Source organism: Streptomyces sp. NPDC056486 (genome assembly GCF_042795295.1).
Lineage (GTDB): Bacteria > Actinomycetota > Actinomycetes > Streptomycetales > Streptomycetaceae > Streptomyces.
Genome location: NZ_JBHTSF010000004.1, coordinates 57,672 through 115,342 on the forward strand (window position 1 = coordinate 57,672; position 57,671 = coordinate 115,342).

The following is a 57,671-nucleotide window of genomic DNA, read 5'->3' on the forward strand; positions in this document are numbered from 1 at the left end:
CGCGACGCGCAGTTCGACGGTGAGCGCGGTGAGGGGCTTCTCGGTCTTGAAGGTGAGGGTGCTCTGCGCCCAGAAGTCGTTGCTCTGCGGGTCGATGGAGCCGTCGCTCCAGAGGTAGCGGTCCTCGACGCTCTTGGCGTCCGGGGCCACACGCCCGGTGGGCGGCGGGGGTTGGGGCTTCTTCGACTTCCGGTTCGGATCCTGGTCCGTGCCCCTGTCCGATGCGCTCCCCGTGGCCTTGCCCGACGGGTGCGTGGGGTCGGCCGGTGAACTCGGCTTGGCGTTCTCGTCGTCCGGCGCGGAGGCGGAGGGGCTCGGCGCGGAGGGGGATTCGGGAGCGGCGGGTGTGCCCACGGTGCGGGGCGGCGGATCCCCTCCCTGGACGACGGAGGCGACGGCGTAACCGCCGAGCGCGAAGACTCCGGCCACGGCGGCCGTCGCGCCCGCTATCCGCAGCCACGGTGCGGGCCGTGGCAGCCTGCCGCGGGACGAGGAACCGGGGGCGGCGGCGTCGCGCTCCATGCCTCGCTCGATCCGGGCGAGCATCCGTTCCCGGTCGGGGCGGTGCTCGGCAGCGGTATCGCGCAGCTGCTTGCGTACGTCGTCCATCACTGCCTCCCTCCCACGAGTTGCGACGCGGCCAGTTCGCCCAGGAGCCGTTGCAGCTCCGCCATTCCCTTGGACGTCTGGCTCTTCACCGTACCGACCGATATTCCCAGGGTGAGCGCGGTGTCCTTCTCCGACAGGTCGAAGGCGTGCCGCAGGACCACACAGGCCCGCTTACGGAACGGCAGCGTACGCAATGCCTCCTGGACATCGACGACCGCGGGTACGTCGGGGTCGTCGACGCCCTCCGCCCGCTGCCCCCAGAACAGCGCCACACGGCGGCGCTCTCGGACGGCGCTGCGGATGCGGGTGCGCGCCATGTTGGCGACGACTCCACGGGCGTACGCGGCGGGGTGGTCGGCGGCGCGCACCCGGTCCCAGCGGTGCCAGAGCGCGACCAGGGCGTCCGCCGCGAGATCGTCCGCGGCATCCTTCTCGCCGGTCAACATGTGGGCGAGGCGCGCCAGTTCGGCATAGTGCCGCTCGAAGAAGTCATGGAACTCCGCGGCGGCTGCGTCGTCGACGGCTGTCCCCACGGGTGACCTCTTTCCTGTGCCTGCGCGGCTCTGCACGCGCGCTGGTGACCCCCGTGCCGCCGAAGCGCGGTGCGCGAGCATAGCAACGTCTGTGCGAGACATCGAACAACGTCCGGAATCCCAGGCAGGTCTGAGCCAATGCCCGGCCAAGCGGTATGGGGTCATCCGGCCCGGTTCAGGTACTGCGGGACCGGTGCCGCGTCGGTACCGGTGTCCCGTACGTAGCCGTAGCGCACCACCCCCCGTGCGGGGTCCGGGGGTTGGGTGATGTCGCCGGTCACCGCGGCCCGGTCCGTGGGCTGGACGATGAGGTTGTAGTCGGCGCCCCTCTCGTTCTGGCGGAGAGTCACTTCTCCGTCGACGTAGTAGTACTCGTTCTGCCACATCTGTTGAGCGCCCTCGGGCAGCACGGTGAACCCGGTGGCCGGCGAGCCCATCCAGGTGTGCGGCCGGTCGGTCGCCGTCGGCATCTGGTCGTCCATGCGCCGCCCGCCGCCGGACGCGACGTGGAAGAGCTTCCCCTGCAGGCCGGTCCAGGTCGGCATGACAAGGGCGCCTGCTCGTTCACCGGGCAGGATCTGCCAGCGGACCAGCGCGTAGCCGCACCCGCGCAGGGTGACGGTGTCGCCCCGGTGCACCATCACCGCCTTCGGCCCCGCCGAGCTGGTCAGGCCGGTCTCCGGGCGGCGCGGCAGGGGGCCGGGGCGTGCCGACGGGTCGGGGGCGGGCTCGGCCTTGTCCACGACGCTGCCGTAACGGGGGGCGGGCTTCTTCGACTTGGGCTTGGGCTTGTGGCTGGTCTCGGGCTTGCGGCTCGGTTTCGGTGATGCGGCGGGCGGAGTGGTCGCGGGAGCGGTGGAGACGCTCATTTCCGGGGACGGGGCCGCCGCGCGGGGCGGGCGCGGCGGGTCCTGGTGGTCGTGGACGATGTAGGCACCGCCCGCGATGAGGGTGAGACCGGCCGTGGCGGCGACCGCGGGCTTGCCGAGGAGCTGGAGGAGGTGGGCTGTCAGGCCCACCGGGTCGGCGGCAACGGCTTGCCCGCCGGAGCCCGCACCAGCGGCCCCCGCCCCCGCCGCACCACTTCCGAGCGCCGCCGTGGCCGCAACCGCCTGCGTCGTGCCTCCGCCGAGCAGCCCCGCCAGCGCGTGCAGCGCGAAACCCACCGGGATCGGCACCAGCGCGAGACCCGCGAGGAGCCGCTCCGCCGGGACGGTGTCGGGAGCCGCGCCACCGCACCAAGGACAGCCGCGCAGATGCCTCAGGATGCGCTTGCGCCACACCGATCCCGGCCGTCCGTCCCACTCCGCGGTGGCCTCGGCGAGCGCGGCGCATCTCGGCTGTGCGTCGAGGGCGCGTACGAGGGAACGGGCCGTCTCCAGGCGCTCCTTGAGCCGCTGCACCCGTACCGCCGTGTGCTGGCGAGTCAGGCCTAGCGCCTCTGCGAGGTCGGGCCTGCTGAGCGAGCCCGCGACCTCCAGCCACCACAGCGAGAGCAGCTCCCGGTCCTCCGGGTCGAGCCACCGGGTGGCTTCGGCGACCTCGCGGCGCTGCCCCTCGAGACCGAGGCGCAGCACGGTCAGGCCCGCGAAGTCGCCCTCGGGGTCGGCCGGTTCACGCTCCAGGGCTGATGCGGGCACGGTCCGCCGGGACCGGGCGGCGCGCGCCCGGTCCCGTATTCGGTGCATGGCGATGGCCACGAGCCAGGATCTGAAGCCGTCCGGGTCGCGGAGTTCGGCGATGGAGCGGACCACGCGCAGCATGGTGTCCTGCACGATGTCGTCGACGTCCGGATGGCCGTCGAGCGCCCGGCCGACGATGTTGTAGACCAGCGGCAGATGCGCGGTGAGCAGCTCGTCGAGTGCGTGCCGGTCACCGTCGCGCGCGGCCTCGACCAGACCACGTGTCCGGGGCTCTTCCACCGCTGTTTCCACTCCTTCGGATCCGTGTGTCCTGCCCTCCCGTCGGCGGGCCGGGAACTGTACCTGACCAGGCCATGAAGGGAGACGCGCGGACGGCGCCGCGGATAACAGAAACTTTCCGGGCGATGGACTCGTACAAGCGGCAACCTTTCGCGCGCCCCGCGGCGACTGAGTCGAGGCACTGTCCCTCTCCCGCACTCCACTCACTCCCCCCGCAGGAGCACCCCATGCCCGAGCACCCGTACACCGAAGTCCACCGCCGCAGGGGCCGAAGAGCACGGCGGGCCCGCGGCCGGGTCCTGATCACCGCCGTCCTGGCGGGCGCACTCGCCGCCGGAGGGCTCATCGCCCTGTCGTCCACCTCGTCGGCGGCGACCACCCGCCAGGCCGAGGCGCTTGACCGGGGCGTGGTCAGCGTGCACACCGACGCCGGGAACCTGGTCAGCTGGCGCTGGCTCGGCACCGATGACGACGACGTGGCCTTCAACGTCTACCGAGGGAGTACGAAGGTCAACTCGTCCCCCGTCACCGGCTCGACGAACTACTTTCACGCGGGCGCCCCGAACAGCGCCGACTACACCGTGCGCGCGGTGGTCGACGGCGCCGAGCAGGGCGACTCCGTGCACGCGGTGCAGTTCCGCGCCGGATACAAGGACGCGCCGATCACGCCGCCCGCCGGGGGCACGACCCCGGACGGCGTGGCGTACACGTACGAGGCGAACGACGCGTCCGTCGGCGACCTCGACGGGGACGGCGCCCTGGACTTCGTACTGAAGTGGCAGCCCACCAACGCCAAGGACAACTCCCAGTCCGGCTACACCGGCAACACGATCATCGACGGCATCAAGCTGGACGGCACCCGGCTGTGGCGGATCGACCTGGGCCGCAACATCCGCTCGGGCGCGCACTACACGCAGTTCCAGGTGTACGACTACGACGGCGACGGCAGGGCCGAGGTCGCCACGAAGACGGCGGACGGCACGAAGGACGGCGCGGGCAAGGTGATCGGCAGCTCGTCCGCCGACCACCGCAACTCCAGCGGCTATGTCCTTGCCGGGCCCGAGTATCTGACCATGTTCGACGGCCGCTCCGGCGCCGCACTCGACACGGTCGACTATGTCCCGGCGCGCGGCACCGTCTCCAGCTGGGGCGACAGTTACGGCAACCGCGTCGACCGCTTCCTCGCCGGGACCGCCTACCTCGACGGCAGCAGGCCGTCGCTCATCATGGCGCGCGGTTACTACACGCGGTCCGTCATCGCCGCCTGGGACTGGCGGAACGGAGCCTTCACCCGGCGCTGGACCTTCGACACCAACTCATCGACGAACACCGGCAAGGGGTACGACGGCCAGGGCAACCACAGCCTGTCGGTCGCGGACGTCGACGACGACGGCAAGGACGAGATCGTCTACGGCGCGATGACCGTCGACGACAACGGCAGCGGTCTGTGGACGACGAAGCTCGGGCACGGCGACGCCGGGCACGTCGGCGACCTCGATCCGTCGCGCGCGGGCCTCGAGTACTTCAAGGTGTCCGAGGACAGTTCCAAGCCGGGCTCCTGGATGGCCGACGCCCGCACGGGGCAGCGCCTGTGGACCACGGCGTCCGGCTCCGACAACGGCCGGGGCGTGTCCGCCGACATCTACGCCGGTTCCGCGGGCGCCGAGTCGTGGTCCGCGGCGGACAGCACCCTGCGCTCGCCGTCGGGGGCCTCGGTCGGCCGCGAGCCGTCCAGCGTCAACTTCGTGAACTGGTGGGACGGCGACACCACCCGCGAACTTCTCGACGGCACCCGGATCGACAAGTACGGCACAGGCGGCGAGACCCGTCTGCTCACCGGCGCCTCGGTCGCGTCCAACAACGGCACGAAGGCGACCCCGGCGCTCTCCGGCGACATCCTCGGCGACTGGCGCGAGGAGATCGTGTGGCGCACCGCGGACAACAAGGCGCTGCGGATCTACTCCACCCCGCACGAGACGAGCACGAAGATCACCACGCTGCTCCACGACATCCAGTACCGCACGGCGCTCGCCTGGCAGAACACGGCATACAACCAGCCCCCGCACCCGAGCTTCTTCATCGGCTCCGGCATGGCAAAGGCGCCGCGTCCGGTGGTGTCCACGCCCTGAGGGGTGCCGCGGGGCCGGTGGCGGGGCAGCTCCCTCGCCCCGTCACCGGCCGGCACCGCCGCTACTTCGCGTACAGCAGTGTCCCGAAGCCCAGCTGGTCGAACCCGCCGCTGTTGGGGCCGTAGTCGCCGCCGCCGCCCTCTGGTCTGACCTTCTCCGCGAGGGCGGTGATGTAGGGGACGGACAGCCTGCGGCGGCGCGCGTAGTGGAAGTGGAGGAGGTCCCACACCGGGCGTGCCTGGCCGCGGCCGGCTTCGGAGATGACGGTCTGCTCGCGGTAGGCGCAGTTCTGCCCTGTGCCCCAGGTGTACTTGGTGAACGGCACGTCCTGGCCCAGGTTGTACTTGGCGACGTACTGGGCTGCCTTCATGAACCGGTTGTCGTCGTGGCCGTACAGATCGTCGCCCTGGTTCCAGGCCATCTCGCAGATCGCGCCCATCAGGCCCATGCCCATCACGGTGTGGCCCTGGTCGCGGCCCGACTCCTGCCACTGGGCGAGGCCTTCGCCGTCGTACACGAAGGGGACGGCCTTCTTGATGGAGCCGTTGCCCGCGCCGTTCTTGAAGTAGTCCACCGCGCGGTCGTACTTGGCCTTGTCGTCGCACAGGATGCCGATGGCCATGACCGATGCCATGTTGCACAGGTCCCAGTTGGCCCAGTAGTTGGTGATGCAGGCGCCGTTGTGGTTCTTCAGGAAGTCGTCGTTGAGGGGGTAGAAGACCTTGAGCAGCATCGTTTTGAACCGGTCGAGGTCGAACCCGCTGTAGCCGCGCATGAGTTCGGCGGCGTTGGCGAACTGGTAGCCGTAGATCCCGGCGGCCAGGAAGCGGTCGGCGTTGCCCGTCACCTGGGTGAGCGTGGCCGACCAGGCGTTGAGGATGTCGCGCGCGGTGTCGCCGTGCGCGGCCGAGCCGACTGTCCGCCAGCGCAGGGCGTTCTGGTAGGCGGCGTGGATGTCGCGGTAGAGGGTGGGGTAGTTCTGGCCCGTGCCGCCGCGGATGATCACGTCCCGGGGGCTGGCCTTCCAGGTGGCCGCGGAGAGTGCGTTGGCCGTCAGCTTCTGCCAGCCGGCCGCCCAGGGCGCGGCGCCCGCGGCGACCTTCACCTTGGCGCGGTTGAGGTCGCCCGCGTTGTGCAGCATGCCGGGGTGGGTGAAGGCCGCGGGGGCGGCGTCCGCCTTCTCGTCGGTGAGGGCGATCGTGGCGGCGCCGCCGACCGCGCCCGCGACGGCTAGGCCGCCGGAGAGCTGAAGCATGCCGCGACGGCTGAGCCGATGCCTGTTGTCCTGACCCATGGGGAGGGCTCCTTGAGACGTACGAAGGGTGCGATCACGCAGGAGACGGGGCGGGCGGTCGCCGATAACAGAAATCGGCACCTCGTCAGCTGCGCCCTTCGTCAGCCGCGCCCGCCGTCAGCCCTTCGCGGGCCCGGGACCCGAGCTGGCCCGGACCGTCAACTCCGGTTCGATCAGGGCGACTTCCTCCGACGCCTGCCCCCGCAGCTTCGCGACGACGCGCTCCACCGCCTGCCGCCCCATCTCCTGCGCCGGGATGGCGACGGAGGTCAGGCGCACCGAGGCCTGGGTGGCGACCTGGTCGGGGCAGATCGCGATGACCGAGACGTCTTCGGGAATGGCGCGGCCCTGCTGGCGCAGGAGGCTCAGGAGGGGTTCCACGGCCGACTCGTTCTGCACGACGAACCCCGTGGTGCCCGGGCGTTCGTCGAAGATCCGGGCCAGGGTCGCGGCCAGTGCGTCGTACGTCCCCTCGCAGGGCCGGTGCAGCACCCGCACGCCGAGCTCCCGGGCCCGCGTGCGCAGGCCGTCCAGGGTGCGTTCGGCGAACCCGGTGTGCCGCTCGTACACGGCGGGCGCCTCGCCGATGACGGCGATCTCCTCGTGGCCGAGCCCGGAGAGGTGCTCGACGCACTGTGCGCCGGTCGCCACGAAGTCGAGGTCCACGCAGGTCAGGCCGGTGGGGTCGGCGGGGAGGCCAATGAGGACGGTGGGCCGGTCGATCTCGCGGATCAGCGGAAGGCGCTCGTCGTTCAGCTCCACGTCCATCAGGATCATCGCGTCGGCGAGCGCGCTGCCCTCGATGCGGCGGACCGCCTCGGGGCCCTCCTCGCCGGTCAGGAGCAGCACGTCGTACCCGTGGGTGCGTGCGGTGGTGGCGACGGCGATGGCTATCTCCATCATCACCGGCACGTACATGTCGGTGCGCAGCGGCACCATCAGCGCGATGATGTTGGACTTGCTGCTGGCCAGGGCGCGGGCGCCGGCGTTCGGGTGGTAGCCGAGCTCGCGGATGGACCGCTCGACGCGGTCCTTGGTGGAAGCGGAGATGGACCGCTTGCCGCTGAGTACGTAGCTCACCGTGCTGGCCGAGACTCCGGCGTGGTGGGCGACCTCGGCAAGGGTGACCATTCAGTTCTCCTGGACAGATCGACAGACCGACAGTTCGACAGATCGACAGGCCGGCAGGTCGTGAGGCGGTGGCGAAGCGCTTCGACTTGGGGCCACCTCGACCCTAGAGGGACACCCATGCGCTGTCCATAGGTGTGTCGAAGCGCTTCGACTGACCCGGTCAGTCGGGGGAGTTGTCGTCCCCGTACACAATGCCACGGCCGTTCGTGGACACGTACACCCGCCCGTAGATCCGGGGATCACCGGTGATGGCCGCACCGGTCCAGCCCCACTGGTGGGCGTCGTCGTTGACGCGCACCCAGCTCTCGCCCGCGTCGGTGGAGCGGAAGATGCCGCGCACGCCGTCGATCTTCGCGCTGGTGTAGAGCGTCTGATGGCCGGAGCCGGGCGCGGCCTTGCCGAAGCCGATCGTGTCGGCCTCCTCGACACCCTGGACGCGGGTGAAGCTCGCGCCGGAGTCCGTCGAGTGCCACAGGCCGTACGTTCCCCCGGCCTTTCCGCCCGCGAGCCAGATGTCGCCCTTGGAGCCGGGCACGGCCTTGAAGCGCGCCGCACCCTCGGTAGGCAACCCGGTGGACGCCTTCGCGGTGAAGGTCGCCCCGCCGTCCGTGCTGACGTAGAACGTCCCGGACTTGAAGCCGTAGAACGTCTTCGGCTCGACCCGGTCCGACTCGACGACCGCGCCCTGTGGGATGCCGGTGGACGCCGTCCATGTCGCGCCCCGGTCACCGCTGGTGTGCACGCCCGTACCGTCCGGGCTCCACACGAAGCGGCTGCCGTCGGCGGACGCGGCGACCGTTCCGCCGCCGGAGACTCCCGAGGGCTCCTTGCCCGCCGCCCAGGTGGCGCCGTTGTCACGGGAGAAGGCGATGCGCGGCCCGCTGTCGAGCTGACCGGCCCGTACCACCGTGTCCGGGTCGGACTCGGCGTGGTCGAGGCTCGTCGTGGTGGTGAAGTTGGGCTCGGTGTACATCAGGGGCGGCACCTTGGTGATGTCCGTGTGCCGGAAGCCGCCGATGTCGCCGAGCGCGCTGAGCAGGGGCGCTCCGGAGGACGGTGCCGCGAGGTCGTTGACGGCGGTCTCCTCCAGGCCCTTCACCATCGGGGTGACGGTGAACTTGCCGCCGCTGTCCCACTGCCTGAGGTTCCTGGTGCCGTAGACGGTGGCCCCGGTGCCATACATCATCCGGTCGGAGTCGAACGGGTCGATCTCCAGGGCCTCGGTCATCCAGCCCAGCTTCGGGGCCTGTTCGGGCGGCGCCGGGTTCGCGCCCCATGACAGCCACGGTACGGACGAGACGTCCATGGTGTAGCGGTTGGTGCGCTCGGGATAGGCGGCGTAGTTCCAGGCGCCGGTCCAGCTTCCGCCGCTGTCGGTGGAGCGGAAGATCTGGGTGTCCGGGAACCACGAGCTGTAGCCGGTGACCATGACCGTGCCCGGATGCTGCCGGTCGATACTCAGTCCGCTGTAGCCGTAGTACGTGTCGGCGTCGGTGGCGGGGCTGATGTTCTTCCAGTCGCCGGTGCGGGTCGCGTACCGCCACACCTGGCCCTTGCCGCCGTCGTAGGGGCCGCCCTTGTCGCTGTAGGCGAGGTAGAGGTAGCCGTTCTGGGCGTCGAGCACGCCCTTGTGGGCGAGGTGGCCGGTGGGCTGGCCCGCGAGACGCGACCAGGTGGTGCCCGCGTCCGTCGAGCGGTAGACCGCGTTCTCCTTGTCGGCGACGCCCACATAGATGGTCTTGGTGCGTGAGCCGGCGGCGCCCGTGGACTCGTCGAAGGTGACCCAGGCGATGCCCTGGTTGTCGGAGGCGTAGCCGGTCGAGTCCCCGGGGTCCTGCCGGTAGTTGCCGGGGTTGGGGAACGCGGTCACCTCCGACCAGGTGGCGCCCGAGTCGGTGGAGCGCCACAGGCCGTGGCCGCTGGGCGCCCCGAGGTAGAGGACGCGGTTGTCGTGCGGGTCGACGGCGAGGCGTTCGCCCATGCCACGGCCCGGCATGTTGCCGCCGAGCTTGAAGGGCAGGTCGGCTTTCTTCCAGGTCCTGCCCCGGTCGGCCGAGCGCAGGACGGCGCCCTTACCGGGGTCCCAGTCGTTGGTGTACGTGCCGACAGCGGCGTACACCTTGTTCGGTTCGACGGTGTCGGACGCGATGCTGGCGACCCCGGTGTGGCCCCAGTCGTCCCAGCCGACGGAGTCGAGCAGCGGGGTCCAGGTCCGGGACTTCTCCTGCCAGCGGTAGGCGCCGCCGATGTCGGTGCGGGCGTACGCGAGGTTCTTCTCGGCCCGGTTGAAGACGATGCCGGGGACGAAGCCGCCGCCGTCGACGCGGACGTTCTTCCACGTGTACGACGCGGTCGGGGCCTTCTCCTTGACGGCGTCGACACTGGCGTCGGCGGCACTGGCGTCGTCGGCACCGGAGGACGGGGCGGCCACGAGCAGCAGACCCGGGATCAGGCAGAGGGCGCCGAGCAGCTTCCCGCCCCGTCCGGGAGGGGCACTCACTGCGACCCCGCCCCCGGTTCGAGGAGCTCGGCGTACGCCCCCATGGCGAGTGCGATGTCCGCCTGCGCCCAGAAGCGGTGGTAGGTGAACTGCGGCGCCGCTCCCCCGGCGAGATAGGCCTCGACCTTCGGCCAGTCGGGGTCGTCGCGGTAGAAGGAGCGGATGGAGGTGAAATCGGACCCTGAGTTGATGGTGTCGCCGTTCGGCATCGTGCCGGTCCAGCCGTTCGGGACGTACACCCCGTCGTCGAACCGGTCGTAGTCGGCGCGGGTCTCGGGCACGGCGATTCCGAGGGGGTCCTGGTGGTGCTTCCACATGCCGTCGAGGAGGGCCTTGGCCGTGGTGGCGGCTGCGGTGTGGCCGGTGGCGGCGGCGTAGTACGTGAGGGTCTTGGCGTAGGCGGCGGCCACACCCACGTCGTTGGTGCGGTCGACGACGGAGACATGAAGTCCCGTGTTGGCGCCGGGATTTGACGGGGCCCATGTGTCGGGCTTGCCGGACCACTTCAGGGTCGAGGGGAAGGTGTAGGTGCCGTCTGCGGCGATCTTCGTCTCGGAGAGCGCCCACGTCACCCACTTGTCCATGACCGTCTTGGCGGCGGGGTCGTCGGTCTCGTGGAGGTACTCGGCGACGCGCTCCATCGACCAGGCCTGGAAGCCGAACCACTGGTTGGACGGCGGGTCGTGGTAGACGGGCTTCTCGTCGTAGGCCATGCCGTAGAAGGTGGGAGTGCCGGCCGGGGGCTTGGCGTAGCTGCCCTGCCAGCTGTTGGTGGCGCCGCCCGCGATGGCGCCCTCGGCGGACTGCAGCCAGCGGTAGAACTCGATCTGCCGGGTCAGGCTCTTGGTCCAGTCCGCCTTGCCCGATGCCGACTTGGGGGCGAGCGGGGCGTACTTGCTGAGGGCGAAGGCGGCCAGGGGGTTCTGGTAGCCGCCGTGGCTGTGGCTCGATCCGATGCGCCAGGCCCAGCCCGCGGAGGTGTCGGTGGCGCCGCCCCAGGCGTAGTACCAGGACAGCAGGTAGTGCGAGCTGTTCTTGCCGCTGCCCGGCGCGCAGCCGGAGGGGTCGGTGCAGTCGCCGATGGTCTTGAAGTATTTGTCGAACAGGGCGTAGCGAAGGTAGTCGCCCATCTTGGCCGCCTTGGCGACCGTCCCCGCGACATCGGAGGCCTTGCCCTGGGCCGATGCCCATACGTGGGCCCAGTAGGCGGCCTGCACGGCGCGGGCGTCGGCGTCGGGGGCGTTGGTGTACTTCCACTGCTTGGCATAGGAGGCGTCGCCGGTGAACAGGTCGAGGTAGCCGTTCCTGCCGCCGTGCTCGAACTCGTCGCGGGTGGGGTGCGGGACGGTCTCCCAGACCGACTCCTGGGAGCCGCGCTGGAAGGTGTTGATGTAGACGGGGCCTTCAGTATCGCCGCCGTAGCCGTAGACGTTGTCGACGTCCTGGAGCCAGTGCATGCCATAGATGTCGTCGGTGCCGTACGCGCTCTTCAGCTCGGCGGCGATCGGGTCGGCGCCGGCCTGGATCCCGGGGTCGAGCCGGGCGGGGTACTGCGACGGCTGGTCGTGTTCGGGGGCGTACGTGGCTGGTTTTGCCGCATTGTAGAAACTGTTCGTCGGCTGGTCGGCACGGGTCGGGATCATGAATTTCTCCATGGTTTCCCAGGCCGCGTTGAAACGCGTCCAGTCGCCGCTGACCTTGCCGTACATGGCTTGCAGCCAGAGCAGATAGCTGTATGCCTCGGATGTCGTCTCGTGCCCGTGGTCGGGTGCTTCCACAATGAGGGTTTCGACGGAGTGGTACGGAATACCGTCCGGCGAGAAATAGCCGTTCGCGGAATCGGTGATCTTCGCATAGAGGTCGAGGAAGCGCTGTTCGTACTCGGTGGCCGCGGTCGCCGCTGTTGCCGCACGGGCGCTGTGACCTGCCGGATTGAGCGCCACGACGATGGGCGCGAGGGCGGCTCCGGCACCGAGGGTCAGCAGATTGCGGCGGCTGATTTCCGGTCTGGAGGGGCCGGAGCGGGGGGAATCGGGGGAATGGGGGAATGCAGACATGCCGGGATGTCTCCTGACGGCTCGATGGTGGGGGCGAGCTCCGCTCGGGGAGCTGGGAAACCAGTGGGAGGACAAGTGCGAGGCCAGCGAGAGGACCAGTGGGAGCACCAGTGGGGAGTACCAGTGGGAGCGCTCCCAAAGTTCAGCCGAATCGCCGCGATGTCAAGAGCCGTCACACGAAAGGGAGTTGTCGAATGAATTCGACAGCGGCGATCCGAAGAATCTGAGAAACCCGCCAACCTTTCTGTTCTCGGCGGCGACTTCCTGCTAGCTTCCACGGCACCAGTGGGAGCGATTCCGGTTCAATCCGAGGAGTCGCTCATGCCCCGTCCCCCGCGTCTGCTCCGCACGCTTGCCGTCCTTGCGGGCGCCGTCCTCATCGCCGCCGGACTCGCGATGCCCTCCGCCCTGCCGACGGCGGGCGCCGCGCCTGCCGTGGCGGCACCACCCCCGGTGCTGCACGCCGATGGCAACCGGCTCGTCGACACCGAAGGCGCCACGCACCGGCTGCTCGGAGTCAACCGCTCCGGCGGCGAGTTCGCCTGTGTCCAGGGCTACGGCATCTTCGACGGCCCCGTCGACGACGCCTCCGTGAAGGCCATCGCGGGCTGGAAGGCCAACACCGTACGCATCCCCCTCAACGAGGAGTGCTGGCTGGGAACCGACAACATCGACCCGCGCTACGCGGGTGCCAACTACACATCCGCCATCGAGGAGTTGGTCCAGCGCGTCCAGGACCACGGCATGACCCCGATCGTCGAACTGCACTGGTCACACGGCCAGTACACCGGCAACTCGGCGGGCTGCCCGGACGTGCACGCCAGCTGCCAGAAGCCGATGCCGAACGCGCGGTACACCCCGGCGTTCTGGACCTCGGTCGCCAAGACCTTCAAGGACGATCCGGCCGTCGTCCTCGACCTGTTCAACGAGCCCTATCCGGACCGTGCGACGCCCACCACCGAGCAGGCCTGGGACTGCTGGCGGGACGGCGGCACCTGCCCCGGCATCGGCTACGAGGTCGCCGGCATGCAGGACCTGCTCGACGCGGTGCGCGGGACGGGCGCGAAGAATCTCGTGCTCGCGGCCGGTATCGCGTACTCGAACGATCTCAGCGGCTGGCTGGAGCACGCGCCGACGGACCCGGCGGGCAATCTCGCCGCGGCCTGGCACGTCTACAACTTCAACACCTGCTCCACCACGAGCTGCTTCGACTCCACGCTCGCGCCGGTCGCCGCGAAAGTCCCGCTCGTGGCGGGCGAGATCGGCGAGAACACCTGCTCCCACGGCTTCATCGACTCCGTCATGAAGTGGCTCGACGCGCACCAGGCCTCCTATCTCGGCTGGACCTGGAACACCTGGGACTGCTCGTCGGGCCCCTCCCTGATCAGCTCCTACGACGGCACGCCCACCGCGTTCGGCGCCGGGCTCCGCGACCATCTGGCCGCGCTCGCCGGCTGACCCGTCAAGCCCCCCTCCAGCTCCTCCGTCCATCCCACATCCGAAGGGACCCACCATGAGCCGCACACACACCAGGCACGGCAGATCCCGCGCCCTCTTCCTGGCCGCACTCGCCACCGTCCTCGCCACGACCGGCGGCACCGCCCTCGCCGTGGGCGACAGCCCGGGCAGCAGTACGTCCCTGGCAGCGGCCGCGCGCGTCGACAATCCGTACGCGGGCGCCAAGCCCTATGTGAACCCCGAGTGGTCGGCGAACGCCGCCGCCGAACCGGGCGGCAGCGCCATCGCGAACCAGCCCACCGGCATCTGGCTCGACCGGATAGCCGCGATCGAGGGCGCGGGCGACTCGATGGGCCTGCGCGACCACCTGGACGAGGCGCTGAAGCAGGGCGCAGGCGTCATCCAGTTGGTCATCTACAACCTGCCGGGCCGGGACTGTTCCGCACTCGCCTCCAACGGCGAACTCGGCCCCACCGAGATCGGCAAGTACCAGACCGACTACATCGACCCCATCGCCGCGACCCTCGCCGACTCCAAGTACGCGAACCTGCGCATCGTCACGACCGTCGAGATCGACTCGCTGCCGAACCTGGTCACCAACACCGGCAGCCGCCCCACCGCGACGCCCGAGTGCGACGTGATGAAGGCCAACGGCAACTACGTGAAGGGCGTCGGCTACGCCCTTCGCAAGCTCGGCGCCGTCCCGAACGTCTACAACTACGTCGACGCGGGCCACCACGGGTGGATCGGCTGGGACGACAACTTCGCCGCGTCCGCGCAGGTCATGTACCAGGCGGCCACCACCGACGGCGGCAGCGTCGACAACGTGCACGGCTTCATCACCAACACGGCCAACTACAGCGCCCTGAAGGAGAACAACTTCAAGATCGGCGACAACGTCAACGGCCGGTCGGTCCGCGAGTCGAAGTGGGTCGACTGGAACCGCTCCGTCGACGAGCTCTCCTACGCCCAGTCGTTCCGCAATCAGCTCGTCTCCACCGGCTTCAAGTCCGACATCGGCATGCTGATCGACACCTCGCGCAACGGCTGGGGCGGCGCGGCACGGCCCACGGGCCCCGGCCCCACGACGGACGTGAACACCTATGTGGAGGGCGGCCGTTACGACCGGCGCATCCACATCGGCAACTGGTGCAACCAGTCGGGTGCGGGCCTCGGCGAGCGTCCTAAGACAGCCCCTGAGGCCGGCATCGACGCCTATGTGTGGATCAAGCCGCCGGGCGAGTCCGACGGGTCGAGCAAGGAGATCCCGAACGACGAGGGCAAGGGCTTCGACCGCATGTGTGACCCGACGTACCAGGGCAATCCCCGCAACGGCTTCAACCCGTCCGGCGCGCTCGCGGACGCGCCGGTCTCAGGGAAGTGGTTCTCGGCCCAGTTCCGGGAGCTCCTGAAGAACGCGTATCCGGCGCTGTAATACCCGCGCGGGCGGCAACCTCGCGGGGGCGGGCGGCAACCACTTGCCGTACCGCCCCCGTCCAACTCCCTTGCAGACACGGGGAGTTACTCCCACCACGCAAGGAGCCCGGAGTGAGCCGCACCCCCCCCCCCCCCCCCACCGCCTTTGGGCGCAGAGCCATCGTCGCGCTGCCCGCCGCCGCCCTGCTCGCCCTCGTCCCGAGCAGCGCCACCGCCTATCCCAACCCCGGCCAGGTCACCGGCGACATCGTCGTGCACGACCCGACCCTGGCCCGCACCTCGTCGGGCAAGTACCTGCTCTACTCGACCGGCGACGGTCTGCAGCTGCGTACCTCCACCGACCGGATCAACTTCGGCCGCAGCGGCTCCGCCTTCCCGACCCGGCCGAGCTGGTGGAACACCTACAACTCCACCGGGGACGTCTGGGCGCCCGACATCTCGTACCACGGCGGCAAGTACTTGATGTACTACTCCGTCTCGTCGTTCGGCTCGAACAAGTCGGCCATCGGCCTCGCGGCCTCCACCACGGGCGAGCCCGGCTCCTGGACCGACTACGGCTCCGTGTACACCTCGACCACGTCCAGCGACTACAACGCCATCGACCCGAACCTCTTCGTGGACGACGACGGCAAGTGGTGGCTCTCCTTCGGCTCCTGGTGGACCGGCATCAAGATGATCAGGGTCGACCCCTCGACGGGCAAGCAGTACGCGGGCGACACCGCCCGGCGCTCACTCGCCTCGCGCCCCACCGGAACCAAGGCCGTGGAAGCGCCGTACATCGTCAAGCGGGGCGGCTACTACTACCTCTTCGCCTCGTACGACACATGCTGCGCGGGCACCAGTTCCACGTACAAGATCAAGGTGGGCCGCTCCTCCGGTGTCACCGGGCCGTACGTCGACAAGAACGGCGTCGCCATGACGAACAACGGCGGCACGCCGGTCCAGGAGAGCCACGGCCGCTACATCGGCCCCGGCGGCCAGTCGGTCATGAAGGACGCCGACGGTGACCTGCTCGTCTACCACTACTACGACGGCCAGGACAACGGCACCCCGAAGCTCGGCGTCAACCTCCTGAACTGGAGCTCCGGGTGGCCCGTCGCCTACTGACCCAGGGCGGCAAGGAATCAGCCAAGGCGGATCATGTTCCATGACAGCGGCTCCAGGACAGCGCTCAGCGTGCCGTCCTGGAGCCCTGTCCCACTGACACCGTGCGGGGTGACGCGCTCCGGCTCCGCGAGGGTGTTGCGGGCATCCGGGTCCGCGTCCGACAGCGCGGTGTGCTCGATGACGGCGCTCAACTCCAGCTCCTGGAGCGCGACTTCGAGCGAGAGCGGCTCGCTCTGGCTGCGGTTGACCGCGAAGACGGTGACGGTGCCGTCCTCGGCGCGGACGGCCGTCGCGTGCAGCAGGGGCACCTCGCCGAACTTTCGCGTCTCGTGCGCGGGCGAGTCCACGCGTACGTCGAGGACCTGGCCGCGGCCGTACCGCGAGGCCTGCGCGAAGGGGAAGAAGGACGTCTGGCGCCAGGCGGGGCCGCCCGGCTCGGTCATGATCGGCGCGATGACGTTGACCAGCTGGGCCAGGCACGCGACGGCCACCCGGTCGGCGTGCCGCAGCAGGGCGATCAGGAGCGAGCCGACGACGACCGCGTCGGTGACGGTGTAGTTGTCCTCCAGGAGACGCGGCGCCTCGGGCCAGTCGCGCAGGCTCTCCTCGACCTCGGGGTGCGGCCGGGACTGGTACCAGACGTTCCACTCGTCGAACGACAGGTTGATCTTCTTCTTCGACTTCAGACGGGCGCCCACGTGGTCGCAGGTGGCGACGACGTTCTCGATGAAGGACTCCATGTCGACGGCGGAGGCGAGGAACGAGTCCCGGTCGCCGTCGGTCTCTTCGTAGTAGGCGTGCAGGGAGATGTGGTCGACGAGGTCGTAGGTCTCGGCGAGGACCGTGGCCTCCCACTCGGCGAAGGTCGCCATGGACTGACCGGAGCTGCCGCAGGCGACCAGCTCGACGTCCGGGTCGATCTGGCGCATCGCGCGGGCTGTCTCGGCAGCCAGGCGTCCGTACTCCTCTGCGGTCTTGTGGCCGGTCTGCCACGGCCCGTCCATCTCGTTGCCCAGGCACCACAGGCGGATACCGAAGGGGTTCTTGTCGCCGTGCGCGGCGCGCAGGTCGGACAGGGCGGTGCCGGAGGGGTGGTTGGCGTACTCCTGGAGTTCCAGGGCCTCTTCGACGCCGCGTGTGCCGAGGTTCACCGCCATCATCGGTTCGGCCTGCGGGCCGATCTTGCGCAGGAAGGCGATGTACTCGGAGAGCCCGAAGCGGTTGGTCTCCGTGGAGTGCCAGGCCAGGTCGAGGCGGCGCGGCCGCTCGTCGGCGGGGCCGACGGAGTCCTCCCACTTGTACCCCGAGACGAAGTTCCCGCCGGGGTAGCGCACGGCCGTCACGCCGAGTTCGCGGATCAGGCCGAGCACGTCGGTGCGCAGCCCCGTCTCGTCGGCCGAGGGGTGGCCCGGTTCGTGGATGCCGGTGTAGACGCACCGGCCGAGGTGCTCGACGAAGGAGCCGAAGAGCCGGGGGTCGACGTCGCCCACGGCGAAGGCGGGGTCGAGCGTGAAGCGGGCGGAACGGGGGGCCATGGAGAACCTTTCAACAGAGCGACTGAGCAGGGGACTTACTGGCCGGCCAGCCCCGTGTGGGCCACGCCGCTGATGATCTGCCGCTGGAAGAAGACGAAGACGACGACCAGGGGCAGACCCGCCATCAGGCCGCCCGCCATGAGCTGCGCCCACTGGATGCCGTAGGAGTTCATGACGGTCGCGATGCCGTTCGGCATGGTCATCAGGTCGGGGTTGTTGGTCACCATGTAGGGCCACAGGAAGTTGTTCCAGGACGCGATGAACGTGAAGATCCCGACGGCCGAGAGCGAGGGCCTGGAGAGTGGCAGGACGATGGTGAAGAAGACCCGCCAGCGTCCGGCCCCGTCGATGTACGCGGCCTCCTCCAGTTCGTGCGGGATCGACTGGAAGAACTTGTAGAGGATGTAGACCATCGCGGCGGGCGCGCACTGCGGCAGGATCATGCCCCAGTAGGTGTCGACCATCCCCATGGACTGGACGGTCGTGAAGAGCGGGACGCCGAGCACGGCGGGCGACACCATCAGGCCCGCCATCACCAGGCCGAGCAGCGCGTTCTTGCCGCGGAACTCGGTGCGCGCGAAGCCGTACCCGGCAAGCGCGCTGACGAGCACCACGATGAAGGTGACGCAGACCGAGACGACGAGTGAGTTCACGAACCAGTTGGTGATGTTCCCGGTCTCGAAGAGCGCCTTCCACGCCTGGCCCGTCCACTCCTGGGGCACCCAGTGGGTGGGCACCTCGACGGCCTCGGTCTCCGACTTCAGGGACGTGAACAGGGCCCACAGGAGCGGTGTCATCCAGAGGGCGGAGACGAGGACACCGATCGCGGTGAGCACGATCTGGCTCGGGGTCCACTTCTTCTTGCGGCTCTTCGGGCTGTTCTTCCGTACGTCGACGGCCGTGCTCATCGCACGCCCTCCTCACGCTTGCGCAGGAGCCACATCCGGCCGAGGGCGACGGCCGCGATGAGCACGAAGAAGATGATGGAGATCGCGGAGGCGTAGCCCACGCGGTAGGCGGTGAAGCCCTCTTCGAGGGTGTACTGGACGAAGGTCCGGGTGCTCTCCTCGGGGCCGGGTCCGAAGTCCTGCATCACCACGGCCTGGTCGAAGACCTGGAGCGAGGCGAGAATCTGCAGGGTGATCACGAGGCCGGTGATGTTGCGCAGCATCGGCAGGGTGATGTGCACCATCCGCTGCCAGGCGCCCGCGCCGTCGAGCGCGGCGGCCTCGTACAGATGCTTCGGGATGTTCTGCAGCGCGGCGAGGAAGAGCAGGAAGCTGAAGCCGACCGTCCACCACAGGGTGGTGATGACGACGGCGAGCATGGCGGTGGACTTCTGGGTGAGCCAGGGCGTGTCGAGGCCGAAGACGTGGTTGATCATTCCGGTGCCCGGGTTGAACAGCCACTGCCACAGGTTCCCCGCGACTGTCGACGGCAGCAGGAAGGGGGCGAAGAAGCAGAGCCGCCAGAGCCATTTGGCACGTTCGATGTGGTGGGCGAGCATCGCGAGGAGGAACGCGAGGACGACGATGCAGGGCACCACGAGCAGGGTGAAGTACGCGCTGTGGCCCAGGGAGTCCCACAGGAGCGGGTTGTCGAAGGCCTCGCGGTAGTTGTCGAGCCCCACGAAGCTTTCGCCGGTGCCGGAGATGTTGGCGTCGGTGAAGCTCAGCCACAGGCCGCGGCCGATCGGGAGCAGCACGAACAGCGCGAAGAGGACCAGGAACGGGGCGACGAACCAGCCGCCGTGCTGGAAGCGTCGGGTCAGCCGCGTCCGGAGTGAATCGGCGGCCGCCACCGGGGCGGGCCGTACGGCGGCCGGTGCGACCACGGTGTCGATGGCGCTCACGCGGCGGGTCCTCCCTCGGTGGCGGATCTGCCTTCCATCGGGTTCTTCATGGCGACCAGCTTTTCGAGTACGTCCTTCATGCGGCGGGCCGTGGCGTCGGGCTTGGCGGAGCCGACGTTGGAGGTGGCGATGACGGGGCCGATGCGCTGGGTGAGGAGTCCGGTGGATCCCGCGAACCAGGCGGGCGGCTCGACCGCCATGTGGTCCATCGCCGAGACGTAATCGGACTGCGGCTCGAGTGCCCGGTACTTCTTGTCGTCAAGGGTCGGCAGGTAGGCGGGGATGTGGCCGCCGCGCGCCCAGGCCGTGGCGTTCTTGACGACGTACGCGGCCAGTTGGTGCGCGCCCTCGTTGGTGGCGCCGCCGCGCTGCGACTGGTGCGGCAGGACGAAGCAGTGCGACTCGGTGTGCGTTGCGGGTTTGCCGAAGACGGGCGGCAGCGGGGTCGCGCCGTACGTGAGCTTCGCGCCGCTGAAGACCGGCACCGACCAGTTGCCCTCCCACGTGAAGGCGGAACCGTTGACGAAGGACTCGCCGTCGGCGGCGCCGATGGCGGTGGAGTAGCCGTCGGTCAGGTGCTGCCGCAGGAACTCGAGGACCTGGGTGGCCTTGTCGGTGTCGAGAGTGACGTCCCGGCCGTCGGCGCTGAGGCAGGTGCCGCCGAGCTGGGTGTAGAAGGAGAGGAAAAACCACCAGGAGAAATTGGGGTCGTCGGCCTTGATGCCGATGGTGTGGACATCCGACTTGACGGCCTTCTTGGCCGCCTTCAGAGCCTTGAACCAGTCATCGGTCGATGTGACCTTCGCCAGATCGCCGTTCGCGCCGAGCAGTCCCGCCTTCTCGCACACGTCCTTGCGGTAGAAGCAGAGCTGGGCGTGGATGTCGAGGGGAAGGCCGTAGAGCTTGCCGTCGACCACGGCGCGCTTCCACAGCACCGGGTTGAAGTCCGCCTCGCGCACGCCGTACTTGGCGAGCAGCCGCACGTCCCAGGGGTCGAGCAGCTGTCCGGGTGCGAAGCCGGGGATCCGGCCCAGGTGCATCACCGCGAGGTCGGGTGCGCGGTTCCCCGACGCCGCCATGGCGAGCTTGGTGTAGTACGGGTTGCCCCACTGGAGGGTCGAGTCCTTGACGTCGACCTGAGGGTTCGCGGCACGGAAGGCGTCCAGCATCGCGATCATGTTGGCGCCGTCGCCGCCGGAGAACAGATTCCAGTAGCGGACCCGTACATCCGCGTCCGACGCGATCGCCGACGCGCTGCGATTCGCGGCGGCGAGTCCGAAGCTGCCCGCGACGGCGAGCGCTCCGATACCGCCGAGCACACCTCGTCGGCTCGGGAGGGGTGGTGGCATTGCGGCTCACTTCTGTCCGATATTTCGAATGCTGCTCGCAACTTCGAACGGACCGTAAGGTCGAACGCGGGGCGCGTCAACGGTTCGGACAGAGACGGGAGTGAAGTCCCGTGAATTCAAGGGAAGTTGTTCGAGATCACGAACCTCAGCGAGCACCTCGGTCACTTCCTGCGCAATGCGTTGACGCGCCGCCCTTCCCCTACCTAAGTTGCCGTTCGACCTGCTGATCGGCGTTCGAAATATCGCACGAAGACTGGGGTACGCATGGCACGCAGACGATGGAGGCTCGGGCTCACCCTGGGAGCCCTGCTCGCCGGAACGCTCGCCGCGGGACCCACCGCCGCGGCCGAACCCACCGACTACACGATCGACGTCGACCCGGCCCGCACCGGCGCAAAGATCGACGACTCGATGTACGGCGTCTTCTACGAGGACATCAACCGCGCGGCGGACGGCGGCCTCTACGCCGAACTCGTCCAGAACCGCTCCTTCGAGTACTCCACCGCCGACAACGCCTCCTACAAGCCGCTGACTTCGTGGGACACGTCTGGTTCCGCCGAGGTGCTGAACGACGACGGCCGCCTGAACGCCCGCAACCGCAACTACCTCTCGCTGGGCGGCGGTTCGTCCGTCACCAACACCGGCTACAACACCGGCCTCGCGCTCGCCAAGGGCAAGCGCTACGACTTCTCGGTCTGGGCCCGTACCGGCGGGGCCCAGAGGGCGCCGCTGACCCTCAGCCTGCGCGACGCCTCCGGCGAGCTTGCCCCGGCCCGCCGCGTCATTGCGCGCGGCGGCTGGGCGAAGTACAAGGCCTCGTTCACAGCCGGGCGCACCTCCACGACCGGCCGGCTCACGGTCGCGTCGGGCGCCCCCGTCGCGCTCGACGAGGTCTCCCTCTTCCCCCGCGACACCTACAAGGGCCGCGCGAACGGCCTGCGCAAGGACCTCGCCCAGAAGATCGCCGACCTGAAGCCCGGCTTCCTGCGCTTCCCCGGCGGCTGCCTGGTCAACACCGGCTCCCACGAGGCGTACGACGAGCAGTCCGGCTGGCAGCGCAAGCGCTCCTACCAGTGGAAGGACACCATCGGGCCGGTGGAGGAGCGCGCCACCAATGCCAATTTCTGGGGTTACAACCAGAGTTACGGTCTCGGCTACTACGAGTACTTCCAGTTCGCCGAGGACACCGGCGCCATGCCGCTGCCCGTCGTGCCCGCCCTGGTGACCGGCTGCGGCCAGAACAAGGCCACCGACGATCCGGCGCTGCTCAAGCGGCACATCCAGGACACCCTTGACCTCATCGAGTTCGCCAACGGTCCTGCGACGAGCGAGTGGGGCAAGAAGCGGGCGGCGATGGGCCATCCCAAGCCCTTCCACCTCACCCACCTCGAAGTCGGCAACGAGGAGAACCTCCCCGAGGAGTTCTTCGCCCGCTTCAAGGAGTTCCGGGCGGCCATCGAGGCGAAGTACCCGGACATCACCGTGATCTCCAACTCCGGCCCCGACGACAGCGGTTCGACCTTCGACAAGGCCTGGCAGCTCAATCGTGACGCGGACGTCGCCATGGTCGACGAGCACTACTACAACAGCCCGCAGTGGTTCCTGGAGAACAACGACCGCTACGACTCCTACGACCGCAAGGGCCCGAAGGTCTTCCTCGGCGAGTACGCGTCGCAGGGCAACACGTTCTCCAACGCCCTGTCCGAGGCCGCCTTCATGACCGGCATCGAGCGCAACGCCGATGTCGTCAAGCTCGCCTCTTACGCCCCGCTGCTCGCCAACGAGGACTACGTGCAGTGGAAGCCGAACATGATCTGGTACGACAACGACCAGTCATGGGGCTCGGCCAACTACGAGACGCAGAAGCTCTTCATGCGCAACGTCGGCGACGAGGTCGTGCCGTCCACGGCATCCGGCACCCCCGCCACGTCCGGCCCCATCACCGGCGCCGTCGGCCTGTCCACCTGGGCGACCAGCGCCGCGTACGACGACGTGAAGGTCACCGGCGAGGACGGCAAGACGCTCCTGTCCGACGACTTCTCCGGCGGTGACGGCCGGTGGAGCAAGGCGGCGGACAAGGGCACCTGGGCCGTCCAGGACGGCGCGTACGTGCAGTCCGACGAGGCCGCCGAAAACACCCTGGTCACGGCGGGCGACAAGAGCTGGCAGAACTACGACCTGAACGTGAAGGCCACCAAGAAGTCCGGCAAGGAGGGCTTCATGGTCGCCTTCGGGGTGAAGGATTCCGGCAACCACTACTGGTGGAACCTGGGCGGCTGGAACAATACCCAGTCGGCCGTCGAGAAGTCCGTCGCCGGGGCGAAGCAGACCATGGTCCAGGACACGACGACCATCGAGACGGGCCGCAGCTACGACCTGCGCGTGGAGGTGCACGGCCGCCAGGTGACGCTCTTCCTCGACGGCAAGAAGTGGGGCTCCTTCACCGACGACAAGCCCGCCGAGCCGTTCCGCCAGGTCGTCACCCGGGACAAGGCCACCGGTGACCTCATCGTCAAGGTCGTCAACGCACAGGGCTCCGATGCCCGCACCAAGGTCGGCATCGGCTCGGGCGCGCGGGTCGAGCGGAACGCGAAGGTGACCACGCTCGCCGCCGACCCGGCCGCGGAGAACACGAAGGACGCGACGCCGGTCAAACCGGTGACCTCGACGTTCAAGGGCGTGTCCGACTCCTTCTCGTACACCTTCCCGGCGAACTCGATCACCTTCATGAGGATCAAGACCGACTGACCGCTTGATCAGCTTGCTGACCGAGAAAGATCCCTCCGCGCGGCAACCTTTCCGGCGCGCGGCGGGGACAAGGGGGTGGCGGCCGCCCGGAGGGCATGGGGTTCCCGGGCCGCCGCCGCACCACGCCCCCTAGGAGAGGAACGTCTGCTGTGAGCAGCAGCACCGGACGCCACCGAAGGACCCGCACGATCACCGTCGTCGCCGCCGCCGTCGCCGCGGCGGCGGGCGCGGGAGGCGTCTATCTGGGTCTGGCCCCGGAGGACGCGGACGCCGCGGACGCCACGAGCAGCACCGTGGTCGTGTCGACCTCCGCGGCGCTCGAATCCGCGGTGGCGAACGCGTCGGCGGGGACCACGATCCAGGTGCGGGGCGGCACGTACTACCCGGCCAAGACCCTCAAGTCGACGGCGGACGGCAGCGCATCCGCGCGGATCACCCTCACCGCGTACGGCACCGAGAAGGTGAAGATCGACGGTTCGAAGCTCGCCGCGGGCTCCTGGCTCGCCGGAATCTACGGCGATCACTGGACGGTGCAGAATCTGACCTTCCAGAACTCCCCCGCCCAGGGCTTCGTCGTCACCTCGTCCGTCGGCGGCATCTTCAAGAACATGGTCACTGCCGACAACGGCGACTCCGGTTTCACCCTGCGCGGCGACGGCACGACCGGCAACCTGGTGCAGAACCTCGACAGCCACGGCAACTACGACGCCGCCACACACGGCCAGAATGCCGACGGCCTCGCCGTGAAGTTCGGCTCGGGCACCGGAAACAAGATCACCGGGGCCCGCCTGTTCAACAACGCGGACGACGGCGTGGACCTGTGGCAGTACGCATCGCCCGTCACCGTCGAGCACTCCTGGGCGTTCGGCAACGGAAAGAACCGGTGGAACGACTCCGCCTGGGAGGGCAACGGCAACGGGTTCAAGCTGGGCGGCGGCGGTGCGAGCGCCGCACACCTGGTGAACAACAACGCGGCCTGGGACAACACGCTCCACGGCTTCACCGAGAACTCCAATCCCGGCGCGATCAACCTCAACCGCAACACCGCGTACGCCAACAAGGAGTCCGGTTTCTACTTCGCGACGGGCAAGGGCCGCCTGGCCCGCAACCTCGCCGCCGCGAACGGCACGGGCCTGGCGAAACTCGGCTCCGCCGCGGTCTCGGCCGGCAACAACTGGGACAGCGGAGTCGCGACCCCCGCCTTCCGGTCCAAGGACGCCACCACGGTGTACGGCGCCCGCCAGGCGAGCGGCGCCCTGCCCGCGACGACGTTTCTGACGACGGGCAGCACCGACATCGGCTCGACCATGGACTGACTGCCAACGGCATCATGCCTGGTCACCATGGTTGCGGCAGGCTCATGGAAGACACATCGGGGGGTTCGGTTGGCGGGCGGGGACAGGGCAATGACAGGATGAGGACCATGACAATCAAGGCTTATTTCGACATCACCATCGACGGCAAGCCCGAAGGCCGCATCACGTTCAACCTCTTCGACGACGTCGTGCCGAAGACCGCGGAGAACTTCCGCGCGCTCGCCACCGGCGAGAAGGGCTTCGGTTACGCCGGCTCGAAGTTCCACCGCGTCATTCCGGACTTCATGCTCCAGGGCGGCGACTTCACCGCCGGCAACGGCACGGGCGGCAAGAGCATCTACGGCGAGAAGTTCGCCGACGAGAACTTCACGCTCAAGCACACCAAGCCCGGCCAGCTGTCGATGGCCAACGCGGGCCCCAACACCAACGGCTCGCAGTTCTTCATCACCACGATCGCCACGACCTGGCTCGACGGCAAGCACGTGGTCTTCGGTGAGGTCGCGGACGAGGACAGCCTGGCCCTCGTCAAGAAGATCGAGAGCTTCGGCTCGCAGTCCGGCGCCACCAAGGCCGAGATCGCCATCGCCGCCTCCGGCACCCTCTAGGACCTCGCACGCAGGACCTGGCATGAGCCCCCGTCTCCTGAGGCGGGGGCTCACCCATGTCCGGTCCACCGCTTCAGCCGAGTCCGGTCACATACCGCAGGCCGCCGAGCAGGTGGGCGCGGAAATCCTTGTCCGCGTAGGCCTCATCGGCGTGGCCGAGCGCCGTGTAGAACATCGGGCCGCCGCCGTGTTCGTGGCACCACACCAGAGGGTGGTCGTCGCCCATCCCGCCTCCTTCGTACGAGGACTCGTCGGCGGATGCCAGGACCCGCACCGCACCCCGGGGCGAGGCGCGGAAGTCGTACCACTCGTCGGTGAGATCCCAGGTGGCCGGGAGGTGTGCGGTGGCGGGATGCGCGTGATCCTCGACGGTCAGGCGGCCGGGCTGACAGGCGGGATGGCGGTCGAAGCGCGCGCCGAGGAGTTCGCCGTAGTACGGCCAGTCGTACTCGGTGCAGGCGGCGGCGTGGACGCCCATGAAGCCGCCGCCCGCCGACCGGTGTGCGCGCAGCGCCGCCCGTCCGGTGGGGTTGAGAACGTCGCCGCTGGTGGAGAGGAAGACGACCGCCGCGTAGCCGGACAGGTCCTGCTCGAAGGCGGCCGGATCCTCGGTCGCGTCGGCGGAGCATCCGCTCCCGGCGGCGAGCTCGCGCAGGGCGGCGACCGCGGCGGGGATCGACGCGTGCCGGTAGGCGGTCGTTCGGCTGTAGATCAGCAGGCGGGGGCTCATGGCCCCTGATCGTAGAAGCCGGTGCCGGGGATCTGCGGGCGGCTGCCTTGATGCGAAGCCCCGCCCCAGATGCGGGCCCTGGATGCGGCCGACTGCGCCCCCGCGCCGGGCGGCCCACGGTAGCGTCGACGGCAGCAGCAGGTCGCCGAACGATGTTCCAGATGTCGAACGAACATGGCACAGAGGAATGGCACACATGCCCGATCTCACGCCCCCGCCCGCGCCCCTGGGACCGATACGCCTGCGTGCGCACACTCACACCGCCCTGCGCCCGGCGACCGCGGCGCGCATCACGGGCGGCTTCTGGGCCGCCAGGCGGCACACCAACGCCTCGGTGAGCATCCCGCAGGGACCCGAGCGCCTCGAACAGGCGGGGAACCTGGACAACCTCCGTGCGGCGGCCGGGAGCGCGGGAGCCTTCACCGGGGATTTCCCGTTCCAGGACTCCGATGTCCACAAGTGGCTGGAGGCCGCTTCCTGGCAGCTGGCCGACGACCCCGGCAAGGGCGGGCTCAGCACGGAAGTGGAACGGCTGACGTCACTCGTCGCCGCCGCCCAGGAACCCGACGGCTACCTCCAGACGTACTACCAGGTCGCCCACCCCGAGCGGCGCTGGAGCGACCTCGACTGGGGCCACGAGCTGTACTGCGCGGGACATCTGATCCAGGCGGGCGTGGCACACCACCGGGCCACGGGCCGCCGCGAACTCCTGGACGTGGCCGTGCGGTTCGCCACGCACATCGACTCCGTCTTCGGAACGGACACGACGACGGAGACAACGACCGACAAGAAGACCGACGGGATCTGCGGGCACCCGGAGATCGAGACCGCCCTGGTGGAGCTGTACCGCGAGACCGGCGAGCGGCGTTTCCTCGATCTGGCCGGTTACTTCACCGACCGGCGCGGCCACGGACTGCTCTCGCAGGGCGCCGAGCGCGACCAGGACCATGATCCGGGTCCGGCGTACTGGCAGGACCACCTCCCCGTACGTGAGGCGCCCACCGTCACCGGGCACGCCGTACGTCAGCTGTACCTCCTGGCCGGGGCCACCGACCTGGCCATGGAGACCGGCGACGTGCCCCTGCGCGAGGCCCTCGAACGGCTCTGGCACGCCATGGCCACCACCAAGACCTACCTCACCGGCGGAGTCGGAGCACGCCACGAGGGCGAGGCGTTCGGTGACCCCTTCGAGCTGCCGCCCGACCGTGCGTACGCGGAGACCTGCGCGGCCATCGCCTCCGTGCAGTGGTCCTGGCGGATGGCGCTGCTCACCGGCGAGACGCGCTACTCCGACCTCGTCGAGCGCACCCTCTACAACGGCTTCCTGTCCGGCGTCGCTCTGGACGGCGACCGCTGGCTGTACGTCAACCCGCTCCAGGTGCGCGACGACCACGAACCGCTTCCCGGCGACCGGACGGCCCGCCGCACACCCTGGTTCCGCTGCGCCTGCTGCCCGCCGAACGTGATGCGCCTGCTGGCCTCTCTCCCCCACTACGTGGTGAGCGGCGACGCTGACGGTCTGCAACTGCATCAGTATGCGACAGGCACGTACGCCACGTACGCCACGGACGCTACGGACGCCGCCGAGGGCGGGGCGGTCACGGTGGAGACGGACTATCCCTGGAAGGGCCGCGTCACGATCACCGTCGACGCGGCGCCCGCGGACCGTGACTGGACCCTGTCGCTGCGCATCCCCTCCTGGTGCGCCGAGTTCACGGTGGCCGCACCGGACCAACAGGACCGCACCGACACGGGGTGGGGCTGGCTTCGGATCCGCCGCCGCTGGCTGCCCGGCGAGCGCGTCGTCCTCGACCTCGCCCTGGACGTACGGCTCACCGAGCCGAACCCCCGGATGGACGCGGTCAGGGGCTGCCTGGCCGTGGAGCGCGGGCCGCTCGTGTACTGCCTGGAGAGCGTCGACCAGGAGGCGGGCCTGCGCCTCGACGAGGTGACCCTCGTGCCGACGGCACGCACCGTCGCCGAGCACCGCCCGGACCTCCTGGGCGGCGTCACGGTCGTCACCACGACCGGCCTCCGCCGCTCGGACGGGCACCAGACCCGTCTGACGGCGGTTCCGTACTACGCGTGGGCGAACCGGCGGGACGGGGCCATGCGGGTCTGGATTCCGGGGAGCTGACTCAATCCCCCCCCCTCGCGCCAATCCCCCCTCGCGCCCCAGTGGTTGAGCATGCCCGCGCCCGCGTACGTATGTACGGCAGACACCACCACCTCCCCCACCCGGAGGCCTCCCATGGCAGACGCGGGCAACGTCACCGCTCTCTTTCGCGCGTCGACCGCGCACACCCCCTCGTACTCCGCGCTGAACAGGGCGGCGGCGGACAGCGGACAGCCGCTCGTCGACTTCTGCATCCCGTGCAATCCGTACTTCCCGACGCCCGAGATGTACGAGGAGCTCAGCGGCCGGCTGCGGGACATCCTCACGTACTACCCGAGCGGCGCGGACACCATCGCGGCCGAGCTCAGCGCCGTGCTCGGGCTCAATCCGCAGACCGTCGTGATGGGCAACGGGTCGACCGAACTCATCACCTGGATCGATCACTTGCTGGTGCGCGACGCTCTCGCAGTGCCCGTGCCGACGTTCGGGCGGTGGACCGATCAGTCGATGGAAACCGGCAAGCGCGTGGACATGTTCCTGCTTCCGGAGGCCGACGGCTTCGCGCTCGATCCCCTGGCCTACGTCGACTTCGTACGCGCCCGTGGCTCTCGTACAGCGGTCATCTGCAACCCCAACAACCCGGACGGAGGCATGCTTCCGCGCCGCTCCGTGCTCGCGCTGCTCGACGCGCTGCAGGATCTCGACCTGGTCGTCGTCGACGAGTCGTTCCTCGAGTTCGCCGACGCGGGAGCGGAGTCGAGCGTCGCCGACGAGGCGGTGCTGCGGCCCAATGTCATCGTGCTGCGCAGTCTCGGCAAGAACTTCGGCCTGCACGGCGTGCGCTTCGGCTATCTCGTCGCCAATCCCGGCCTGGCGGGCAGAGTGCGCGCCGCGCTGCCGAAGTGGAACATCAACTCCTTCGCGGAAACGGTGGTGTTCATGCTCAAGCAGCACCGCCCCGCCTACGACCTGAGCCTGCGTCAGGTGCGCCGCGACCGCCAGGAGATGATCTGGCATCTCGGCCGGCTTCCGGGACTCACCAGCTATCCCTCGCAGGGCAACTTCGTGTACGTGCGCCTTCCCGACGGCGTCGACGGAGCGGTCCTGCGCGATCGGCTCCTCACGGAGCACGGCATCCTGGTCCGCGAATGCGGCAACAAGATCGGCAGCTCCAGCCGTTTCCTGCGTCTGGTGGTCCGGCCGCCGCTCGACGTACAGCACCTGGTGAGCGGTCTCGAACAGGCGCTGTACGCGACCGGGCCAGCCGGACTCCTGCCGGTCCCTTACGGCGGCACGGGGAACCCCGCGGTGGACCGTCTGGTGATGCGGGCCTGAGCTGTGCGAGCGGCCCCAGTCATCGGTGCGCGAAGCCGCTCATGGCCTCGGTCGGCATGCCGTCGTAGTCGAAGAGCGCCTGGTTCTCCCAGGCGTTGCCCGTCGAGGGGTCCGTCGGATCCCAGCCGTTGCCCTCGACGGCGGTCCAGGTGGCGTCCCACCAGAAGACGCCAAGGCCACGGCGGGACGGGACCGCCTCGACGACGCTCTGGATGTCGCGGAACCAGGCCGCCTGGCCCGCCTCGGTAGCGGGGTAGCCGCCGACGAGTTCCTCGGACTTGTCGATGACGTCCTCCCAGTCGTCGTCGCTGTCCAGGCGGAAGGGGTAGGCCGTCTCGGCGACGTAGAGCGGCTTCGCGTAGCGCGCCGCGAGATCGTCCATGTTGGCCTGGAGGTCGGAGAGCGCCCCGTGCCAGTAGCCGTAGAAGGAGAGGCCGATCACGTCGAAGGGCACCTTGCGGGAGACCGCGTTGTCGAACCACGTGCGGTACAGGGCGTTGTCGCCGCCGTTGGCGAGGTGGAGGGCGACAAGGGTGCTCGACGAGACGGCCTTGGCTGCCGTGGCCCCCGCCGTCAGGAGACCGGCCAGCTGTGCCCAGTTCGAGGTCGATCCTGTGGGCCACAGCATGCCCCCGTTGAGCTCGTTGCCGATCTGCACCATGTCGGCGGTGGTGCCCTGCGCCTTGAGCGCGTTCAGGACGTCGTACGTGTGGTCGTGGACGTCGGTCTTCAACTGGGCGTAGGAGTGGCCCGACCAGGCCGACGGGATCGTCTGGGCGCCCGGGTCGGTCCAGGTGTCGGAGTAGTGGAAGTCGACGAGGAGCTTCATGCCCCGCGCCTTGACGCGCTTGGCCACGGCGAGGACGCGGGCCTTGTCGCAGTAACCGTCGGCCGGGTCGACCCACACGCGAAGGCGGGCGTAGTTCATCCCGGCGGACTTGAGCACGGCGAGGGCGTCGGCCGTGGCGCCGGAGCCGGTGCGGTAGACGCCGCCGAAGTCCTCGCTCTTCTTGAGTGAGGAGACGTCAGCGCCCTTGATGGACAGGCCGGTTGAGCCGGGCGTGAGGGTGATGTCGTCGAAGTTCGCCCAGTTCCCCGCGTTCGCGTCGGAGTACAGCCGGACGGTGCACGCGTTGCCGGTCACCGTGACGGAGGTGACGAGGCGGATCCACGCGCCGTTCGGGGTGGGCGGCAGGTCGGTGCGCTGTTCGGCGGAGCCGCTCTTGAGCGCGAGGTAGGCCGAGTTCTGCCCGCCGCTGGAGCGTACCCAGGCGGTGAGCGTGTACGTGCCGTCGGTGAGGCCGGTGAGGTACTGGTAGGTCTCCACCTTGTACGCCGACGCCGACCAGTGCGACAGACGTCGGCCGCCGGTGCGGCCACCCGCCTCCGCGAAGGAGGCGGCGGCGGTGCCGTAGGTGCTCCAGCCGGTGGTGCCGCTCTCGAATCCCCCGTTCGCGAGGGTGGCCGCGGCGCTCGCCGGCCGGGCGGGCAGGGCCATGACGGCGGCGCCGCCGAGCGCTGCCACCAGGACGGCTCTGCGGGTGGCGGGTGAGTTGCGGCTGCCTGGCTCAGGTGGCCTGGGTGTTCCGTTTCCGTGCATCGTCGATGTCCCTTCGACTTGGCAGTACGGGGGGAGTAAGCGGGGCAGGGGCGGGAGCGGGGCGGGGTCAGCCGTCGAGGCGTACGACCCGCACCGCGCCCGCGGGCACCGCGAGGCGGCCCGCGGCGCGCTCGCCGGTGAGGAGTTCGGTGCCGTGGGCGTCGAGCGGCACCTTGGCGTCGGACTCGGAGTGGTTGATGGCGAAGACGTAGGTGCCGGTGTCGCCATGGCGGGTCACCACCTCGACGTCACGCGGGAGTTCGGGCCGCTCGGCGACGCCCGCGTCGGTGCAGGCGGCGGCGAGCAGGGTGTCGAGATCGCGGGCGGTCAGGCGCGTGGAGACGTACCAGGCGGTGCCCTCGCCGAGTCGGTTCCTGGTGACGGCGGGGCGCCCCGCGGCCAGGCCGTCCGCGTACGTCCACACGGTCTCGGCGCCGCGCTCCACGACGAACTCGGTCCATACGTCCCCGGTGAGTTCGGCGCCGTCGGGGCCGGTGATGCGCACCGACCGGCCGTCGAGCAGCGGTGAGAACTCCTCGACGGTCAGGCCGAGCACGTCGCGCAGGGCGCCGGGGCAGGGTCCGGGGTGCACGGCGTCGTGCTCGTCGACGATGCCGGAGAAGTAGGAGACGAGGAGGGTGCCGCCCTGCGCCACGTAGTTCTTGAGGTTGAGCGCGGCGGCCTCCGTCGCCAGATACAGCGCGGGCACGACGACCAGGGGATACGCCGACAGATCGGCCTCCGGGTGGGCGAAGTCGACGGTGAGGTGGCGGTCGTAGAGGGCCTCGTAGAACGTGTCGGCACGCTCCCGTGCGTCGTGGTCCTCGCTGGGCCGCCACTGGAGGGACTGCGCCCACCAGGAGTGCCAGTCCCACAGCATCGCCACGTCGGCGACGGTCCGCGTACCCTTCAGCGTCGCCAACTCTCCCACTGATGCGCCTAGTTCGACGACCTCGCGCCACACCCGCGAGTCCGTCCCGGCGTGCGGCAGCATCGCCGAGTGGAACTTCTCCGCGCCGCGCCGCGACTGCCGCCACTGGAAGAACATGGCGCCTTCGGAGCCGCGGGCGACGTGGGCAAGGGAGTTGCGGGCCATCTGCCCCGGCGCCTTCGCGGGGTTGCGGGGCTGCCAGTTGACGCCGGACGTGGAGTGCTCAAGGAGCAGCCAAGGGGAGCCGCCCCCGACGGAGCGGGTGAGGTCGGCGGACATGGCGAGGTTGACGTGGGTGCGGCGGCCGTCGGTGATCAGATAGTGGTCGTTGGTGACGAGGTCGACCTCGCGGCCCCAGGCCCAGTAGTCCAGGGAATCGCACTGGCTGAGCGCGGTCATGAAGTTGGTGGTGACGGGGGCGCCGGGGGCCAGGCGGTGCAGGATGTCGCGTTCTCGCACGAAATTCTCGCGCAGGGTCGCGTCGGCGAACCTGCGGTAGTCGAGGGCCTGGGCAGGGTTGCCCACGGTGGGGGTGGCACGCGGCGGCTCGATCTCCTCGAAGGAGCCGTAGCGCTGGCCCCAGAAGGTCGTGCCCCACGCCTCGTTGACCGCTTCCACGCTCCCGTACGCCGACCGGAGCCAGCCCCGGAAGTGGACGGCGCAGGACGGGCAGTAGCAGGCGGAGACCGGCACCCCGAACTCGTTGTGGACGTGCCACATCGCGAGCGCCGGGTGCTCGGCGTACCGGCGGGCGAGCTGCTCGGTGATGTGGGAGGACGCCTCGCGGTAGGCGGCGTTGCTGTGGCAGATGGCGCCGCGTGAGCCGAATTCGTAGCGGACGCCTTCGGCGGTGACGGGCAGGGCATCGGGGTGCGCGCGGTAGAACCAGGCGGGCGGCGCGACCGTCGGGGTGCCGAGGTCGGCGCGGACGCCGTTCTCGTGCAGGAGGTCCAGGATCCGGTCGAGCCAGTCGAACTCGTGGACGCCCGGGGTGGGTTCCAGCAGGGCCCAGGAGAAGATCCCGACGCTCACCATCGTGACGCCGGCCTCGCGCATCAGCGCCACGTCTTCGCGCCAGACGGATTCCGGCCACTGCTCGGGGTTGTAGTCCCCACCGAAGGCGAGCCCGGTCAGGCCCGTGGGGGTGTTCTCCGGCATGGATCTCTCCCGAGTCATCGGTCAGCTGGAAACGTCAGCTGGAAACATCAGTGGGGAACATCAAATGGGAACGTGCACACACACTTTCGCGGTTCCGAGTTCAACATAACCGCACAGCAACAACCATTGACAAGTGTCCTGGATGTTTCTCTACTGTGAACGCTCACAGATGCGTGGCAAGCCGCTCGACGCAGTCGGCACAGCCACCCGGTAAGGGGAGACCATCCATGCCGTTCACGAAGCACCGCCGCTTCTACGCCACTTCGCTCGCCCTGGCCCTCGGCGCCGCGGCCCTCACCGCCTGCGGCTCGTCGGACGACGAGGACCAGGCGGAGTCGGGCCCCGCCTCCCTGACGTACTGGTCCTGGACACCCGGCATGGACAAGGTCGTCGATCTGTGGAACAAGGGCCCCGGCAAGAAGGAACAGATCAAGGTCACGGTCAAGAAGCAGGCGTCCGGAGACACCCTCGTCACCAAGATCCTCACCGCCCACAAGGCCAAGAAGGCCCCCGACCTGGTGCAGGCCGAGTACCAGGCGCTGCCGACCCTGGTCAGTAACGACGCGCTCGCCGACATATCCGGTGAAGTGGGCAAGGTGAAGGGCGAGTTCCCCGAGGGCGTCTGGCAGCAGACGACGCTCGGCTCGGACGCGGTGTACGCGGTGCCGCAGGACTCGGGGCCGATGATGTTCTACTACCGCGCGGACCTCTTCAAGAAGTACGACCTCAAGGCGCCCGCCACGTGGGAGGAGTTCGCCGAGACCGCCCGCGCGCTGAAGAAGAAGGCCCCGGACAAGGATCTCACCACCTTCTCCGCGAACGACTCCGGGCTCTTCGCGGGCCTCGCCCAGCAGGCCGGCGCCAAGTGGTGGACCACCAAGGGCGAGAAGTGGAAGGTCGGCATCGACGACGGCGCCACGCGGAAGGTCGCCGACTTCTGGGGCGGCCTCGTCAAGGAGGGCGCCATCGACAACCAGCCGATGTACACCCCCGCCTGGAACAAGGCGCTCAACACCGGCAAGCAGATCGCCTGGGTGAGCGCCGTGTGGGCGCCCGGCACCCTCACCACCGCCGCCCCCGACACCAAGGGCAAGTGGGCCATGGCGCCGCTGCCGCAGTGGTCGAAGGGCGAGAACACCACCGGCAGCTGGGGCGGGTCCTCGACCGCCGTCACCACCGACAGCGACCACAAGGGCGCCGCAGCCAAGTTCGCCGCCTGGCTGAACACCGACCCCAAGGCTCTGGACGCGCTCGCGAAGGAAGGCGGCATCTACCCCGCCGCCACCGCGGCCCAGACCAGCGGCGCGTTCACCGAGCCCCCGGCCTTCTTCGCCGGTCAGAAGGACTTCTACCCGCAGGCCGCCGAGATCGCGAAGACCGCCGCGCCCGGTGCCTGGGGTCCGAACGTGAATGTCGCGTACACCTCGTTCAAGGACGCCTTCGGCTCGGCCGCCAAGAACAAGTCCGACTTCGGCGGCGCCCTGGACACCATGCAGGACACCACCGTGGCCGACCTGAAGAAGCAGGGCTTCGGAGTCGCGCCGTGACATCCGCACGCCCGCGCCGCCGCGCCTCGTACGGGGACAAGTACGGGGTCAAGAGCGCCCCGTACGCGTTCCTGCTCCCTGCCACCCTGCTGTTCGCGCTCTTCTTCGCGCTGCCCATCGGCTACGCGCTCTGGCTCAGCCTCCACAAGGTCGAGGTGGAGGGCCTCGGCCTGGGCAAGGACGCCCGGCACGAGGTGTGGGCCGGGATCGGCAACTATACCGACGCGCTCACCGACTCCGAACTCCTGCACGGCGCGCTGCGCGTCCTCGGCTACGGCGCCATCGTCATCCCGGTGATGCTCGGCCTCGCCCTGCTCTTCGCGCTGCTCCTGGACACCGAGCGGGTGCGCCTCACCCCGTTCACGCGCCTCGCGATCTTCCTGCCGTACGCCGTGCCCGGGGTCATCGCCGCGCTCCTGTGGGGGTTCCTCTACCTCCAGGACGTCAGCCCCTTCTTCTTCGTCCTCGACAAACTGGGCCTGCCGCAGCCCGACCTGCTCGACGGCGGCCCGCTCTATCTCGCGCTCTCCAACATCGCGGTCTGGGGCGGCACCGGCTTCAACATGATCGTCATCTACACCTCGCTGCGTGCCATCCCTGCCGAGGTCCATGAGGCGGCGAAGCTGGACGGCTGCTCACAGCTGCAGATCGCGCTGCGGATCAAGATCCCGATGGTGGCGCCCTCACTGGTGCTCACCTTCTTCTTCTCCATCATCGCGACGCTCCAGGTGTTCAGTGAGCCCACCACCCTCAAGCCGCTCACCAACTCCGTCTCCACCACCTGGAGTCCGCTGATGAAGGTGTACCAGGACGCCTTCGGCAAGGGGGACATCAACTCGGCTGCCGCCACCGCCGTGATCATCGCCGTCGCCACGCTCGTCCTGTCCTTCGGGTTCCTGCGCGTCGCGAACTCCCGCACCAAGAAGGAGGCGACCCGATGAGTTCGCCGAGCTCTCTCGCCGTCCGCAAGGCCCCGCCCGCCGCGGGCACCACTCCCGGTACCGCACAGGGCCCACCGCCACCCCGCCGGATCGCCGTGTTTCCGACCGCCGTGCTCGCACTCGGCGCCCTGTACTGCCTGCTGCCCGTGCTCTGGGTGGTGATCGCCTCCACCAAGTCGGGCAGCGAACTGTTCTCGACGTTCACGTTCTGGCCCGGCAGCGGCTTCGCCGACAACGTCACGGACCTGTCGGCCTACCGCGACGGCGTCTACTGGCGGTGGATGGGCAATTCCGCCCTCTACGCCGGTCTCGGCGCGCTCCTCTCCACAGCCGTCTCCGCCATCAGTGGCTACGCCCTCGCGATCTACCGCTTCCGCGGCCGCGAGACCGTCTTCAACATCCTCATGGCGGGCGTCCTGATGCCACCGGTGATCCTGGCCGTGCCGCAGTACCTACTGCTCGCGAAAGCCGATCTCACCGATTCGTACGCATCGGTCCTCATGCCCCTTGTCCTCTCCCCCTACGGCGTGTACCTCGCCCGGATCTACGCCGCCGCGGCCGTGCCGGGCGATGTCGTCGAGGCGGGGCGGATGGACGGGGCGAGCGAGTGGCGGATCTTCACGCGGATCGCCCTGCCGATGATGGTGCCCGGTCTGGTGACGGTGTTCCTGTTCCAGTTCGTGGCGGTGTGGAACAACTTCCTGCTCCCCTACATCATGCTCAGCGACGACGAGAAGTTCCCCATCACGCTGGGTCTGTTCACGCTCCTGGAGCAGGGCTCCAACACCCCCGCGCTCTACACCCTCGTGATCACCGGCGCGCTCCTTGCCGTCGTACCGCTCATCGCCCTCTTCCTGGTCATCCAGCGCTTCTGGAGCCTCGACCTGCTGTCCGGAGCCGTAAAGTCGTGACCATGAACGCAACGGGGGGCAGGCGCAGGCCGCCGACGATCCACGACGTGGCCCGCGAGGCCGGCGTCTCGCGCGGCACGGTGTCCCGCGTCCTGAACGGCGGACACTATGTGAGCCCTTCCTCCGAGGAGGCCGTGAACGCGGCCATCCGCAAGACCGGTTACGTCGTCAACCGGCACGCCCGCTCGCTGATCACCGGCCGCTCCGACTCGGTGGGCTTCCTTCTCACCGAACCGCAGGAGCGCTTCTTCGAGGACCCCAACTTCAATGTGCTGCTGCGGGGTTGCACGCAGGCCCTCGCCGCCCACGACATCCCGCTGCTCCTGATGCTGGCGGGCACCCCGGACGAGCGGCGCCGCATCATGCGCTACATCACCGCGGGCCACGTCGACGGGGTGCTCCTGGTCTCAAGCCACTCCGGCGACCCCGTCGCGGACGAGCTGCGGGAGGCCGGGGTCCCCCTGGTGGCGTGCGGGAAGCCGATCGGCCAGGCCTCCAAAATGAGCTATGTCGCCGCGGACGACCGGGACGGCGCCCGCGACATGGTGCGCCATCTCCTCTCCCTCGGGCGTCGCCGCATCGGCACGGTGACCGGGCCGCTCGACACCCCCGGCGGTGTGGAACGGCTCGCGGGCTACCGGGAGGTCCTTGCCGAGGAGGGCATCGCGGTCGACGAGCGGCTCATCGCGTCCGGCGACTACAGCCGGGCGGGCGGTGAGGCCGCCGCGACCCGGCTTCTCGCCCAAGCACCGGACCTGGACGCCGTGTTCGTGGCATCGGACCTCATGGCACAGGGCGTCCTGACCGCCCTCCACCGCGCGGACCGCCGCATCCCCGAGGACATCGCGGTCGGCGGCTTCGACGACTCGCCCGCCGCCCTGACCGCCCGCCCCGAACTGACCACGGTCCGCCAGCCCTGGGACCGCATCAGCGCCGAGATGGTGCGGGTGCTGCTCGCCCAGATAGGCGGCGAGGACCCGGCCGCGGTGATTCTTCCGACGGAGCTCGTGATCCGCGGATCGGCCTGACGTACAAAGACCCGGCCTGACGTACAAGGACGAGGCAGCGGGGAGGGCTTGCGATGGCTTCCTCTCCGCGGCCATGAGGGAGGGACCCGAACATGACTGACTCTGTGACCGCGGGCCGGGACGGTGCCGTGAACGCCGTGACCAACTGGGCGGGGAACATCACCTTCTCGGCCCGTGAGCTGCACCGGCCCGCGTCGCAGGACGCCCTGCGCTCTCTCGTCGCGGGCAGCCGCCAGGTGCGGGTGCTCGGCAGCGGCCACTCCTTCAACCGGATCGCCGACGTGGACGGCGACGCGGCGGACACCGCCCTGGTGTCGCTCGCCGCCCTCGATCCTTCCATCGACGTGGACACCACGGCGCGCACGGTACGCGTGGCAGGCGGCGTGCGGTACGCCGAACTCGCGCGGCACGTCGCCTCGTACGGGCTCGCCCTGCCCAACATGGCCTCGCTGCCGCACATCTCGGTGGCCGGATCGGTCGCCACCGGAACGCACGGCTCGGGCAACGGCAACCAGTCCCTCGCGGAGGTCGTGCGCTCGGTGGAGCTGGTGACCGCCGACGGGGAGACCTGCGTACTGAGCCGTGGCGACGACGGTTTCGACGGCGCCGTGGTCTCGCTCGGCGCGCTCGGCGTGGTCATCGCCCTCACCCTCGACCTGGAGCCGCTCTACACGGTGAGCCAGCACGTGTTCGGCGAACTCACCCTGACGGAGCTCGACTTCGATGCGGTGACGTCGGCGGCGTACAGCGTGAGTCTGTTCACGGACTGGCGCGGGCCGCGCTTCAACCAGGTGTGGCTCAAGCAGCGCGGCGATGCAGCCGTCGGTTTTCCCTGGGCGGCGCCCGTGGACGAGCCCCGGCATCCGGTGCCGGGCATGCCTGCGGTCAACTGCACCGAGCAGCTGGGCGTTCCGGGGTCGTGGCACGAGCGTCTCCCCCATTTCCGGGCGGAGTTCACGCCGAGCAGCGGGGCCGAGCTCCAGTCGGAGTATCTGCTGCCGCGCGAGCACGCCCTCGCCGCGCTGCACGCCCTGGACGCCCTCAGGGACGAGGTGGCGCCCGTCCTCCAGGTCTGCGAGGTGCGTACCGTCGCCGCCGACGCCCAGTGGCTGAGCCCCGCCCACGGCCGGGACACCGTGGCGTTCCACTTCACGTGGGTGCCGGATGCGGCGACCGTGCTCCCGGTGGTCGCGCTCGTCGAGGAGCGCCTTGCGCCGTTCGCACCCCGGCCGCACTGGGGCAAGGTGTTCGGCGCCGAGCCCGCCGCGCTCGGCGCCCGCTATCCGCATGCCGCCGACTTCGCGGCCCTGGCCCGGCGCCTGGACCCGCGGGGCACGTTCCAGAACGCCTTCGTCCGCTCTTTCCTGAGTCCCTTCCTCCGGTGATCCGCGCGGTGCCGTGACTGCTCACGGCCCCAGCAGGTGCAGCGCCCGCAGTCCGTCGCGGACCAGACCCGCGTAGAGCGTCGCGCCGCGGGTGGAGGTGTGGGTGTTGTCGCGCTTCTCGTCGTAGAGGTACAGCGCCTTGGAGTCCTCGACGCCCAGGGATTCCACGAGCTGCTTGGTCTTGGCCGTCAGGTCGATGAGCGGCACGTCACGGTCGGCGGCGACCGACCGGATGACCTCGGGGTGGTTGACGCCCAGGCCGTTGACCAGGAGCGCGGTGTCGTTGTCGAGCGTGCCGTCGGCGTTGAACCAGCGGCGCACGATCGGCGTCACGAGGACCGGCTTCCCACCGGCGGCGCGGACGCCGTCCACCAGGGCTTCGATGTTCGCCCGGTAGGTGGGCCCGTCGGTCTGCTTGTCGTTGTGGGCGAGCTGGACGAGGACCAGGTCGCCCCGGTGGATCCGCGTGCGGACGTTCGGGAAGAGGCCGGGATTCGCGAGGTAGGTGACCGTACTCTCCCCGGAATCAGCGTAGTTGGCGACGGACACTCCCCTGCCGAGGTACTGCGGCAACTGCTGGCCCCAGCCGGAGTAGGGCTCACCCGGCTGGTCGCAGACGGTGGAGTCACCGGCCAGCAGGATCTGCCGCGCATGCCGGGCGGGCGTGACGCGGATACCGGCGAGGGCGGGCGCCGAGCCGCCGACGTACACATCGAGCCCCGGACTCCCGTCCGGGCCGAGGGGCTCGCCCTCAGGGGTGCGCACGTCGACGGTGAAGCTGCGGCGCAGCCGCTCGCCCGCATCGGTCGCCGTCTCGGCCAGGACGGTGCGGCGTGTCTCGGCGGTGAGCCGTGTGCTCGCGGCGGCCTCACCGCCCAGTTCGACCGTCACGTCGTACGTTCCAGGGGCGACGTCGAAATGGCAGGTCACCGGGGCGGTGGTGGTGCAGTCGGCGGGGCCGGGGGCCGGGGCCGCCAGGGCTGGAGCCTGCAAGGCAGTGGTGGCGGCGACGGCGGCGACCGCTGTCAGCAGGGCGGCGGCCGCGCGTCTTCGCACAGTGGCTGCCATCCCTCTCACGCTCCGGCGGCATCGGCGACGGGCACACCGAAATCGGGTGTGCCGTCCGCCTTCCAGCCGAGCTTCTGGATGCGGGTGTGGCGGTTGGGGTCGTTGAGCGGGTCGCCGACGATGTCCTTGTACTGGCGGGCGTGGTAGACGAGGACGTCGGTGCGGCCGTCCTCGGCGACGGTGAAGCAGTTGTGGCCCGGGCCGTACTGCTTGGTCGTGTCGTTACTGGTGAAGACGGGCGTCGGCGACTTGGACCAGGATGCCGGGTCGATGAGGTCGCTGCGGGCGTCGGCGGTGAGCAGCCCCATGCAGTAGTTGAAGTCGGTCGCGGAAGCCGAGTACGAGAGGAAGACACGGCCGCCCCGCTGGATGACGGACGGCCCCTCGTTCACCTTGAAGCCGACGCACTCCCAGTCGTACTCGGGTGTGGTCAGGCGTATCTGAGGCCCGGTCAGGGTCCAGGGGTTCGCCATCCGCGACAGGAAGACACCGGTGTTGTTGTCCATGCCGGGTTCGTACTGCGCCCAGGCAAGGTAGCGGCTGCCCCGGTGGGTGAAGGTGGTGGCGTCGAGCGAGAAGGTGTCCCAGGCCGTGGTGAGCTGCCCCTTCTCCGTCCAACTGCCCTTGAGCGGGTTGGCGTTGGTGTTCTCCAGGACCCAGATGCGGATCTTCCACACGTCGTCGGCGGGGGCCGCGGCGAAGTAGATGTACCACTTGCCGTTGATGTGGTGGAGTTCCGGCGCCCAGATGTGCGATCCCATGTCACCGCTCGTGTGCCGCCGCCAGATGACGGATTCCTCCGCCCCCGTCAGGCCCCGCAGGGTGCGGGAGCGGCGCAGGATGATGCGGTCGTACTCGGGGGCGGTCGCGGTGAAGTAGTAGTGGCCGTCGGTGTGGCGGCCGATGTGCGGGTCGGCGCGCTGCTCGACGAGCGGGTTGCGGTAGGCGGCGGCCCGGGGCGCGGCGTGGGCGGGCGCCTGGGCGAGGGTCGGCGCGGCGGCGAGAGCGCCGACGGCCAGTGTTCCTCGCAACACGGTTCTACGGCTGGGCACTTCACTGCGGCTCATGCGGCTCCCCAGTATTTGTTCGTCATTTCGAACAGCATTTGATACTCCGAACGCCGAAACGGTAAGGGGGTGTTGGGGCAAGGTCAACGGTTGCGACGAGATGTGCCGCGCTACGACGAGATACGCCCGCGGGCTACCGCTCCGCCCGCCCCAGCGCCTCCCCGCACGCTTTGATGTACGCGCTCACCAGCGGGCGGCGGTCGTCGCCCGCGCGCCAGGCCAGGGCGAACCGGCTCGGCGTGATGCCGCGGACCGGGCGCGTGACTACGCCGCCGAGGGTGATCAGGGGTGCGTTGCCCGCGGCCACCAGGCACACGCCACGGCCGTCCACCAGCGCCTCGTACGTCTCGTCGGTACTGGCGATCTCCGCGCCGATGCGGGGCGGGCGGCCCGCGCGGGCGTCCAGGGCCAGCCAGTAGTCACGTAGCGCGCCCGCGCCCTCGGGCAGCGCGAGGAAGGGTTCGTCGGTCAGATCGGCGAAGTCGACCTCGTCCAGGTCCGCGAGGCGGTGCGTATCGGGCAGGGCGACATGACGCGGCTCCTCGGCGACCACCACCCACTCGTAGCGCTCCAGGTCGGGAAGCGGCAGCCAGATGAAGGCCACGTCCGCCGTACCGTCGGCGAGGCCCGCGCTCGCGTCCTGCCAACTGACCTGCCGCAGCTGGATGGTTGCGGCCGGATGAACCTCGCTGAAGCGGGACCGCACCGCGGGGAGGAGCCCGCCACGGGCCGGTCTCGTACTCATGCCCACGAAGAGCGTGGCCCGCTCATCGGCCTTCGCGCGCTCCACCGCTTCCGCGCCGGACTGCCAGCTCTCGAGCACGCGTTGGGCGTGCGGCAGGAGAGCTGCCCCCACGGAGGTGAGCCGCACGCCACGTTGATCCCGCACGAACAGCTCCGCGCCCAGCTGCCGTTCCAGCGCCCGTATCTGCTTGCTCAGCGCGGGCTGCGAGACGAAGAGCCGCTCGGCGGCCCGCGTGAAGTGCAACTCCCGCGCCACCGCGACGAAGTAGCGGAGATCCCTGCTGTGTACGTCCCTGACGTGTACGTCCATAACCATCAGCTATCACGTCAAGTCTTGGACGGGCCACTCGATTCGGCAGCAGGATGATCCACGTAGCCGGGAACGGATGAACCGGCCGCCACCCAAAGGGAGTTCATGATGACGAAGGTATGGCTCGTGACCGGCGCGAACAGCGGCTTCGGCCGGGCGTTCACCGAGGCGGCCGTCGCAGCGGGCGGCGTGGTCGTCGCCACCGCACGCAAGGCCTCGTCCCTGGACGACCTTGTCGCCGCCCACCCCGGCCAGGTCGAGGCCCTGACCCTGGACGTGACCGACACGGCCGGCATAGAAGCCGCCGTGAACGACGTCATCGACCGGCACGGCCGCATCGACGTGCTGGTGAACAACGCGGGCCGCAGCCACGTCGGAGCCCTGGAGGAGGACTCGGACGCCGAGCTGCGTGCCCTGTTCGATGTGCACGTCTTCGGCCCTGCCGCGCTGACCCGCGCCGTCCTCCCGCACATGCGGGCGCGGCGCTCGGGAGCGATCGTGCAGATGAGCAGCATGGGCGGGCAGATGTCGTTCGCGGGTTTCTCGGCGTACAGCGGAACGAAGTTCGCCCTTGAGGGGATGTCGGAGGCGCTGGCCCAGGAGGTGGGGCCGCTCGGCATCAAGGTCCTGGTCGTGGAGCCCGGCGCCTTCCGCACCAACCTGTTCGGGAACACCAGCGCGAGCCCCGTCGAGATCGCGGACTACGCGTCGACGGCGGGCGCCACCCGCACGATGGTCGGGGGCGGCGACGGGGAGCAGCCCGGCGACCCGGCGAAGGCCGCCGCCGCGATCATCACCGCGCTCGACGCCGACGACACTCCGCTGCGTCTGCCGCTGGGTGACGACTCCGTGGACGCGGTCATCGGTCACCTCGACGCGGTCCGCACGGAGATCGCCGCATGGGAGAAGGTGACACGGGCGACCGCCTTCGACGCCTGAGATGACGCCTGAGGTGTCACCTCGGGACAGGCGGCGTCAGCGGTCGCGCTTGACCGCCCGCAGGAGCACGAACTTGGGGTTGCCCGCGACGACTTGGGAGTTACCGAAGAGCTTCCGCAGCTTCACGTGGTAGTCGAGATGGCGGTTTCCGACGACCCACAGCTCACCGCCGGGGCGCAGCGCGGCGCGCGCTCCGCTGAACATCCGCCAGGCGGTCGCGCCGGACGTCGCCTGGTGGGTGTGGAAGGGCGGGTTGTTCAGGACGAGGTCAGCCGTCCCTGCGGGGACGGTGGCCAGCGCGTCGCCCGCGATGAACTCCGCCCGCGTCGAGTCGGCGGCGTTCGCGCGGAAGGTCGCCTGTGCCGAGGCGACGGCGGGGTACGACTCGTCGATGAAGGTGACCGTGGCCTCGGGGTTGGCGACGACGGCGGCCGTGCCGAGCACGCCGTTGCCGCAGCCCAGGTCCACGATGTGCGCGGCTCCCTTGCCGGTCGGCAGGTGCTGCAGGAGGAAGCGGGTGCCGATGTCGAGGCGCTCCGCGCAGAACACGCCCGCGTGGTTGACGGCGGTCAGACCGGCGCCCGCCCCGGAGTCGGAGTCGAGAACATAGCTGCGCGGCCAGGGGCTGGGTCCCGCGTCGCGCTGCGGATCCGGCGTGCTGAAGATGAGCCGCGCCTTCTGCTTGGCCAGCGACGTCCGCGTAGGGCCGATGATCCGCTCGAACAGGTCGAGCGTCGAGGTGTGGATCTCGGTGACCATTCCGGTGCCGACGACGACCGTGCCCGCGTGCACGGCGGGCGCGAGCCGGTGCAGCTGGTCCTCGAGGAGCGCGAGGCTCTTCGGCACCCGGACCAGGAGTACGTCGATCCGGCTCGGCGGAGCGTCGATGGTCGTCGAGAGTCGCACCGCGTCCGGCGCGAACCCGGCGCGTGCCACGTTGGCCCGCGTCGCCTCCCGCGCGAGGAACGAGTCGGTGATCAGCGTCGGCCCGTGTTCGGCGAGCGCGGTGGTCAGCGCGCCCCAGCGGTCGCCGACGACGGCCACGGACCCGGAGAGGTCGACGGGCTTCGCCCCCTCCTCCGTCTTGTCCTTCTCGTCCGTCTCGCCCGCGAGATGCCGCAGCAGGTAGGCGTCGGCGGCGGACCAGGCGCGCAGCGGGTCGCGGGGGTCCTCGGGGAATCGTGTGAGGTCGTACGCGCCCCATGACGTGCTCAGCTGGTTCATCGTGCCCTCAGGCTAACGGAGTACTGGGCGGACGATCTTCGCGGCGCCTGATCCCACGGGGTGGACGGGGGTGAATGCGCCGAATAGCGGCTCTTGCGGTGCGAGCGACGCCCGCTCTCCTTAGCGTCCTTTCGTGGAGCACCCGCGCATTCCACCCTCGAGGAGCCGTCATGCCGGAGCTGTTCATCGGCGGAACATGGACCACCGCCCAGGACGGGCAGGTACGGGAGATCCGCTGCCCCGCGGACAACACCCTGGTCGCGACCGTCGACGAAGCCGGGCCGAAGGACGCGGCCGCGGCGATCGCCGCCGCGCGTGAGGCCTTCGACCGCGGACCGTGGCCCGGCACCCCCGCGGCCGAACGCGGCCGCCTGCTGTTGCGCGTGGCCGACCTCCTCGAACGCGACAAGGACGCACTCGCCCGCGCCGAATCCCTGGACACCGGGAAGCGGCTCGTGGAGAGCGAGTACGACATGGACGACATCGCGAACTGTTTCCGCTTCTTCGGCAACCTGACGGCGGCGGGCGGCACCGACCGCGTCGTCGACGCGGGCAGCCCGGAGGTGGACAGCCGGGTGGTCCACGAGCCGGTCGGGGTGTGCTCTCTGATCACTCCGTGGAACTATCCGCTGCTTCAGACCGCCTGGAAGGTCGCCCCGGCGCTCGGCGCGGGCAACACCTTCGTGCTCAAGCCCAGCGAGCTGACCCCGCACACCTGCATCATCCTGATGCGGCTGCTCACCGAGGCCGGGCTGCCCGCCGGCGCTGCCAACCTGATCCTCGGGGCCGGCCCCACCGCGGGCGCGCCGCTCAGCGAGGACCCCCGGGTCGACATGGTGTCGTTCACCGGCGGGCTCGTCACCGGGCGGCGCATCATGGCCGCCGCGGCCCCCACGGTGAAGAAGGTCGCCCTGGAACTCGGCGGCAAGAACCCGAACATCGTCTTCGCCGACGCCGACTTCGACACAGCCGTCGACTACGCCCTGATGGCGATCTTCCTGCACTCGGGCCAGGTCTGTTCGGCGGGGGCGCGGCTCCTCGTCGAGGACCAACTGCACGACAGGTTCGTCGACGAAGTGGTCGAGCGCGCGCGGCGGATCCGGCTCGGCGGCCCCTTCGACGACAACGCCCGCACGGGTCCGCTGATCTCGGCCGCGCACCGCGACAAGGTCGAGGCGTACGTGGCGGCCGGCATCGCCGAGGGCGCGGTGCTTCGCTGCGGCGGCGCGCGCCCCGACGACCCGGCGCTGAAGGACGGCTACTACTACCCGCCCACCGTGCTCGACGAGTGCACGCCGGGCATGTCCGTGGTCACCGACGAGTCGTTCGGCCCGGTCCTCACCGTCGAGCGGTTCCGGACCGAGGACGAGGCGATCGCGCTCGCCAACGACACCGTCTACGGGCTCGCGGGCGCCGTCTGGACCGAGGACACCGGCAAGGGCCAGCGCGTGGCGGCCAAGATGCGCGCCGGAACCGTCTGGATCAACGACTTCCACCCCTACGTGCCGCAGGCGGAGTGGGGCGGCATGAAGCAGTCCGGCTTCGGCCGCGAACTGGGCCCGGCAGGACTTGCCGAGTACCAGGAGGCCAAGCACGTCTGGCGCAACCTCGCAGCGACACCACAGAGGTGGTTCGAATGAGCAGGGATCCCGGCAAGGCCTCCGAGGCAGCCGATGCCGCCCACCAGCAGGGCCAGGACGACGACGCCGCGCTCGGCAAGCTCGGCTACCGGCCCGAGCTCAAGCGCACCCTGGGCAATTTCCACACCTTCGCCGCCGGGATCAGCTACATCTCGATCCTGACCGGCACCTTCCAGCTCTTCTACTTCGGCGTCAGCTTCGGCGGCCCCGCCTACTGGTGGTCGTGGCCGATGGTCTTCCTGGGCCAGCTGATGGTGGCCCTCTGCTTCTGCGAGCTTGCCGCCCGCTTCCCGGTCGCGGGGTCCGTCTACAACTGGGCCAAGCAGCTCGGCGGCCCGCACGTCGGCTGGCTCGGCGGCTGGATGATGCTGACCGCCACGATGGTGTCGCTGGCCGCGGTCGCGCTCGCCTACCAGATCACGCTGCCGCAGATCTCCGAGGTGTTCCAGTTCATCGGGGACGGCAGCGGTGACACCGACGCGGCGAAGAACGCCGTGCTCCTCGGTTCCGTGCTGATCCTGTTCACCACCCTGGTCAACGCCTTCGGCGTCAAGCTGATGGCCCGGATCAACTCCGCGGGCGTGCTGATCGAGCTGATCGCGGCCGTCGCCCTGATCGTGCTCCTCGCCGCGAACATCACCCGCGGCCCCAGCGCCATCACGGAGACCGGCGGCCTGGGCAAGGGCCAGGACCTCGGCTACCTGGGTGCCTTCCTGACCGCCTCGCTGGCATCGGCGTACGTGATGTACGGCTTCGACACCGCGTCCTCACTGGGCGAGGAGTCCCTCGACCCGAGCCGCAACGCCCCGCGGGCGATCCTGCGGGCGCTCGTCTTCTCCTTCCTCATCGGCGGGCTCATCCTGCTGTTCGCGCTCCTGGCCGTGCCGGATCTGCACGCCAAGGAACTGTCCGTGGACGGCTTGCAGTACGTGGTCCTGAGTACGCTCGGCGACACGATCGGCGAGATCGTGCTGTGGTGCGTGGTCATCGCCATCACCGTCTGCGAGCTCGCCGTGCAGGCCGCCGGTATCCGTCTCGCGTTCGCCATGGCCCGTGACGGCTGCCTGCCCGCGTCCTCGCTGCTCGCCAAGGTCAGCCCGCGTTTCAAGACGCCGGTGCTTCCCGCGGTCATCATCGGACTCGTCGGCGTCGCCATCCTGGTCATCAACATCAACCAGCCGCAGATCTTCTCCGTGATCACGAGCATCGCGATCATCATGATCTACGTGGCCTACCTGATGGTCACCGCGCCCATGCTGATCCGGCGCCTGCGCGGCCAGTGGGAGCCCGCCGAAGGCAGGTTCTCGCTGGGCAGGTTCGGCCTGCCGGTCAACATCCTCGCCGTGCTCTGGGGCGCGGCCATGTCCCTCAACCTGGCCTGGCCCCGCGCCGAGGTCTACAACGCGACGGGACCTCAGCACTGGTATCTGCGCTGGGGCGCGTTCCTCTTCATCGGCATCGTCGCCTGCGGCGGCTTCGCCTACTACTGGTTCGTGCAGCGGCACAAGGCGGGCGTGCTCGCCGAGCACCGCTTCGAGGAGGTCGAGGACCCCACGACTCCCCCGTCGTCTCCGCCGTCTCCCCCTGCCGCCCCCTGAACCCCTCTGACCTGGAGTCACCATGCCCGCAGAGAGTCCCAAGGCCGAGTTCGACTACGTGGTGGTCGGCGGCGGCACGGCAGGCGCCGTCGTCGCCGCGCGGCTGACCGAGGACCCGGACGTGACCGTCTGCGTGCTTGAGGCCGGACCCTCGGACGTCGGCGACGACAACATCCTCCAACTGACCAAGTGGATGGCCCTGTTGGAGTCCGGTTACGACTGGGACTATCCGGTGGAGCCGCAGGAGAACGGCAACAGCTTCATGCGGCACGCCCGCGCCAAGGTGCTCGGCGGCTGCTCGTCGCACAACTCCTGCATCGCTTTCTGGGCCCCCGCCGAGGACCTCGACGAGTGGGGCTCCCTGGGCTGCACGGGCTGGAGCGCCGCGGACTGCTTCCCCCTCTACCAGCGCCTTGAGACCAACGACGCGCCCGGCGACCACCACGGCCGCTCGGGCCCGGTGAACATCATGAGCGTCCCGCCGAACGACCCTTGCGGATCGGCCCTGTTGGAGGCGTGCGCGGCGGCGGGCATCCCCACCACTCCGTTCAACACCGGTACGACGGTGAAGCGCGGCGCCCACTGGTTCCAGATCAACTCGCGCCCGGACGGCACCCGTTCGTCCGCCTCGGTGTCGTATCTGCACCCGATCCTCGGCAAGCGGCCCAACCTCGAGGTGCGTACGGGACTGCAGGCCAAGCGGCTGCTTTTCGACGAGGGGCAGCGCTGTACGGGCGTCGAGTACCTGGAGCCCGACACCGTTCACAGCGGCAGCGTCACGGCGCGCCGCGAGGTGATCGTGTCCTGCGGGGCCATCGACTCGCCGAAGCTCCTGATGCTGTCGGGGATCGGTCCCGCAGGGCATCTGCGGGAGTGCGGTGTGGACGTGCGGGTGGACTCCCCCGGAGTCGGCGCCCATCTCCAGGACCACCCCGAGGGCGTGATCATGTGGGAGGCGAAACAGCCGATGGTCACCTCCTCCACCCAGTGGTGGGAGATCGGCATCTTCGCGGACACCGAGCCGGGCCTCGACCGCCCGGACCTGATGTTCCACTACGGCTCGGTGCCCTTCGACATGAACACCTACCGGCGCGGCTATCCGACCACCGACAACGCCTTCTGCCTCACCCCGAACGTCACCCGGGCCCGCTCGATGGGCACGGTGCGGCTGCGCACCCGCGACTTCCGGGACAAGCCGAAGGTCGACCCGCGCTACTTCACCGACGCCCACGACGTCCGCGTGATGACGTACGGGCTCCGGCTCGCCCGCGAGATCGCGGCGCAGGCCCCGATGGCGGGCTGGGCGGGCGCCGAACTCGCTCCAGGACCCGACGCCACGACCGACGACGAACTGTTCGCCTACATCCGCCAGACCCACAACACCGTCTACCACCCGGCGGGCACCGTGCGGATGGGCGCGAGCGACGACGCGGACTCACCGCTCGACCCCGAACTGCGCGTCAAGGGCGTCACCGGCCTGCGCGTCGCCGACGCGTCGGTCATGCCGTTCCTGCCCGCGGTCAACCCGTGCATCACGACGATGATGATCGGCGAGAAGTGCGCGGACATGCTCAAGGCGACCTGAGCCGGGCGACGCGGGCCGCGCCGGGGATCACGTCCGGTCGAACCACGTCGGCTGCTCCTCCGCCATGGCCTGCTTGATCCGGAAGAGGCCGAACTCGTGCAGGTCGGGCAGCTGGTCAAGGGCGAACCAGCCCACGTCGAGCGACTCGTCGTCATTGACCCTGGCCTCGCCGCCGACGGCACGGCAGCGCAGGGTGATGTCCATGAACTGGCAGATGTCGCCGTTGGGGTACGTCACCGGCTCAAGGGCCTCGACGAGCACCACGCGCTCGGGCACACAGTGCACCGCGGTCTCCTCGAACACCTCGCGCACGGCACACGCGGCGGGCTGCTCCCCCGGGTCCGGCATACCGCCGATGACCGACCACTTGCCGTTGTCGGAGCGCCGGCCGAGGAGCACTCTGCCCTCGTCGTCGAAGACGATGGCGGTGACCCCGGGGAGCCACAGCAACTGGTGGCCCGCGTCGGCCCGGATCGTGTGGATGAAGTCAGGTGTGGCCATGCAGTCGACCCTAACGGGCGCGCTTGGCCCGTACGGCGCCCGTCACCGCCCAGGCGAGACCACCGGCGGCGATCAGCACGAGGATGCCCTCGGGCAGGGTGCCGAACCGGGTGGCCGGGGTCTGCGAGGAACGCAGCGGCACCTCCTCGACGAGTGAGTCGGCGGTGAACCACTTCGTCTTCTGGGAGACCCGGCCGTCCGGCATGATGATCGCGCTGACACCGCTGGTCACCGGGACGGTGACGGTGCGGCTGTGCTCGACGGCGCGGATCCGCGACATGGCCAGCTGCTGGTACGTCATCTCGCTGCGGTCGAACGTCGCGTTGTTGCTCGGCACCGAGATGAGCTGCGCGCCGTGCGTGACGGTGTCGCGCACGGCCCAGTCGAAGGCGGCTTCGTAGCAGGTGGCGAGGCCCACCTTCGTGCCCGCCATGGTGAAGACACCGGGCTCCGTGCCGCGGCTGAAGTCCTGGCGCACCATGCCGACGTCGCTGCTGAAGAAGCCGACGACGGAACGCAGCGGGATGTACTCGCCGAAGGGCTGGATCTGCCGCTTGTCGTAGGTGTCCGTGGGGCCCTTCTTCGGGTCCCACAGGATCTGCTCGTTGAAGAGCTTGCCGTCCTTGGTCTCGACGACTCCGCCCACCGAGATGGGGGCGCCGATCGCCTTGACCGCGCGCTCGATCGCCGCGTGGGCGTCGGGGTTGGTGAACGGGTCGATGTCGGAGGAGTTCTCCGGCCACAGGACGAAGTCCGGCTGCTTCGCCTTGCCCGCCTTCACCCGGTCCGCGAGCCGTTCGGTCTCGCGCACATGGTGGTCGAGCACGGCGCGGCGCTGGGCGTTGAACTCCAGGCCCGCCTGCGGGACGTTGCCCTGGATGGCCGCGACGGTCGCGGTGCCGTCCTCGGCGTCGTCACTGACCAGCGGACGCGCGGCGAAGGCCCCGACGACCGGGACGACCACGCTGAGCAGGGCAGCTGCCGCCGCGCCACGGCGTACGGTGCCGGTGCTGTGCGGGTCACGGACGCCGCGCACCTGACGGACGATCTCGTACAGGCCGAAGCCGCACAGGACGACCGCGAACCCGAGGACGGGAGTGCCGCCGAGCGCGGCGAGGGGCAGGAAGACGCCGTCCGCCTGGCCGAAGGCGATCTTCCCCCAGGGGAATCCGCTGAACGGCACGCGCGCGCGTGCCGCCTCACCCGCGGTCCAGAGGGCCGCCGCCCAGAACGGAAAGCCGGGCAGCCGTGAGACGGCGGTGATGCCCGCTCCCACGAGGGCGACGAACATCGCCTCGATGGCGGCGAGCGCCAGCCAGGGCCCCGGGCCGACCTCCACTCCGGTCCACACCAGGAGCGGAAGCAGGAAGCCTAGGCCGAAGAGATAGCCGAGACCGAGGCCCGCTTTCCAGCTGCGGCCGTGCAGGCACCAGGCGAACACCGCGAAGGCGGGCAGGGCCAGCCACCACAAGGTGCGTGGCGGAAAGCTGACGTACAGGAGCACTCCGGAGAGTGCCGCCGTGGCGGCCGGGACGAGCGCTCGCAGGACGCGGGCCTTGCGCGAGGCGGGCGCGGGACGCGGTCCGAGCTGCTCCGACTCGTCTACGGAGGTGGTGGTGGCGGTCACTCGGGGAGTGTACGGCGCGTCACGTGGACACGGACAGGACGGTCGTGCCCGTCCGCCGCCGGAGGTTCCGTCCCGGCGATGCCCCGGCGATGTCCAGGTGATTGACGGATCGTTCCTGCGCAAAACGTCCACATCTCACACTTCAGCGACTACGGTGTGCCCAAGTCTCTGACCTGCGGCCGGATCGAGCCACAGCGTTCGGGGCCCGTCACACAGCGGGGGGCGACGGGGTGGGGACAACGGGGATGGCCGCGACGGCCGAGCCACCGGGGGCGTACGAACGGCGCAGCGCGTCCGACGCGACGGGCGTCGCGCTGCTCGGCGTGTGCGCCGCCTGGACCTTGATCAGCGCCGGGGTGCACGGCGGTCAGCCCGAGGGTGTGCTCCTGGCGGTGCTCGCCGTGGCCGCGGGGTACGCGGGCGGGCGGATCTGCGGCGCGCTGCTGCCGGTCGCCGCGCCCTGTGCCGGTGCGCTGGCCGGAATCGGTCTCGCGGCGGCGGCCCCGTACCTTTCACCGGGTCCCGTCAGCGCGGCCCCGCTCGGCCACACCGGCGCCGCGGCCGCACTCCTGATCCTGGCATCGGGGGCTGCCTGCAGTGCGGCGTGGGCGGCGCGCAGGCCCTCGACGCGGCTCGCGATGCGCCTGCTCGCCGTGGGGATCGTGGTGGCCGCCGTGGTGCTCGGCTCAATGGCCGGTGTCATCGCGTGCACCGGGATCCTGCTCTGTTCACTGGCGACCGCCCTGGTGCGGGGCAGGGTCGTCGGCCTCATCGGCCTCGCCATGGCCACGGCGGTGGTGGCCGGCCTGACCTGGGCGATCGCCGATGACGTACTTCCGGAGGGGCTGAGCGCGTCCCTGGAGGGCCAGCTCGACGGGCACCGGGTCGAGCTGTGGCACGACGCGCTCGCGCTCGCGGGCCGGGAACCGGCGCTCGGCGTGGGCCCGGGCCGGTTCGCGGACGCCAGTCCCACGGTGGCCGAGAATCTCCTCACGGACGGCAGGCCCCATTCGGCGCCGTTGCAGCAGGCGGCCGAGCAGGGCCTGACGGGCGTGGTCCTTCTCGCGGCGGTGTTCTGCTGGCTGCTGTACGCCCTGTACCGCTCGCCGCGCTCCACCCAGGTCGTCCTGTCGGCGGGTGCGGCCCTGACGGCACTGGCCGCCGTCGCCTCGGTCGGCAACGCGCTGAGCGTCACGGCGGTGACGACGGGCGCGGGCTATGTGGCGGGCATCGCCACGGCGCGACCGCTGGGCGACGAACCGGCGCAGGTCAGGTCGCCGGACGCTTCGCCAAGGACAGCCGATCGCGAATGATCTTTACGGCCGCTTCGGCGTCGTCGACGGTGACCGTGAACTTGCGGCCGTCGCCCAGGCTGAGCACCAGGCCCTCGCCACGCCTGACCACGACGGCGGTACCGAGCTCGGGCCGCGAGCGGTAGCCCCAGCCGCCCCACTGCCTGGGGCAGACGACCTGCGCGAAGTCGGCGCCCACCACGTGGGAGAGAAGGATGCGGCGGCGCGGCAGGCCGATGTGTCCGCAGCGCACTTCCAGGGAGTCTTTGTCGACCTTCACGGCGACATGGACGAAGGCGAGAGTGCCGAACAGGATCAGAAGTCCGGCGGCGATGCACCCCACGACGGACATGGCCAGGGCCGCGATCCCGGACGTCCACATGTTGTCGACGGCCAGCTCGATCCCCAGTGCCAGGCAGAGGGCACCGGCGAGCGCCAGCAGCCACTGCACGCGGTTGGTCGCGCTACCGGTCCAGACTTCCGGCGGGGCGTCGGCTGTGCTGCCCCGCTCGCCGTGAGTGTGGTCCCTCATGCGTCCGAGACTACTCACGTTCCGCTGGGAAGGCATCGCGTCGCAGAGCGTTACCGTTCCGGGAGGCGTGTTCTACGGACTCAGCGCGCGGGACTGACCGCCGCGAGCTGCCTGCCTTCGGCGTACGTGTGGGCGGCGACGGGCAGCTCGGCGGCGCGACCGCTCAGGATCACCGTCAGGCCGCCTTCCGTGCCGGTGCCCGGGCCGGGGAGCTCTCCGGTCCTGCGCAGCGCCTGGGCGGCGACCGCTCCGGCGGAGCCGTGCAGGACGAGGGGCGGAAGATCGGGCTGCTGGAGGGCCGCGCGGATGCGTTCCCCGACCAGTTCGTAATGGGTGCAGCCCAGGACGACGGCCCTTACATCGCGCGGGGTGAGGGCCGCCGCGGCGGCGACCGCCCTGTCGATGGCGGCCTCGTCGGCGTACTGCACGGCGTCCGCGAGGCCGGGGCAGGGCACCTCCGTGACGCCGACACCGCCGGCGAACTCCTCGATGAGGCCGCGCTGGTAGGGGCTTCCGGTGGTGGCGGGAGTGGCCCAGATGGCGATGGGGCCGCCGCCGGCCGCGGCCGGCTTGATCGCCGGTACGGTCCCGATGATGGGCAGGTCCGGTTCGAACCGGGCGCGCAGGGCGGGCAGGGCGCGCACGGACGAGGTGTTGCAGGCCACGATCAGCGCGTCGGGGTGGTGGGCGGCGGCCGCCTCGGCGATGGAGAGCGAGCGCTGGATGACGTCCTCGGCCGAGCGCGGGCCCCAGGGCAGTCCGTCGGGGTCCGACGACAGGACGAGATCGGCGTCCGGCCGCAGGCGACGTACCGCCACCGCGGCGGGGAGCAGGCCGATACCGGAGTCGATGAGCGCGATCTTCACCCGGTCACCATAGTCGATCGGCCTCCGGCGCCCGGTGCCGTGGGGCAGACTGCGGCGGATGAGCGCCGTTGTGTGGACCGCCGCCGGATCTCTTGTCGCCTGGCTGTGGCTGCTGTTGGGACAGGGTTTCTTCTGGCGCACGGACCTGCGTCTGCCGCCCCGCGGCGAACCGGAGACCTGGCCCTCGGTCTGCGTCGTCGTCCCGGCCCGTGACGAGGCCGCCGTGCTGCCCGAGAGCCTTCCCTCGCTGCTTGCCCAGGACTACCCCGGGCAGGCCGAGATCTTCCTTGTCGACGACGGGAGTTCGGACGGCACGGGGCAGCTGGCCCGCGCGCTCGCCGACCGGCACGGCGGCCTGCCGCTGACCGTCGGTTCACCGGGTGAGCCGCCGCCGGGCTGGACCGGCAAGCTCTGGGCCGTGCGGCACGGCATCGACCTGGCACGCGCGCGTGGGCCCCGGTATCTGCTGCTCACCGACGCGGACATCGCCCATGAGCCGGACAGTCTGCGGGAGTTGGTCGCGGCGGCGGAGACGGCCGGATTCGACCTTGTCTCGCTGATGGCCCGGCTGCGCGTCGCGAGCAGGTGGGAGCGGCTCGTCGTCCCGGCGTTCGTGTACTTCTTCGCGCAGCTGTATCCGTTCCGGTGGATCGCCAAGAAGGGCTCGCGCACGGCCGCGGCCGCCGGCGGATGTGTCCTGGTGAGCGCGGAGGCCGCCGAACGCGCGGGGATCCCGGACTCCATCCGGCACGCGGTGATCGACGACGTGTCGCTTGCCAGGGCGGTGAAGCGCTCGGGCGGCCACATCTGGCTGGGGCTCGCGGAGCGCGTCGACAGCGTGCGCCCCTACCCCGGGCTCGGCGATCTATGGCGGATGGTCTCGCGCAGCGCCTACGCCCAGCTGCGGCACAGTCCCCTGGTCCTGCTCGGTACGGTCCTGGGGCTCACCCTGATCTATCTGGCGCCCCCGGTCGCGCTGGTCTTCGGTCTGGTCACCGGCCACGCGGCGCCCGCCCTGCTCGGTGGGCTCGCGTGGCTCGTGATGACGGCCACGTACATCCCGATGCTGCGCTACTACCGGCAGACGCTCTGGCTCGCTCCCCTCCTGCCGTTCACCGCGTTCCTCTATCTCCTCATGACGGTGGATTCGGCGGTGCAGCACTACAGGGGGCGCGGAGCCGCGTGGAAGGGGCGGACGTACGCCCGCCCCGATCCCGCTCCCGAGCAGCGCTGAATCACTTCCTGCCGGGCGTCCAGTTCATGCCCCAGCCGTACGCGTAGTCGATGGTGCGCTGCGGGCTCACGCCGCGCTCGGGCACCAGGTAGCGGGCCTCGCGCTGGACGAAGAGATCGCCGTTGTTGTTCGTGAGCAGCGCGAGCGCGCACACCGTGGAGGGCACCGTGCACTCGTCGAGCGAGAAGTCGATGGAGGCGCCGTGCTGCGGCTGCAGGGTCACTGTGGCGGCCAGGTCGGCGAAGCTGCGTGCGCCTTCGTAGATCGTCACGAAGATGACGATGCGCTTGAAGTCCTTGATGTGGTCGAGGTTGACCGTGAGGTTCTCGCCGCTGGCCACGGCGCCGGTGCGGTCGTCGCCGTCGAGCAGCAGGTACGGGGCCTGGTCAAGGGAGCCGAAGGCGTTGCCGAGGGCCTGGACGACGCCCTTGCGTCCGTCGGCCAGTTCGTACAGGGCGCACAGGTCCAGGTCGAGGTCCGCGTGCATCGCCACGGCCCGGCCGAGCTTGCTGGCCCAGCCCTTGAACTGCTTGCGCACCTCCCAGTTGAGGTTCACGCGCATCGCCCCGGATGTGCCGCCCTGCTTGGTCAGCGAGACGGACGGCGCGTCCTTGGTGAGCGTGACTTTGCTCAGGCGCACGGGCTGGCCGGCGGCGGACGCGGCAGCGGGAGCCTGGGCGGGCGGCGGCGGGGCCTGGACGGGGGCCGCCGGAGCTGCCGGGGCCACCGGAGCCGCGGGGGGCTGCACCGCGGCCGGTGCGGGAGGCGGCGGCGCCTGCTGCGGCTCGTCCACCGAGATCCCGTAATCCGTGGCCAGACCCTGGAGTCCGCTGCTGTAGCCCTGTCCGACGGCGCGGAACTTCCACGCGCCCTGGCGGCGGTAGAGCTCGCCCAGGACGAACGCCGTCTCCACGGTCGCGTCCTCGCTGTCGTAGCGCGCGATCTCGGCGCCGCTCGCCGCGTCGACGACCCGGATGAAGAGTCCGGGGACCTGTCCGAAGACGCCGCCGTCCGTCGAAGCCGCGAGCACCACGGTCTCGATGGCGGGCTCCACGCGCGCGAGGTCCACCACGAGCGCGTCGCTCACCCGGCCGGCGTCGGTCTTCTTGCCCTCGTGGCGCACCGCGCCCGAGGAGTGGACCGCCTGGTTGTAGAAGACGAAGTCGTCGTCCGAGCGGACCTTCCCGGAAGCGGCAAGGAGCAGAGCCGACGCGTCGGCGTCCGGCACACCTGCTCCCGCGGTCCACCCCAATTCGACGCGCACGGCAGGTGCCGGCACAGGAACATTCGAACCTTTAGGCATTGTCATGTCCGCCCCCATCGCAGTCGCCACGTCCGGCCGGGCCGCCGTCCCGTTCATGACCAACCTATTACCCGGATCCCCGAGAGGCCCACGCCCGCCGCCGACACCCCTCGCACAGCCGTCCCGTCAACCACGCGTCAACCGCCGGTAACCCGGACGGAGCGCGGCTTTTACACGATCTATACGCCGTCTTGCGACCGATTTCTCCCAAGTTCGCTCACATTGGGGAAGCCAAGTCACTACCGACGCGTAAAACAACCCTCTTATCGGTCTCCCCAACCAGCACATCAAGGGCTTAACTTATGTGTCATGACCTCCCCCCGCTCCACCTATGGCGGCGGTTACTACTCCGCGCCGTCCTTCCCGGACACTCCGATCTACGACTCCCTTGTCGCCGAGCGGGGTACTCCTCAGATCGCCCCGATCCGGGTCCCTTCCGCGTACGACACGGGTAGCCACCTGCCCGCGCTCCAGGCCCCGATCGCCGCACTGCCACCCGCCCCTTCGCACCACAACCCCGCGTACGGCTACGCGCAGCAGCCCGCACCGCTGCAGCAGGCGCCCGCGCCGTACATCCCGCAGCAGCCTTCGCCGCCGCGCGGCTACCCGGGGCCCCAGCAGCAACAGCAGCAACACCGCCCCCCGGCCGGAACGGGCTACGAGGCCATGCGCCCCGCGTCGCCCCGCCCCGCCCCGGCGACGTACGAGGATCCGTACAACCGCCCCTACCGCGGCTACTGATTCGCCCGCACGCCTCCCTGTCAGTGGCTGCTGGCAGGATGGCGGCATGCCGAATCCAGCGCTGCACTCGATCCACTTCTACCCGCTCAAGGCGGTCGGGGGACACGCTTCGCGTGAGGCCGTCGTCGAGCCCTGG

Annotated in this window: 43 protein-coding genes and 2 pseudogenes (2 of these 45 cut by a window edge); 22 read left to right on the plus strand and 23 right to left on the minus strand. The window is 69.9% G+C overall.

Annotation, left to right across the window (positions count from 1 at the left end; translation table 11 throughout):
- From ACFQ7F_RS03625 to ACFQ7F_RS03635, 3 genes are all read right to left on the minus strand, one after another.
- Positions 1-609, minus strand: partial view of a hypothetical protein gene (locus ACFQ7F_RS03625; protein WP_383265467.1) — the 5' portion only. 267 nt of this gene lie to the left of the window's left edge; 609 of the gene's 876 nt are visible here — the first part of the coding sequence; it begins with the start codon at positions 607-609; its stop codon lies off the left edge, out of view.
- Complete coding sequence (locus tag ACFQ7F_RS03630; RefSeq protein ID WP_383265470.1) at positions 609-1,142, minus strand: SigE family RNA polymerase sigma factor; 534 nt, start codon at positions 1,140-1,142, stop codon at positions 609-611. The genes ACFQ7F_RS03625 and ACFQ7F_RS03630 overlap by 1 nt, the downstream gene beginning before the upstream one ends.
- Positions 1,143-1,303: 161 nt before the next feature.
- Entirely contained in the window at positions 1,304-3,064 is a 1,761-nt protein-coding gene (locus ACFQ7F_RS03635; RefSeq protein ID WP_383265473.1) for an RNA polymerase sigma factor, read from the minus strand.
- Between the two features lie 227 nt (positions 3,065-3,291).
- Between ACFQ7F_RS03635 and ACFQ7F_RS03640 the strand changes: the two genes are divergently transcribed.
- Positions 3,292-5,193, plus strand: coding sequence for a rhamnogalacturonan lyase (locus ACFQ7F_RS03640; protein ID WP_383265476.1), 1,902 nt, complete (start codon positions 3,292-3,294; stop codon positions 5,191-5,193).
- A gap of 61 nt (positions 5,194-5,254) precedes the next feature.
- On the opposite strand, the gene ACFQ7F_RS03645 is transcribed toward ACFQ7F_RS03640, so the two are convergent.
- From ACFQ7F_RS03645 to ACFQ7F_RS03660, 4 genes and pseudogenes are all read right to left on the minus strand, one after another.
- A complete protein-coding gene (locus ACFQ7F_RS03645; RefSeq protein ID WP_383265479.1) occupies positions 5,255-6,487 on the minus strand; it encodes an alginate lyase family protein in 1,233 nt (410 codons plus the stop codon).
- Between the two features lie 117 nt (positions 6,488-6,604).
- The gene (locus ACFQ7F_RS03650; protein WP_383265482.1) at positions 6,605-7,618 is read right to left on the minus strand and encodes a LacI family DNA-binding transcriptional regulator; all 1,014 of its coding nucleotides are present in this window, start codon (positions 7,616-7,618) and stop codon (positions 6,605-6,607) included.
- Between the two features lie 160 nt (positions 7,619-7,778).
- Positions 7,779-10,118 carry a xyloglucanase gene (locus tag ACFQ7F_RS03655; RefSeq protein ID WP_383265484.1) on the minus strand — a complete coding sequence of 780 codons (2,340 nt, stop codon included), beginning with the start codon at positions 10,116-10,118 and terminating at the stop codon, positions 7,779-7,781.
- Positions 10,115-11,998, minus strand: a pseudogene (locus ACFQ7F_RS03660) (glycoside hydrolase family 48 protein); the annotation flags it as partial. The pseudogene ACFQ7F_RS03660 and the gene ACFQ7F_RS03655, both read right to left, overlap by 4 nt.
- A 498-nt stretch (positions 11,999-12,496) precedes the next feature.
- Here ACFQ7F_RS03660 and ACFQ7F_RS03665 point away from each other — a divergent pair.
- The 3 genes from ACFQ7F_RS03665 to ACFQ7F_RS03675 all read left to right on the plus strand — a co-directional run bounded on the left by ACFQ7F_RS03665 (position 12,497) and on the right by ACFQ7F_RS03675 (position 16,177).
- A complete protein-coding gene (locus ACFQ7F_RS03665; protein WP_383265487.1) occupies positions 12,497-13,633 on the plus strand; it encodes a glycoside hydrolase family 5 protein in 1,137 nt (378 codons plus the stop codon).
- Positions 13,634-13,688: 55 nt separating this feature from the next.
- The gene (locus tag ACFQ7F_RS03670) at positions 13,689-15,068 is read left to right on the plus strand and encodes a glycoside hydrolase family 6 protein (protein WP_383265490.1); all 1,380 of its coding nucleotides are present in this window, start codon (positions 13,689-13,691) and stop codon (positions 15,066-15,068) included.
- A gap of 113 nt (positions 15,069-15,181) precedes the next feature.
- Positions 15,182-16,177 carry an arabinan endo-1,5-alpha-L-arabinosidase gene (locus ACFQ7F_RS03675; protein WP_383265493.1) on the plus strand — a complete coding sequence of 332 codons (996 nt, stop codon included), beginning with the start codon at positions 15,182-15,184 and terminating at the stop codon, positions 16,175-16,177.
- Between the two features lie 17 nt (positions 16,178-16,194).
- Here the strand turns inward: ACFQ7F_RS03675 and ACFQ7F_RS03680 are convergent, their stop codons facing one another.
- Genes ACFQ7F_RS03680 through ACFQ7F_RS03695 form a run of 4 tightly spaced genes read right to left on the minus strand, consistent with a single transcriptional unit; the run spans position 16,195 to position 20,913 of the window.
- The gene (locus ACFQ7F_RS03680) at positions 16,195-17,712 is read right to left on the minus strand and encodes an alpha-N-arabinofuranosidase (RefSeq protein WP_383265495.1); all 1,518 of its coding nucleotides are present in this window, start codon (positions 17,710-17,712) and stop codon (positions 16,195-16,197) included.
- A gap of 35 nt (positions 17,713-17,747) precedes the next feature.
- A complete protein-coding gene (locus ACFQ7F_RS03685) occupies positions 17,748-18,620 on the minus strand; it encodes a carbohydrate ABC transporter permease (RefSeq protein ID WP_383265498.1) in 873 nt (290 codons plus the stop codon).
- Entirely contained in the window at positions 18,617-19,564 is a 948-nt protein-coding gene (locus ACFQ7F_RS03690) for a carbohydrate ABC transporter permease (protein ID WP_383265501.1), read from the minus strand. The genes ACFQ7F_RS03685 and ACFQ7F_RS03690 overlap by 4 nt, the downstream gene beginning before the upstream one ends.
- Positions 19,561-20,913, minus strand: coding sequence for an extracellular solute-binding protein (locus ACFQ7F_RS03695; RefSeq protein WP_383265503.1), 1,353 nt, complete (start codon positions 20,911-20,913; stop codon positions 19,561-19,563). Before ACFQ7F_RS03695 ends, ACFQ7F_RS03690 begins: the two co-directional genes overlap by 4 nt.
- 264 nt (positions 20,914-21,177) lie before the next feature.
- Between ACFQ7F_RS03695 and ACFQ7F_RS03700 the strand changes: the two genes are divergently transcribed.
- The 3 genes from ACFQ7F_RS03700 (at position 21,178) to ACFQ7F_RS03710 (ending at position 25,582) form a co-directional block, all read left to right on the plus strand.
- Entirely contained in the window at positions 21,178-23,661 is a 2,484-nt protein-coding gene (locus ACFQ7F_RS03700; protein WP_383265505.1) for an alpha-L-arabinofuranosidase C-terminal domain-containing protein, read from the plus strand.
- A 149-nt stretch (positions 23,662-23,810) separates the two neighbouring features.
- Positions 23,811-24,977 carry a right-handed parallel beta-helix repeat-containing protein gene (locus ACFQ7F_RS03705; RefSeq protein ID WP_383265508.1) on the plus strand — a complete coding sequence of 389 codons (1,167 nt, stop codon included), beginning with the start codon at positions 23,811-23,813 and terminating at the stop codon, positions 24,975-24,977.
- A 107-nt stretch (positions 24,978-25,084) separates the two neighbouring features.
- Positions 25,085-25,582: a peptidylprolyl isomerase gene (locus ACFQ7F_RS03710; protein WP_383265511.1), complete on the plus strand. Its 498-nt coding sequence runs from the start codon at positions 25,085-25,087 to the stop codon at positions 25,580-25,582.
- A gap of 73 nt (positions 25,583-25,655) precedes the next feature.
- Here ACFQ7F_RS03710 and ACFQ7F_RS03715 read toward each other — a convergent pair whose 3' ends face one another.
- The gene (locus ACFQ7F_RS03715) at positions 25,656-26,312 is read right to left on the minus strand and encodes a ThuA domain-containing protein (RefSeq protein ID WP_383265513.1); all 657 of its coding nucleotides are present in this window, start codon (positions 26,310-26,312) and stop codon (positions 25,656-25,658) included.
- A 196-nt stretch (positions 26,313-26,508) separates the two neighbouring features.
- On the opposite strand from ACFQ7F_RS03715, the gene ACFQ7F_RS03720 reads away from it, so the two are divergent.
- Positions 26,509-28,449, plus strand: a complete 1,941-nt coding sequence (locus ACFQ7F_RS03720) for a glycoside hydrolase family 127 protein (RefSeq protein WP_383265515.1) — start codon at positions 26,509-26,511, stop codon at positions 28,447-28,449.
- A 114-nt stretch (positions 28,450-28,563) separates the two neighbouring features.
- Positions 28,564-29,751: pseudogene (locus ACFQ7F_RS03725) on the plus strand (pyridoxal phosphate-dependent aminotransferase); the annotation flags it as partial.
- Between the two features lie 31 nt (positions 29,752-29,782).
- Here the strand turns inward: ACFQ7F_RS03725 and ACFQ7F_RS03730 are convergent.
- Complete coding sequence (locus ACFQ7F_RS03730) at positions 29,783-31,261, minus strand: glycosyl hydrolase 53 family protein (RefSeq protein WP_383265702.1); 1,479 nt, start codon at positions 31,259-31,261, stop codon at positions 29,783-29,785.
- Between the two features lie 169 nt (positions 31,262-31,430).
- Entirely contained in the window at positions 31,431-33,452 is a 2,022-nt protein-coding gene (locus tag ACFQ7F_RS03735; RefSeq protein ID WP_383265518.1) for a beta-galactosidase, read from the minus strand.
- 227 nt (positions 33,453-33,679) lie between these two features.
- On the opposite strand from ACFQ7F_RS03735, the gene ACFQ7F_RS03740 reads away from it, so the two are divergent.
- The 5 genes from ACFQ7F_RS03740 to ACFQ7F_RS03760 all read left to right on the plus strand — a co-directional run bounded on the left by ACFQ7F_RS03740 (position 33,680) and on the right by ACFQ7F_RS03760 (position 39,264).
- Positions 33,680-34,999, plus strand: coding sequence for an ABC transporter substrate-binding protein (locus ACFQ7F_RS03740; RefSeq protein WP_383265521.1), 1,320 nt, complete (start codon positions 33,680-33,682; stop codon positions 34,997-34,999).
- A complete protein-coding gene (locus ACFQ7F_RS03745) occupies positions 34,996-35,940 on the plus strand; it encodes a carbohydrate ABC transporter permease (protein ID WP_383265523.1) in 945 nt (314 codons plus the stop codon). Before ACFQ7F_RS03740 ends, ACFQ7F_RS03745 begins: the two co-directional genes overlap by 4 nt.
- Positions 35,937-36,851 carry a carbohydrate ABC transporter permease gene (locus tag ACFQ7F_RS03750; protein WP_383265525.1) on the plus strand — a complete coding sequence of 305 codons (915 nt, stop codon included), beginning with the start codon at positions 35,937-35,939 and terminating at the stop codon, positions 36,849-36,851. Before ACFQ7F_RS03745 ends, ACFQ7F_RS03750 begins: the two co-directional genes overlap by 4 nt.
- Positions 36,848-37,879 carry a LacI family DNA-binding transcriptional regulator gene (locus ACFQ7F_RS03755; protein ID WP_383265529.1) on the plus strand — a complete coding sequence of 344 codons (1,032 nt, stop codon included), beginning with the start codon at positions 36,848-36,850 and terminating at the stop codon, positions 37,877-37,879. The genes ACFQ7F_RS03750 and ACFQ7F_RS03755 overlap by 4 nt, the downstream gene beginning before the upstream one ends.
- Before the next feature lie 92 nt (positions 37,880-37,971).
- Positions 37,972-39,264 (plus strand): FAD-binding protein, encoded by a 1,293-nt coding sequence (locus ACFQ7F_RS03760; protein ID WP_383265531.1) that lies wholly within the window; start codon positions 37,972-37,974, stop codon positions 39,262-39,264.
- A gap of 21 nt (positions 39,265-39,285) precedes the next feature.
- Here the strand turns inward: ACFQ7F_RS03760 and ACFQ7F_RS03765 are convergent, their stop codons facing one another.
- The 3 genes from ACFQ7F_RS03765 to ACFQ7F_RS03775 all read right to left on the minus strand — a co-directional run bounded on the left by ACFQ7F_RS03765 (position 39,286) and on the right by ACFQ7F_RS03775 (position 42,453).
- Complete coding sequence (locus ACFQ7F_RS03765; protein WP_383265534.1) at positions 39,286-40,332, minus strand: rhamnogalacturonan acetylesterase; 1,047 nt, start codon at positions 40,330-40,332, stop codon at positions 39,286-39,288.
- A 5-nt stretch (positions 40,333-40,337) separates the two neighbouring features.
- Positions 40,338-41,399, minus strand: a complete 1,062-nt coding sequence (locus ACFQ7F_RS03770) for a family 43 glycosylhydrolase (protein ID WP_383265536.1) — start codon at positions 41,397-41,399, stop codon at positions 40,338-40,340.
- Positions 41,400-41,532: 133 nt separating this feature from the next.
- The gene (locus ACFQ7F_RS03775; protein ID WP_383265539.1) at positions 41,533-42,453 is read right to left on the minus strand and encodes a LysR family transcriptional regulator; all 921 of its coding nucleotides are present in this window, start codon (positions 42,451-42,453) and stop codon (positions 41,533-41,535) included.
- A gap of 108 nt (positions 42,454-42,561) precedes the next feature.
- Between ACFQ7F_RS03775 and ACFQ7F_RS03780 the strand changes: the two genes are divergently transcribed.
- Positions 42,562-43,392 carry an oxidoreductase gene (locus ACFQ7F_RS03780; protein WP_383265542.1) on the plus strand — a complete coding sequence of 277 codons (831 nt, stop codon included), beginning with the start codon at positions 42,562-42,564 and terminating at the stop codon, positions 43,390-43,392.
- A 36-nt stretch (positions 43,393-43,428) separates the two neighbouring features.
- Here the strand turns inward: ACFQ7F_RS03780 and ACFQ7F_RS03785 are convergent, their stop codons facing one another.
- Complete coding sequence (locus ACFQ7F_RS03785; protein ID WP_383265544.1) at positions 43,429-44,616, minus strand: methyltransferase; 1,188 nt, start codon at positions 44,614-44,616, stop codon at positions 43,429-43,431.
- 170 nt (positions 44,617-44,786) lie between these two features.
- On the opposite strand from ACFQ7F_RS03785, the gene ACFQ7F_RS03790 reads away from it, so the two are divergent.
- From ACFQ7F_RS03790 to ACFQ7F_RS03800, 3 genes are read left to right on the plus strand one after another with little or no spacing between them, the layout of a single operon-like run.
- The gene (locus ACFQ7F_RS03790; RefSeq protein ID WP_383265546.1) at positions 44,787-46,256 is read left to right on the plus strand and encodes an aldehyde dehydrogenase family protein; all 1,470 of its coding nucleotides are present in this window, start codon (positions 44,787-44,789) and stop codon (positions 46,254-46,256) included.
- On the plus strand, positions 46,253-47,854 hold the full coding sequence (locus tag ACFQ7F_RS03795) for an APC family permease (RefSeq protein WP_383265549.1): 1,602 nt from the start codon (positions 46,253-46,255) through the stop codon (positions 47,852-47,854). The genes ACFQ7F_RS03790 and ACFQ7F_RS03795 overlap by 4 nt, the downstream gene beginning before the upstream one ends.
- 22 nt (positions 47,855-47,876) lie before the next feature.
- Complete coding sequence (locus tag ACFQ7F_RS03800; RefSeq protein ID WP_383265552.1) at positions 47,877-49,439, plus strand: GMC family oxidoreductase; 1,563 nt, start codon at positions 47,877-47,879, stop codon at positions 49,437-49,439.
- Between the two features lie 27 nt (positions 49,440-49,466).
- Here the strand turns inward: ACFQ7F_RS03800 and ACFQ7F_RS03805 are convergent, their stop codons facing one another.
- A complete protein-coding gene (locus tag ACFQ7F_RS03805; protein WP_383265554.1) occupies positions 49,467-49,940 on the minus strand; it encodes an NUDIX domain-containing protein in 474 nt (157 codons plus the stop codon).
- Between the two features lie 10 nt (positions 49,941-49,950).
- Positions 49,951-51,567, minus strand: coding sequence for an apolipoprotein N-acyltransferase (lnt, locus tag ACFQ7F_RS03810; RefSeq protein WP_383265557.1), 1,617 nt, complete (start codon positions 51,565-51,567; stop codon positions 49,951-49,953).
- A 245-nt stretch (positions 51,568-51,812) separates the two neighbouring features.
- On the opposite strand from lnt, the gene ACFQ7F_RS03815 reads away from it, so the two are divergent.
- Positions 51,813-52,880 carry an O-antigen ligase family protein gene (locus ACFQ7F_RS03815; protein WP_383265560.1) on the plus strand — a complete coding sequence of 356 codons (1,068 nt, stop codon included), beginning with the start codon at positions 51,813-51,815 and terminating at the stop codon, positions 52,878-52,880.
- Here ACFQ7F_RS03815 and ACFQ7F_RS03820 read toward each other — a convergent pair.
- A complete protein-coding gene (locus ACFQ7F_RS03820; protein WP_383265563.1) occupies positions 52,837-53,391 on the minus strand; it encodes a hypothetical protein in 555 nt (184 codons plus the stop codon). The two genes, ACFQ7F_RS03815 and ACFQ7F_RS03820, sit on opposite strands and share 44 nt — an antisense overlap.
- 80 nt (positions 53,392-53,471) lie before the next feature.
- Entirely contained in the window at positions 53,472-54,257 is a 786-nt protein-coding gene (locus ACFQ7F_RS03825; RefSeq protein ID WP_383265566.1) for a glutamate racemase, read from the minus strand.
- A gap of 58 nt (positions 54,258-54,315) precedes the next feature.
- Here ACFQ7F_RS03825 and ACFQ7F_RS03830 point away from each other — a divergent pair, with 58 nt between their 5' ends.
- On the plus strand, positions 54,316-55,491 hold the full coding sequence (locus ACFQ7F_RS03830) for a glycosyltransferase (RefSeq protein WP_383265569.1): 1,176 nt from the start codon (positions 54,316-54,318) through the stop codon (positions 55,489-55,491).
- 1 nt (position 55,492) lies between these two features.
- On the opposite strand, the gene ACFQ7F_RS03835 is transcribed toward ACFQ7F_RS03830, so the two are convergent.
- The gene (locus tag ACFQ7F_RS03835; RefSeq protein ID WP_383265705.1) at positions 55,493-56,812 is read right to left on the minus strand and encodes a TerD family protein; all 1,320 of its coding nucleotides are present in this window, start codon (positions 56,810-56,812) and stop codon (positions 55,493-55,495) included.
- Positions 56,813-57,103: 291 nt separating this feature from the next.
- Between ACFQ7F_RS03835 and ACFQ7F_RS03840 the strand changes: the two genes are divergently transcribed.
- Positions 57,104-57,535, plus strand: a complete 432-nt coding sequence (locus ACFQ7F_RS03840) for a DUF6643 family protein (protein ID WP_383265572.1) — start codon at positions 57,104-57,106, stop codon at positions 57,533-57,535.
- Positions 57,536-57,581: 46 nt separating this feature from the next.
- Positions 57,582-57,671 carry the beginning of an MOSC domain-containing protein gene (locus ACFQ7F_RS03845; protein ID WP_383265574.1) on the plus strand. Its footprint extends 735 nt past the window's final position, so 90 of the gene's 825 nt are visible here — the first part of the coding sequence; it begins with the start codon at positions 57,582-57,584; the stop codon falls past the right edge of the window.

Excerpts from the sequence above, each read along its gene's own strand:
- ACFQ7F_RS03640 (WP_383265476.1), top strand. The coding sequence starts at position 3,292 with ATGCCCGAGCACCCGTACACCGAAGTCCACCGCCGCAGGGGCCGAAGA.
- ACFQ7F_RS03645 (WP_383265479.1), bottom strand. The coding sequence starts at position 6,487 with ATGGGTCAGGACAACAGGCATCGGCTCAGCCGTCGCGGCATGCTTCAG.
- ACFQ7F_RS03650 (WP_383265482.1), bottom strand. The coding sequence starts at position 7,618 with ATGGTCACCCTTGCCGAGGTCGCCCACCACGCCGGAGTCTCGGCCAGC.
- ACFQ7F_RS03665 (WP_383265487.1), top strand. The coding sequence starts at position 12,497 with ATGCCCCGTCCCCCGCGTCTGCTCCGCACGCTTGCCGTCCTTGCGGGC.
- ACFQ7F_RS03670 (WP_383265490.1), top strand. The coding sequence starts at position 13,689 with ATGAGCCGCACACACACCAGGCACGGCAGATCCCGCGCCCTCTTCCTG.
- ACFQ7F_RS03680 (WP_383265495.1), bottom strand. The coding sequence starts at position 17,712 with ATGGCCCCCCGTTCCGCCCGCTTCACGCTCGACCCCGCCTTCGCCGTG.
- ACFQ7F_RS03685 (WP_383265498.1), bottom strand. The coding sequence starts at position 18,620 with ATGAGCACGGCCGTCGACGTACGGAAGAACAGCCCGAAGAGCCGCAAG.
- ACFQ7F_RS03695 (WP_383265503.1), bottom strand. The coding sequence starts at position 20,913 with ATGCCACCACCCCTCCCGAGCCGACGAGGTGTGCTCGGCGGTATCGGA.
- ACFQ7F_RS03700 (WP_383265505.1), top strand. The coding sequence starts at position 21,178 with ATGGCACGCAGACGATGGAGGCTCGGGCTCACCCTGGGAGCCCTGCTC.
- ACFQ7F_RS03710 (WP_383265511.1), top strand. The coding sequence starts at position 25,085 with ATGACAATCAAGGCTTATTTCGACATCACCATCGACGGCAAGCCCGAA.
- ACFQ7F_RS03715 (WP_383265513.1), bottom strand. The coding sequence starts at position 26,312 with ATGAGCCCCCGCCTGCTGATCTACAGCCGAACGACCGCCTACCGGCAC.
- ACFQ7F_RS03720 (WP_383265515.1), top strand. The coding sequence starts at position 26,509 with ATGCCCGATCTCACGCCCCCGCCCGCGCCCCTGGGACCGATACGCCTG.
- ACFQ7F_RS03730 (WP_383265702.1), bottom strand. The coding sequence starts at position 31,261 with ATGGCCCTGCCCGCCCGGCCGGCGAGCGCCGCGGCCACCCTCGCGAAC.
- ACFQ7F_RS03735 (WP_383265518.1), bottom strand. The coding sequence starts at position 33,452 with ATGCCGGAGAACACCCCCACGGGCCTGACCGGGCTCGCCTTCGGTGGG.
- ACFQ7F_RS03740 (WP_383265521.1), top strand. The coding sequence starts at position 33,680 with ATGCCGTTCACGAAGCACCGCCGCTTCTACGCCACTTCGCTCGCCCTG.
- ACFQ7F_RS03750 (WP_383265525.1), top strand. The coding sequence starts at position 35,937 with ATGAGTTCGCCGAGCTCTCTCGCCGTCCGCAAGGCCCCGCCCGCCGCG.
- ACFQ7F_RS03760 (WP_383265531.1), top strand. The coding sequence starts at position 37,972 with ATGACTGACTCTGTGACCGCGGGCCGGGACGGTGCCGTGAACGCCGTG.
- ACFQ7F_RS03765 (WP_383265534.1), bottom strand. The coding sequence starts at position 40,332 with ATGGCAGCCACTGTGCGAAGACGCGCGGCCGCCGCCCTGCTGACAGCG.
- ACFQ7F_RS03770 (WP_383265536.1), bottom strand. The coding sequence starts at position 41,399 with ATGAGCCGCAGTGAAGTGCCCAGCCGTAGAACCGTGTTGCGAGGAACA.
- ACFQ7F_RS03775 (WP_383265539.1), bottom strand. The coding sequence starts at position 42,453 with ATGGACGTACACGTCAGGGACGTACACAGCAGGGATCTCCGCTACTTC.
- ACFQ7F_RS03780 (WP_383265542.1), top strand. The coding sequence starts at position 42,562 with ATGACGAAGGTATGGCTCGTGACCGGCGCGAACAGCGGCTTCGGCCGG.
- ACFQ7F_RS03785 (WP_383265544.1), bottom strand. The coding sequence starts at position 44,616 with ATGAACCAGCTGAGCACGTCATGGGGCGCGTACGACCTCACACGATTC.
- ACFQ7F_RS03790 (WP_383265546.1), top strand. The coding sequence starts at position 44,787 with ATGCCGGAGCTGTTCATCGGCGGAACATGGACCACCGCCCAGGACGGG.
- ACFQ7F_RS03795 (WP_383265549.1), top strand. The coding sequence starts at position 46,253 with ATGAGCAGGGATCCCGGCAAGGCCTCCGAGGCAGCCGATGCCGCCCAC.
- ACFQ7F_RS03800 (WP_383265552.1), top strand. The coding sequence starts at position 47,877 with ATGCCCGCAGAGAGTCCCAAGGCCGAGTTCGACTACGTGGTGGTCGGC.
- ACFQ7F_RS03805 (WP_383265554.1), bottom strand. The coding sequence starts at position 49,940 with ATGGCCACACCTGACTTCATCCACACGATCCGGGCCGACGCGGGCCAC.
- ACFQ7F_RS03815 (WP_383265560.1), top strand. The coding sequence starts at position 51,813 with ATGGCCGCGACGGCCGAGCCACCGGGGGCGTACGAACGGCGCAGCGCG.
- ACFQ7F_RS03820 (WP_383265563.1), bottom strand. The coding sequence starts at position 53,391 with ATGAGGGACCACACTCACGGCGAGCGGGGCAGCACAGCCGACGCCCCG.
- ACFQ7F_RS03830 (WP_383265569.1), top strand. The coding sequence starts at position 54,316 with ATGAGCGCCGTTGTGTGGACCGCCGCCGGATCTCTTGTCGCCTGGCTG.
- ACFQ7F_RS03835 (WP_383265705.1), bottom strand. The coding sequence starts at position 56,812 with ATGGGGGCGGACATGACAATGCCTAAAGGTTCGAATGTTCCTGTGCCG.
- ACFQ7F_RS03840 (WP_383265572.1), top strand. The coding sequence starts at position 57,104 with ATGACCTCCCCCCGCTCCACCTATGGCGGCGGTTACTACTCCGCGCCG.